Here is a 57671-nt window from a genome sequence, read left to right as displayed (position 1 = left end):
AACGAAACGAGAATCCCAACCAAACACAAATTCATTGGTTAGATCGTACTTGAAGCCAGCCTTGATGTTATGGATACGCGTTTTGTTCATTTGGCTCTTCTTACCATTCTTCAGGTTTGTTTGGTCACCATCAGAGTATGAGTGGTTTGCGTAAAGCGCGAAGTCTTCAATGCTGTAAGTAAACACGGTCTCTACACCCCAAACTTCAACATCGTGTTGGTTTGCCAAGGTTGTGTTGTTCTTGGTTGGGTGCATTTGGTTGTCTAGGTCATACTGGTAAGCAGTGAAGCCAAGAATCGCATCATCCGCCATCAGCAAACCAGACATATCGTAGTCAAAGCCTGCTTCGTAGTTGTTACCCGTCATCGCTTTGGTATCAGACTGTTTAACATCGCTCGCCGCTTTCATGGTTAGCGTTTCTGGCAGTGAAGCGCCTTTGAATAGACGACCGTAACCAATACGCAGTCTTAGATTCTCAGTTGTTTGGTATTCACCTTGGAATTTAGGCGATAGTTGATCGTATTTACCCGTAAACACACCGCCTAACTTATGCACATCGTAGCGAAGACCAGTGACAAAACGGAAGTCATTAATCTCGAACGCGTCTTGAGCGTAAACACCGTAAGCCGTTACAGTGCCGCCATCCATATCGTAGTTCTTCGTTTGACCTTGCTTTGAACCTGAGGTGTAGTGACCTAAACCAGAATCAATCCACTGCTCTGCTTTGTAGCCCTCGAAACCGTAAGTCAGCTCGTGATCACCAACCCAAGAGATGTTGCGGATGTCACCACCGATGGTCGTCACATTGTACTCGCGATCAGGAATAGATAGGTCGCCATCTTTGGTGAATTCCCAAGCGCCGTTCACTTTATTCCATTCACCGTACTCTTCAGTTAATGCGTCACGCTCCATGTATTGACGGTTGTAGTACAGGTTGGTTTTTAGGTTCACTAAGTCGCTACCGTTATCGAAACGGTGTACAAACGTCACGGTATCACGGTTGAGTGAGTTATAGTTGTGTTCATCATCTGCGTAAAGCGCACCTGCTTTTTCACCCGATAGCTGACGTTTTCCGCCATCTTGGTAAGTGTCGAAAGTCAGTTTGAACTCGTTAGCATCGTTTGGAACGAAGACGAGCTTCACTAAACCAGATTTCAGTTCACCCTGCTTTGAAGTCACGTCATCTTTACCAGGAACGTAAAGGTCGCCGTCTTCTGAGTAGTTAAGAATACCCATCAACTGAAGTTCATCATTCAGCTTCGCGTAAACCGCAACGTTCGTCGTGAAGCGTTCATAAGCCGTTTGATACCCAGCTTTAACACGAGCACCGATGCTTTCGTCTTCCGCGAGAAGGTCGCTGGGATCTTTTGTTTCGTAGCTGAATGAACCGTTAATCGCACCAGCACCAGACAATACAGAGTTACCGCCTAGCGTGATTTCAGCTGACTTAAGCATCGCCGGATCGAACGTTTGGTCTCCCGAGTGGTGGAATAACTGCCCTTCTTGGCGCGCACCATCAATGGTCACGACAGAGTATTTATCTTCCATACCACGAATGTAAACTTTACGAGAGTAACGTGCGTTACCGTCAACCGTAACACTCGGCATGGTATTCAATACGTCTTTAATATCCGACGCTTGTTTGAGCTCTAACGTTTCAGCGTTAATCTCAGTTTGAACAAGTTGATCAAGGGCAGAACCGACAACAACGATATTTTCATCGGAAGCGTGAGCAGCAAAAGAGGCAATGGCAACGGTGATGGCTGCTGATAGTGACTTCAGTTTCATAATACTACTTATATTTTATAAACAACAACGTGGTGCGAAGCATAATACACAACATTAATGATAATTAATCTCATTTACATTCTTTACGTTAATGAGTGATTTATTTTTATTCAGGATGAGCAATGTATCGCCTTAAAATGGGGCAACAGAAAAGAGCAAGGAAGTGCGAAGTTATCAGGTAAGCATCAAAATCTGAGACCTCTTGTTTGTATAAAGCCCTACCGAAAAAGTGTGATTTCACCAAGCAAAGATATGAAAGTGATCGTGTATTCGATATCCAACTCGATTAGCATGGATTTTTTAACATCCTGTCACATTTATAGAACCTATGTTTGGATTAAAACGAATCAAATCAGAAAATGAGGCGCTAAAGCAAGAGTTAGCAGATCTCAAACAGAAGTACCAAACTGACGTTGCCGCTCTGGAAAATCAGCTCCAAGAGGCTCAGCAGCTTGTTCGTTCCTCTCAACAGGAACACCACAATAGTGATGAGTTGATGTCGAGCAGTTTGAAAGGTGGAGATATGCTCCAAACCATTCGAACAGAAATGGTGGAGAGTGCGCAATCTATGGCGCATGAAAACCAAGAGCTGCAGCAACTGGATGAGATGTTTAAGCAAACCCATCAAGCACTTGCTCGCCTTGATAACCGAGCAGTGAAGATCAGCACGCAAGCCTCTCAAAGTATTGAATCTGTACAAATATTAGATAATACCGCCACTTCTATCTCCCACCTTGTATCTACTATTCAAGAGATTTCTGACCAAACCAACTTGCTTGCTCTAAATGCCGCTATTGAAGCCGCACGAGCTGGTGAAGCTGGACGTGGATTTGCTGTGGTCGCCGACGAGGTCAGAGGCCTTGCCGGTAAAGCCAGCGAAGCTAGTGAACAGATTGATTCTTTGGTGAATCAAGTACTCACCCAAGTAAACGCAATTAAAGCCTCTATTGATGAGAACCAAGCTTGTGCCGAGGAAGTGTCTGCTTCTTCTGCGCAGATTGGCTCTATTGTCAACGAAGTGGTCGTGAAATCGGAACACATGAAGCAAGTGATCCATATTGCTTCCACACGCGCTTTCTTGGATACGGTCAAACTCGACCACGCAATTTGGAAGAACAATATCTATCGTCTCCTACAAAAAGGCGCGTTTGGTGAAACCGTTAATAGCCACTCTGAGTGTCGCTTGGGTCAATGGTACTACCGTGGTGATGGAAAGGCCTACAGCCACTTAAGAAGCTATGCATTGCTTGAAGAACCACACAAAGGCGTGCATGACGGTGGACGTGAAGCGATGAGCCAAGCCAAATCTGGCAACATGGCCGGCATGGTGACCGCAATTAACGCCATGGAAGATGCCAGCGAACAAGTAGTCGTTCAGATAGACCGCTTGATGGAAGAGATTATCGCGAGTTAGTTTCAAGACTTATTCTTCCTCCCTTCTCATCGAATGAATGAAGGGAGGAAGTTGGCCTTACCTTCCCTATCATCCCTTATCTATTCTTTGGTAATTGCGTCTCAAGCCATTCAATAAATGCCGCATTCTTTGGTCTGTTTTGTTGCCCATTTAGACAGATCAAATCGTAGCCTCGCTCTGCACTTACGCGCTCAAAAGGTGCCACTAGTTCACCGTTTTCTAAGCTGCTTTTCACTAAAGATTCACGAGCGATCCCCAACCCCATTCCGTTCTTAGCCGCTGTCATTGCCATATCGGCGTGATTAAACAAGTACGTTCTGTCCATCACGTTAAGTGTGTTGAGTAGCGTGTTAGATTGTTTATCCAGCCACATCGCCCATTCTTGATTGGGTTCACTCGCCTCTAATGATTCAGAGCAATGAATAAAAGTCACACTGGCCAATTGCTCAAGCAATGGTGCTGGCCCAGTGAAATGGTCGTTAAAGTATTTGGGGCTACAAACCGGCAACAGCACTTCATCAAATAAACGCTGATGGTAAAAACCCGGATGTTCGCTATCGCTGTAGTAAATCGCGATATCGACGGGCTCATGCTGAAAGTCCAAACGGCTCGCTTTCACCCTCAGTTTGATATTGAGATGCGGATACAAACGTTGGAAATCCGGCAACCTTGGCAAAAGCCAACTCTGGGCGAACGTCGGCGCTGCTCCAATATATAACTCACCGCGCAGTTCATTGAACTTGATGTCTTCGAGCTCAGAGAAAATAACTTCGAACGATTGGTTTAATGCATGCAGTAATCGCTCACCCTCTTTGGTCAGTTCTAGCCGTCTCGTCATGCGCACAAACAAACTGAAGCCCAGTTGCTCTTCTAACGATTTGATTCGCTGACTCACCGCCCCTTGGGTAATAAAGAGTTCTTCCGCTGCTTTGGTAAAGCTAAGGAACTTACCTGCAATCGCAAAAGTGTACATATTGGAGAGCATCTGCTGTTTTCTGTCCATCACTCGACCTTTCATAAATTAGCTGTACTAATCCATAGCAAGATTTTTTTGGTTTGTATAGCCAACTTGGATGATTTTAAATCACATTGTCTTATCCATAACGAGTGACATCACCATGAAAAAGAATCTAAAAATTACCATCATTGGCGCAGGCTCTAGCTACACACCTGAGCTGATCGAAGGTCTGATCAATCGAAATCATGAACTGCCAATCGGCGAACTTTGGTTAGTTGATATTGAGGATGGTGCAGAGAAAGTCAGCATTATCGGAGACCTAACTCGCCGCATGCTGGCAAAAAATAATATGTCTCACATTGATGTGCACGTAACGCTTGATCGCACACCAGCTCTGAAAGACGCAGACTTTGTATGTTCTCAGTTTCGTGCAGGTTGCTTAGAAGGTCGAATCCGTGATGAGCGCATCTCGCTAAAGTACGGCATGATCGGTCAAGAAACCAACGGATTAGGTGGTTTTGCCAACGCCTGCCGCACCATTCCTATCGCACTAGAAATCTGTAAAGAAATGGAAGAATTGTGTCCAGACGCTTGGTTGCTGAACTTTACCAACCCTTCAGGCATGGTGACAGAAGCGATTCTCAAACACACCAAAGTAAAAGCGGTCGGGTTATGTAATGTACCAGTGATCATGCAAAAAGGCATCGCACAAATGCTAGGTGCCAATGAGCAAGAGTTTGTGCTGCAAGTCGCGGGCTTAAATCACTTTATCTGGGCGCGTCAGATCCTGCATGACGGTCGCGATAAATTGCAAGAAGTGGTGGAAGAGATCCTATCTGGCAACGATCCTTTGGTACCTCAAAACATTCCTCCATTCGATTGGCCACAAGAGCTACTACGTAATATGGGCATGATCCCGTGTGCTTACCTACGCTATTACTACACCAGCGAAGATATCATGAGCCAAGAGATTGAAGAAGCAAATGGCGAAGGTACACGCGGTGAAGTAGTCAAAGCCATGGAGAAGCGTCTCTTCGATATCTACCGTAATCCAGAGCTCAACGAGAAGCCAAAAGAACTCGAGAAGCGTGGCGGTCAATACTACTCAGAAGCCGCCTGTGAGCTGATGAGCTCTATCTACAACGATAAGCGCACAATCATGCACGTGAACACTCGCAACAACGGTGCCATTGCTGGCTTACCAGACGATTGCGCAGTGGAAGTCAGCTGCATGATTACCAAAGCGGGACCGGTGGCTCTAAACGTCGCACCATTCCCAAGCGATACGCTGCGTCTAATCCAATTAATGAAAGATTTTGAATCGTTAACAGTAGAAGCGGCAGTCACAGGCGACCGCAATGCTGCGCACCGAGCTTTGATTCTAAACCCGTTAGTGACCACTGGCACAATTCTAGAGAAAGCACTAGAAGAGACGATTGAAGCAAACCTCGATTACATGCCGCAGTTTCGTTAATTCTTACTAAAACGCAAGAGGGATGGTTAATGCCATCCCTCTCTGCATGCCTAATTAATCGGTAGATACACTTCCGTCAATAAATCACACTCATCCACCTCGTGAACAAAGTTTAAGTACTTGAAGAAGCATGGGTATTCTCGCAGCGTTTCACCGCTTTCCGGTAACCATGTTTGGTAAAGGTAACGAATAGAATCCCCTATCGAGTGATGGCTGCCTTTATGTATCACGACAGCACAACGCCCACTTTGAATTGTTCCTGATTGCACACCATAGACGTTTTCTGGCACCACACCATGATGCGAGCCAGCAATATCAAATCGAAACTCCTCTTCCGGCGTGTCGCTCGGATCAGAATAAGGAATACCAAATGTCTCACTCGATTTAATTGGCGAGAGTCCGCTGCTTTTTCTCCAAGCAATAAACTTGGCTGAGCTTTCGTAAACTAGTTCAGGGCTACCTTTATGTGTGATAAAAGCGATGTCTCTCTTCGCAAAGTCAATGATTCTTACGTTCATAGGATGTTCTCCAATCGTTGGCGACTTAAATTCAAATTGTTTGTGCCAAACCTTCCATTCTGGCTGCTTTCTAAACTGAGTTGGTGTCTGCTTAAACAACCGAGAAAACGCTCTAGAAAAAGCTTCGAGACTTTCGAAACTTGCCTCAAAAGCAATATTGGTAACACTCACTTGAGGCTCAAATGCCAAACGAAACGAAGCTCGTTTCATACGCGATAGCAGCACATATTGCATAACGCTAATACCTGTGAAGGATTTGAAGATACGGTGAAAGTGATACTTGGAACATACCGCGACCTCGCTCAACGATTCTAGCGTTAAAGTTTCATCTAAATGTTCATCGATGAAATCACAAACGGCTTTAATCCGTTTTTGTTGAAGAGTTGCGGCTGTCATTTTTCTTGGTTTCTCAGTTAGGAAGTGGGAAGAATCATACCGAGCATCAAATCACTCCGCCTGATTGAAATTGCGCAGTTACGAGATGACTAAACCAATCATAGTGAGTCTTCCCATCACGCCACAAGAAGCATTGCCCTAAACTGGCTGACTCAACATAAACACCACCACTAACGCTAGGCTGCTGCCCATGCATCGGTTTACCCACACCACCTTTTGTGGTGACTGAATAAAGCGGTTCAATACGGTGCCAAAGTACGCCCACGCAAACATACCCAGCACACCAGTTCCCACCATTACGCTGATAATGATCACCACCTGAGTCAGGTAATCATTGTTTGGCGAGATAAATTGAGAGAACACCGTCAGTGACGCAACCCAACTTTTTGGATTAAGGATTTGCACCCAAACGCCAGATAAAAAGCCGGACTTTTTTGCATTCGAATCATTATCGAGTTCCATTGTGGCAATCGACCATGCGAGATACAGCAGGTACGCCGCACCAATCCACTTTAATGCCGTGTACAAATCTGGGTAAAGGGTAAACAAACTGACAAGCCCCACACTTGCCCCAACCAACATGATGATCACCCCGACTGCATTGCCCAATACAAATGGCACGGTCGCAGAAAAACCATATCGGCTAGAAATACCTAACAGCGCGACGTTGCCTGCTCCCGGCGTTAAAGAAATAGAAACGGCAAACAACAAAAATGCCGCCAACAATTGAGCACTCATGCACTCTCTCCCAAAAAGTAATCAACAAAGATGGGAACAGTCTAACGATTTGGGTAGAAAGAAAATTGCTATCTGCGCTACGATAAAGACCAACTTGAGCAGACTATTTCCATAATAACCATGAAAAAGAAAGAATCCACCAACTTTGAATTGGATAGTACCGATTTCGCCATTCTTGACCATATTCAGAAAGATGGTCGCATGAGTAACTCTAAGCTTGCCGAGACCGTTAACCTGAGTGAAACGCCCTGCTGGCGACGCTGGAAAAAGATGGAAGAGGAAGGCTACATTGAGGGTTATGCAGCAAAGCTGAACCGCAAAAAGCTCGGTTTCCAAGTCTCTGGTTTTACGCTGGTGACACTAGGCAGCCATGAAGTAGAAAACACCACGCCTTTTGAAGACTTTGTCGCTGAAACCAACTGGATCTTAATGTGTCACTGCATTGCTGGCAGCGCAGATTATATGGTGCAAGTGGTGGCTCGAGACTTAGACGAATACTTTGACCGCATCAGTGCGATTCGCCGCGTGAAAGGCATCAGCGCCATTCAATCCAACGTATCCGTAAAGGAAATTAAGAGTACTTTCCAGTTGCCGCTAGAGTAATCATGATTCCAGACAAAGGGTGAACAACTCACCCTTTGTCCTCATCACTGGTCAGAATAGATGCCGAGGCAAGAGAAATTCTGATAGGCAGTGTGGTTTATTATTTAAAACGGTAGTAGAAGCCTAAAATCACATCATAGCTCGCTTCATTTTCCATATCTTTAAGCATCAGATACGGCTCTAGGCCAGATTCTCCCATGTAACCTACATAGAATTCGTGGCTGACAAGATAGTTGTCTGACACTAGGTGGCCTGCTTTCACCACATCTCTAGTAATATCGTTTTGAGCGTAGTTTAAGCCGGTGCGGTACACCAAATTGAGGTTTTTAATAGGTTGGTAGACAAACTTCGCTCTCGCACGGTACATACCGATGATGGTCTCGTTAACCACATCTTGCGTTGCCATTAAATCAAAGGTGGTCATAAAGTTTGGTAGAACAAGATAGTTAAGAGTTGCACCACCCCAAATTGCGCCTGCCTCGGTCTTAAAATCATCAGAAATGCCCAACTGCTTCGCAATAACCGCGTAGTTGTCACCCATAGATTCGTACGCTAAACCGAAGTCAAACTCTGCACTCATTTTCTCAGACAAAGGCATACGATACTTACCGTAAGCCGTTGCGAGGTTGTACTCTAACCCTGCTGTCTCTTTATTGCCTTCAACACTAAAGATACCGGCGATAGAGTCCGTCATTTTCACTTCGGTCTCTAACTTGTAAATATCTCGGTTAACACCACTTTCAAGTCGAATGTAATCCGCCGCTGCAGCTTGGAAAGAGAGCCCCAGTGCTGCACACATCATCGTTTTTGTTAGTTTCATCTGCTTTATTCTTAATATTTGAATGTAGTTATGGGCATGACCGCTGCCACCAACGGTCATGGAAGTAAAATGGGTTGTAAGTTCTGTTATTTCTTGGCGCTGTAACCTTTAAAGTCAGCCCCAGTTGGAATGTTTGGATACTGATGCATTGAACGAGCAGTCTCAGCGATGATCTTGCCAATCGGCTGCACTAACCATGAGTGCTGGTAACCTTCATTGGCCCAGATTTCGTATTGTTCACCCGGATCACGCTCAAGATCGTAAATCAAAGGAAAGGTAAGCGTTTCAAATCGGCCATGGGTCTCATAGGCGACTTTGAAGTGCATCTTGTAGTTATTCCATTTCACCGCAAACAGTTCGCCATTTACGTATGTCAGTACATAGTTGCGGTTGGATTTATCGCTATTACCTAAAATGAAGTCACTTTGGTCGATCGAGTCGATAGGACGATCGGTTGGGATTTTGTCTCCGTTACCTGTCAAATGCGCCAAGGTGCTGAACCAGTCCAGATCAGAAATAATCTCATCGGTTACCTGTCCTGCCTCTACTTTGTTGCCGTAACGCACCACGGCCGGAGTACGCATCCCACCTTCAAAAGCGGTGCTTAAACCACCTCGCCATGGGCCATTACTACCTAAGGGCTCTTCACCTGATTTTAAGATATTGCCTTCAACAATATTGCCTGAGCCGTTGTCGCCAGCAATGATGACGATGGTGTTATCCAGCTGACCACTTTGCTTTAAAGCCGTCATCAAACGACCGATATTATGATCGAGTTCGAGTTGTGTATCGGCGTAGGTACCTTTCTTCGACTTACCTTTAAACTCATCCGACACTGTGTATGGCGAATGGAAAGTAGTGAAGCCAACATAGGTATAGAAAGGTTTGTCTTGGCTGATGCTTTGGTTGATGAACTCAATGGTTTTATCCACCAGCTCTGCGTCCATTCCCTTTTTGGTGTCGAGATTAAACTCTTTCACTTTTTCAGGTTTGCCACCTTTGGTGCCTTGCCAAATGTAAGGAACCTCAGCAACACTTGGGTCGAAGTCTTTACTGCTGGTGTAACCTGCCTCATCCGATCCACCACGGTAGCCGTACCAATCGTCATAACCTTGATCGATTGGTAAGCGACCATCGACAGAGCCGATGTGCCACTTGCCATACAAAGCCGTTTTGTAACCATCGTCACTGAGCATTTCTGCAATGGTGTATTCCCAAGGCGCTAGACCATCAGCCGCACCTTTTAGAATTGGCACCTTGTAAGTACCTGAACGAATTGGAAGACGCCCCGTGTGCATTGCAGCTCGGCTTGGCGTGCATTGGTTTTGAACGTTGTAGTTGAGGAAGCGGATTCCCTCTTCTGCCACTTTATCAATCTCTGGGGTTGGGATTTGACCGCCTTGGCTAGAGATATCACCCCAGCCCCAGTTATCTACCATTAAGAACAGTACGTTTGGCTTCTCAGCAGCTTGGGCGGAATGAGCAACACCAAGCGCACTGGCGACAGAGAGCGCGACAATCTTTTTACGCATAGAGTTCTACCTTTCTAATTTAAGATTTGTTTGTTTTGAAATGACCGTGTTTCACTGGAAGCGAGTTAATTCGGAGGAGGTGGGCAAGTTTTTCATCTATATGACGGAAAAAGTCGTACCACCCTTCACACAAATAGTTGTGGCCGCGCTCGCCTGTTGAAGACGAAATAATGCGATTTTTAGGACACTCTCCGTAACAAGCGAACAGATAAGGGCATGAGCAACATTGAGTCGTTAACGACTTGCTTTTGGCATAACCAAACGCCTGCTGATCGGCACTAAACGCCATCTCATCGAGTGATGATTGATGGATGTTTCCTGCCAAGTAATCTGGATAAACAAAGTGATCACAGCGATAAACATCACCGTTTGGCTCAATGGCTAAACCTTTTCCGCACAACTCGCCTAAGGTGCAGAGTGGATTTTGCTCTCCCATCCAAGTGGCAAACAGCGCCTCAAAATATTGCACATGGACACGGCCAACATCGTGGCGATACCACTCATCAAATACCGTTTTTAAGAACACTCCCCAATCTTTGGCTTCAACAGACCAATGCTCGACAATTGAGTCTGGGTGAGATGGCGATAAGCGAGGGTCGCCTTGCATACATTGGCTTGCTTGTGGTGATTGGGTACGAAACGTTTTTGGTTCGACAATCGGGATAAACTGAATTAGTGGCGATTGCACCACATCACGCAGAAAGCGGTACACTTCTAACGGTGATTGACTCGTCAGGCGATTCACGCAAGTTAAGGTGCAAAATGGAACTTGATGTTTTTTAAGTAGATCAATGGCCACCATGACTTGCTGCCAAGTGCCTCGGCCAGCACGGTTGGTGCGGTAGGTATTGTGGAGCATCTCGTCACCATCAATGCTGATACCAACAAGAAACTGATGCTTTGCTAAGAATCGACACCACTCATCGGTAAGTAATGTGCCATTGGTTTGCAGGTCGTTCAGAACCTCTACACCTTCAGGGCAATACTTTTTCTGCAATCGGACGATAGTGCGAAAGTAATCTAACCCCAGCATGGTTGGCTCTCCGCCCTGCCAAGAGAAGTTCACTTGCGGAGCGTTATGAGCGGCAAAATATTGTTTGATGTACGCTTCTAGGCTCGCCTCATCCATTTGTTCGCATGCACCAGAGCGCTCCGCCAGCAATTCTTCTTTGCTGAGGTAATAGCAATATTGGCAATCAAGGTTGCACTTTGATCCAATAGGCTTCGCCATGACGTGTATGGTCTTTTTTACTTTGTGATTAAAGCACTGAGAAGTTAATAACATATTTTCGCCTTAACGATATTTTCGCCCTAGCAATAATTTAAAAAGCCAAAAAAATTTATCAGCCCAAGGGTATTGAATGGATATATCTTGACGAAAATGCTGGGTATATATAAGGAAAAACTGATTTTCCTCACAGGCAAATTAACTCTGATAATATTTTTGACAATTGAATTGGAGTGTATTTATGAACAAGACTCTCTTAATAGCAGGCTTAGTCGTTGCCTATGTAGGGTTGGGGATGCTCGTCTTCCCGTTTGAGTTTTTTGAATTCAACTCTGTTGTAACTTTCACATACTCAGCCGACAAGGCCAGCGAGTTTAGGGGAGTGGGCGCATTCATCTTACTTTGTGGCCTATTTATCACTTCTTGTTCACTACTCAACAAATGGTTGAACCATGCATATTTATTGTCACTGGCCATTTACTCCAGTTTTTCGGTGGGTCGAATTACCAGTTCCTTGATTTATGGCATTCCAAATAAAACTATTTCTCTCATATTAGGCGTTGAATTAATCATATTAATTTCCTGCCTAATTAGCTTTTCTAAATATAGAAAAAACAAAACTATTTAATTTTTTCAATTAAATAAGACAACCTTAATTATCTCTATAGGTATTGAAGATGGACTATATCGATCTGGTCGATAATGCTCGTTTAGAGTTTGCATTTAGTATGACGTCTCACCATGTGTGGGTACCCATTTATCTAGGTGCCGCTTTAGTCGCAGCAATCCTCGAAACTCTTTATGTAACAACGGGTCGTATCGACTACAAAACATCCGCAATGTATATCAGCAAAATGCTGCTACCTACTTTTATTGTGATTATCTTTCTCGGCATTGCGACTCCCCCATTCTCTGATGATTGGACGGTTTGGTGGAGTTACGTCAAAGTGCTCGACCCAGAGGATCTCACGGGCCGCATTCCGTCGACCTTAATCGTGGTGACTCTGATTGCGTTTATCACCAGCCAAGCCGGATGGAAGCGACTTCCACCAAAGATTCATGTGGTTGCCACTTGGGTTTTACCGCTAATGCCAGCGATCGCTGAATCTTCTGCTATTGCAGTAAACGGATGGATGCAAGCTCCTCACACTACATCATCATTCGATTTAGACACTATGATGTATGTTCGTGACAGCTTCTCCGCTTACTTCTTCCAGCCAATGACAGCACTACGTTTTGCCCATAACTTTGCGGCCACCTACATTGTCGGTATTGCTGCTGTGTTGAGCATGAGCTGCTACTTTTTACTTCGTAACAAACATGCTTTCTTCGTGCAAAAGACCGTACTTATTGCTTCAATCAGTGGTTTGATTTTTTCACTCTTCTTAGCAGTTGCAGGTGATGAACAAGGCAGAGCGGTGGCAGAAACTCAGCCGATGAAACTGGCTCAGCTTGAAGCCCTGTGGGAAACAGATGCAGACCCACATCTGGTGCTGTTTGCGATTCCTGATATGGAAGAGATGACCAACAAGTATGAGATTTCAGTCCCTTACATTCTTGGCTTTCTATTAGGTAGCGATGAAGAGAACCCAATCAAAGGCATTAAACAACTACTCGACGAGAACGAACAACGAGTACGCAGTGGTATGATCGCCTACCAAGCCATGCAGGAATTCCAGCAAGACCGCAGCAACCAAGAGGCCGAGCAACGTCTGCTTGCACACCATAAAGATCTTGGTTTTGCTTACCTGCTAGGTAAATACACCGACGACATTTTGTCAGCAACCGATGCTGATATAAAAAATGCCGCCAAAGATACCATGACAAACGTTAGCTTATTGTTCTTTAGCTTCCGCATTATGGTTGGCCTAGGGATTTTGCTGACGGGCGTATTTGCTTACTGGTCAGTGAAAAGTTACAAAAACTCACTTGATACCGCTTCACCTTGGATGATTAAGTTCTCGATGCTTGCACTCCCAATGGCGTTGGTGGCTTATTTAGTCGGTTGGGCGCTTTCTGAAGTTGGACGCCAACCTTGGATCATTTACGAAGTTCTCCCGACCTTTACCGGTGGTGGTAACTACCAAAACGGCCAGTCGGCTGGCTTCCCTATCGGCACACTCGTTACGATCACAACGGTGCTGTTCTCAAGCCTTAGTCTCTATATTGCTTGGCTGATTCGCCGTGGCCCGCAACTCACTGACAAGTAAGGATTCATTATGATTTGGTACATTGCGTTTTATACCACACTGATTGTCTCGGTCGTGCTGATCGCCAAAATTGATAAGCGCCACAACGGGCAAGATTGATAACAAAAAGGCCAAGCGTTCCCCCTGTCGCTTGGCCTTCTTCGATCAATACTGCCTATAATTGATGTACGATAATCTCTGGTATTTTGGATGGCTGTAAAATACCAACCATCAGTTTTACTTGTTGAGCTATCATGCTGAGTACCAACTTTGATCTAAACCTCATTCGAGTCTTTCTTACCATCGCAGAAACTCAAAACATCACGACAGCAGCAAAACGACTGGGGAAAACCCCTAGCGCCCTATCCAAAAGTTTGCAAAAGCTACGTGATGAAACGGGTGATCAATTGTTTGTCCGCAAATCTTCAGGCCTCTCACCAACGCCATACGCGGTTATGCTGGAACGAAAACTCAAAACGGTACAAAGCGATCTTCAAATGGCCTTTGCCAATGAAAAGTTTGATCCTAAAGAGTTTCAGGGTGAAATCGTGATTGCAGTTAATGCCGCTCTGCAGGATATTTTGCAACCAAATTTAATGCTAATGCTGGCAACTCATGCACCTAAAGCAACCTTTAGCTTCATCAATCGCCAAGCTTCTACTTACCAAGATTTGCTGTCAGAAAAAGTACAAGTTGCAATTGGGTTTTGGAACGACATCTGCTCGAAAGAGATCAAACAAAAGGTGATTGGTGAAAATACATTCTCTTTGTATGCAAGAAACTCTCATCCAGCGACCAACCTTAAAGAAGCACTACAATCACCGTTAGCAATACTGCGGGTGAATGGTTGGAACTCAGAATACACGAACTTCTCTCAGCACCTAACGCGTCAAGGTATCGCACATCGTATCCAGTACACATTTGAAGATCTGAACGCTTTCCTCAGCTGTATAGAGAATACTGATTGCATCACCCCTCTTCCTTATTTTCCGAAGTTAAGAGGATTTAAGCACTTCGCACTCGATGAGTTCGAGTGCAACATAAAAATTGTTGCTTGCTATCCATCTAGCCACCGTGACGCAATGCTCTATCAATGGCTAGTGCCCATCATTGAGCAAGCCTACCAACAAAGTCACGCTCTTGATGCTAGCTAATTTTTCTATCGAAACGCGCCATCTCACCTCCCTCGTCGACCATTAACGCGAAACTGCTGTGGGGTGACATCAAAATACGCTTTAAACGCTTTGATGTATGACGAGTCGTTTTGATACCCCACGTGATCGGCAATGCTTTGGATCGAGAGCTCTTCATCTAACAAAGAGAGCGAATAGATCAGCCGAATTTGCTGCCGCCAAAGTTGAAACGAGGTGTTGAACTCTTTGGAGAACAGGCGCGACAAAGTTCGTTCGGATGCACCGACCCTCTCTCCCCACTGTTTGAGTGACCAATCCAATGCTGGCGTGTCGGTCAGCGCTTCAAATATCAGCTTTAATCGCCTGTCTTCTGGCAGCAGTAACTGAAAGGTCTGCACGTTGTCTCTCATGATTTGATCGTGGAGTACGCCAAGCAAGCGCGATACTTCCTCATCACTCACGACCCCTTTACATTGGCGGCGTATTTCCTGTAACAGCTCGTTTAAGAACGGCGTGAGTGTGATGGTTCTAACTTGATGCTCATACTCAGTACCGAACTTAGGGTTCAGATAGATACCTACAAATGTCGTATGGCTTAGCGCGATGGATTCATGTTGAATACCCGCAGGCACAAACAGCGCAGAAGTATGGGGCACAAGGTGCTGGTAATGATCGGTTTTGGTTTGCAATAGCCCTTTGAGCGGGAAGATGACTTGATGCCACGTGTGTTGGTGCATCGCGTCAATGTAACCTTTGGGCATGTCGATGGTCTTAACCAGTGCTGGTGAGTGAGGATTGGCAGCCATCATCTCATTGGAGGTCATAACACCGGAGTGGGAATCGATTTGGCGGGTTGGCATCATTAACTGTCCTTACATCCCTACTCTGACACAAGTTCACTAGGCTATCATGCTCGGCAAAGTGAATGAAGCAGTGAGGTGCGACGTATGCGATATCAAGTTGAAATATCCAAAGAAAACCAACTCTTATTCAAAGTCGATATTGATAACATCAACCAAGACAAGTGCGAAGCATCGCTCGAAACCGTGTTGACCAAGTTCCCTAAAACGGAAGGTTATCAACGCCATGTGTTGGTCTCAGATAGCGAAACACGCTACTTAAAAAGCACAGAAAAGCGCATTGAACTACTGGCAGCGATCCCGGTATTCAAATCATTGGGTGAACGATAACGTAGTTTTGTCTCATGCAGTTTGGCAAAAGATAAGGAAAGAACATGAAGAAGTTAGGCGTAGTTAACAGCGTATTAGCAGGTAAAACGGTTGTCTTTGCACACGGTGCGAAAAGTGCGATTAACAAACAGGTTCTGCCGCAGCGTCAGCATGCAACAGAACTGGGTTTTACCAATGATGAACAAGGCGATCCACGCTTTCATGGTGGGATTCAAAAAGCCCTTCATATTTACCCAAGCGAGCACTATCCGGTTTGGCAACAAGAGTTGGGCGACAATGCGATTTTCCAATCAGCTGGCGCGTTTGGTGAGAACTTAAGCTCAAGCGGCGTAACAGAAGCGTCCATTTGCTTGAAAGATAAAATTCGTATCGGCTCAACCTTATTGGAAGTGTCACAAGGGCGCATGCCTTGCTGGAAACTCAACGTCCGCTTCGAGCAAAACGACATGGCGAGAAGACTGCAAGACACGCTTCGAACAGGCTGGTACTTCCGAGTGTTACAAGAAGGCGATATCGGTGCAGGTGACGAGATTATTCTGTGCGAAAGACCTTACCCAGACTGGTCATTGGCTCGCATCATGGGCGCAGTATTTACTGGTTGCCTAGATAAAACAGAGCTAAGCCAACTAGCGGAACTTCCATTAGTTGAATCTTGGGGCAAACTGATCGAACGCCGCTTAGAAACAGGCGAAGTAGAAGATTGGGAAATGCGTTTGGTTGGTCCAACGACTAAGTAGTTTTAAGCACTCCCCTAAAGTCATCAACAAGAGAATAATTAACCATTCATCATCCTATACGTTCACTTATAACGCTATTAGGCGTTTTATCTCAAAGCCAAAACCGTCATCACTTTGCTCTGTATCGTGTATTGAAACAAAGCAAAGGAGAAAGGCAATGAGCGGACAGTTAGTAAGATTGGCTTTAAGATGGATGCATATATTGTGTGCGCTGTTGGTGGGTGCAGCGCTGTATTCACCGCTGAAGGCAAATGAAATGTTCATGACTTTAACGTTATTTGTACTTGTTCCCGTTGTTGCCATCACAGGCGTTATGATGTGGAAGCAAGGGAAAGTCATGAAGTACCTTCACTGCAACCCAGTTAAACCATCTCAAAGGCGATAGAGATCATCTATACCAACGTCTCAACCATGCCTTCATAGCGGGCATGGTTCTACTTCTTAGCATTTTTTAGGTGAAACCATACATTTCTTAAAGTCATCATTACACTTCCATACGCTCTACTGATAGAGGGTTACAAATTTATTTTGTACAGTGTTCAAAACCAAACAAATGGGGCAGAACAATGAACAAAACAATTATTGCATTATTAACGTTGACGGCTGCAGGCACGGCAACAGCGGGTGATACTTACATTCGTAACGGTAACATCTACAACAACGAAGGTGGCTGGATGGTCGAAGCTGGCGTGGTACAAGCGAGCGATCTTTTCAAAGACCAAAAGCACAACACAGCGCCACTGTTCAACGGTGGCTACCATGGTGAAGACTTCAACGCAGATTTAGGCGGTATCAACTACCGTTTCCTTGGTGACAACGATGAACTACTGAACATGAGTGCTTACGTGGTAGGTAGCGGTGTACCTCGTGATAGCGATGTAGCGAAGAGCCTAAAAGGTACTAAACGACGTGATATCGCGATCGATCTAGGTTTGAACGCAGATTTCAGACTTGATCCAAACAACGTGATTTCAACTTATCTACAACATGATGTATCAGGCGCTTACAAAGGCTTCCAAGGTGGGGCAACTTACTTCCATATCATGAATATCGGTAATGTTGATTTCGTACCATTTGCGAGTGTGTCCTACCAAAGCAAAGATTACGTTGATTACTACTTCGGCGTAACAGACAAAGAAGCACGTGCAAACCGCAAAGCATACAAAGGCGACGCAACCGTAAACTACGGTTTAGGTTACAAACTGGTAGTGCCAATCACTGAGCACTGGCAAATCAGCCAAGTATCACAATACACGCGCCTAGGTAGTGGCATCAGCGATTCTTCTATCGTAGACAGTGCAAACCAATGGGCAGTAGGTGCGACAGTTTCTTACAACTTCTAAGCACTACACCCTATTTAGACACACACTCCATTTAATTAAAAAGCCATCATTACGATGGCTTTTGTTTATTTGGCTGTGTTTATTTAGCTTTAGGCGCTTGGCGTTTCGGCTTACCTTGGAACTGTTTGATGCTCTTTTTGGCATTGGTTCGACGATTGGCTTTTTTATCGCGTGGGGCGCGTTTGCTTTCGCCTGTTGATGGCTTATCCGTTACTGGGAAACCTTCCAGATCTTGCGTTGGCAATTCACGTTGAGTCAGGTTACGGATCGCGGTAAGCGCTTCGGTTTCGCCATGGCAAACCAGCGACATTGCAACACCTTGCTCGCCTGCGCGGGCTGTACGTCCAACTCGGTGAACATAAGTCTCTGCGTGCATTGGCAACTCAAAGTTAATCACTACTGGTAGTTGCTCGATGTGAATACCGCGCGCCAATAGATCGGTAGCGATCAACACCTGTGTTTGTCCTGACTTAAACTGCGCCAGCGCTTCTTCTCGCTCTGCTTGGCTCTTATTGCCGTGCAGCGTATTGGTTGTGATTCCAGCTTTGTTTAATTTCTTCGCCAAACCATCAGCGTTCTCTTTCGCGCCAATAAATACCAGTACCTGTGTCCACGTACTTTGCTTGATCAGTTCAATCAACGCTTTGGTTTTGCTGCCTTTGTTGACGAGATACAGCGTTTCGGCAATATCTTGATTGGTGCTGTTTTCTTGATGCGCTGCTACCTGCTTTGGTGCGTGCATGAGCTGCTTGGCTTTGCCTTTTAACTCATCTGAAAACGTTGCTGAGAACATCGCGGTTTGACACTGGTTTGAAATCTGCCCTGCAATATTTTGCACTTCAGACCAAAAACCCATATCCAGCAAGCGATCCGCTTCATCCAACACTAGATAATGGATATTACTCAGGTCCAAACCGTTGTTCGCCAGATCAACTAAACGACCTGTTGTCGCCACAAGAATGTGAGGATTTGATGCAAGTGCTTGTAGTTGCTGCTCTTTATCAGCGCCACCACACAAACACACAGCGTTGAGACCAATAGATTGACCAACTTGGTTGATCGCCTCGCTCACTTGTGTCGCCAACTCACGTGTTGGTACTAGAATCAGCGCTTTTTGCTCTGGATTTACACTTAGCTTTTCCAACAAAGGCAAACCATACGCAAGGGTTTTTCCGCTGCCCGTGTTTGCTAATGCCAATACGTCTTTACCACTGAGTAATTCAGGAATTGCCAAAGCCTGAATATCGGTTGGCTTCTTGAAGTCTTTTGGCAGTGCGTGAATCAGCTCAGAACTCAAAGAGAGAGTAGAAAATGGCATTAGCTTAACCTTGTGCTTTTAATTGAAGAGGCAGTAAAACAATATAGATGCAGTAAATCACAGGCGCGGACTTTACCACAATCTTTTCGATGAACCACCCTCTTTGCATCTTAGTATCATTCGCCCAGAAGGTGGATGAAACACCGTTTGTTTATCAAAAAAACTCAGCTCGTTGGTTTTCCCGATAGGAGGAAGCTAACTAAGAATTGATCCCTTTCATGCCTTCTTCTGTATATCTCGCTCCCGCGGGACGAAAGCTCTCTAGAGCCAACTCTATTTGAAGCAAATCTTCTCGGGTAAGCGAGACATTGGACGCACCCAAGTTATCGACGATGTGGGCCATTTTTTTCGTTCCTGGAATAGGCACAATATCCTTACCTTGAGCCAATAGCCACGCCAGAGCAATTTGGGCCGGAGAACACGACTTATTTTGCGCTATTTGAGCCACGATATTGGATAGCGGGCGGTTCGCCTTTAAATTACCTTCTGTGAATCTTGGTAATGTACTTCGCGCATCCCCTTCAGAAAAGTCACGATCAGAGTGAAAACGCCCCGTTAAAAAACCGCGCCCCAGCGGAGAGTAAGGGACAAAACCAACGCCTAATTCTCGACATGTGGGCAAGATTTCACGTTCCACATCCCGCGTCCACAACGAGTACTCGGTTTGTAAAGCAGTCACAGGGTGGACTGCATGTGCTTTTCTGAGCGTCGTCGCGTTGACTTCAGAGAGACCAATGTGGGCAATTTTTCCTTCAGTAACTAATTCTGCGAGCGTTTGCATGACCACTTCAATTGGTGTAGTCGAATCTAAACGATGGATATAGTACAGATCGATGCATTCAACACCTAAGTGACGAAGAGAATTTTCGCATGCTCTTCGGATATAAGCTGGACTATTGTCGATACGTCGTTCGTACTCTCCTGGTCGACGAACAATGCCACATTTTGTTGCTACCTTTACATCCGAACGATGATGTTTAAGAAAACGGCCAATCAGCTCTTCATTGTGAGAATTACCGTAAGTATCCGCCGTATCGAAAAAGTTGCATCCTAAATCCACGGCTTTATGAAGTACTTTTAATGATTCTTCATCGTCTGTTGGTCCGTAGAATTCACTCATGCCCATGCAGCCTAAACCAATTTCTGAAACTTCCAAGCCATTACCTAATATGCGCTTATCCATTTTTTTTCCTCTAGCTTTGTTATTCGCATATCAGTATATTTTCCAAAAGTGGAGTGATACATGGCCAATAATTGCAATCAGATTTCCGATATCGGAAACAAAGAGAAATCGAATCATTTAAATTGGGATGATGCCAAGATATTTTTAGGCATCGCAAGAGAGGGAACGCTGAGCGGCGCATCGAAATCGCTAAGGCTCGGAATCGCAACAGTATCACGACGATTAGAGCGATTAGAAAGCGCGATAGGCCTAAAATTATTTACCAGGGACCAACTTGGTTATAAGTTGACCGACGAAGGAATGGCGCTCATCGCTCAAGCCGAAGCTCTAGAACAGGCTGGTTATGCCTTCAGTGCGGCTGCTCAAGTTAATGACCAAGATGTTAGAGGCCACGTTCGTCTCGCCACTGCTCAAGGACTTGCCGATCATTTTATTATTCCTGCACTACCCCAGTTTCTGGCAAACCACCCAAACCTAACGATAGAAGTAGTAACCAGTGTATCTACCGTTAACTTACACAGGCACGATGCAGACATAGCATTGAGAATGGTTCGTCCAGAACGAGGGAACGTCAGTATCCAAAAATTAGGTGAGCTCGGCTTTGGCGTTTATGCATCACAGAGTTATCTAAAAAATAGGAAGAAGAATCAGCAAAGCGGCTCATTTGAGAACGATGATTTTATTGGTTGGTCAGAGACACTACAGCACCTGCCAGCGGCACAATGGCTAGAAAGGACGATGCGAGGAAAGCCTTGTAGGCTTATTACGAGCAACCTATCTGCACAATTCAGCGCGGTAGAGGCTGGGCTCGGTATGGCAGTACTTCCTCATTTTATCGCTCAACCTAAAGAATTAACATGTGTAGAAAGGGATATTGGCTGTGATCAATCCATTTGGTTGGCAATTCACTCCGACCTTTCCCACTCAAGAAGGGTGAGAACCGTAGCGGACTTTCTACACAAGCTTGTTAAAGAAAACAAAGACTTTCTTGAAAGTGGTAACGTTGAAATCAGAACATAATGCTCTTTGTTGATAGCTTGGGGTTGACTACTTTTAGTCATGACGAGACAACAAAAAAGCGCAGAGCCAAAACTGTGCGCTTTTACATTGTAAATCGAACGGATATTTTGGCTTTATGCCACTTCAGCACTGTACATTTGAGCCATGTGAAGACACTGCGGTTCTGGTGAGAAATCAACGATACCTCCTCGACCTGCTTCAACATTGCAGTACTCAACTAACAAGGCTTTGAGCTTAACTCGACCGCGCTGAATTCGGCTTTTCGTCGCAGAAAGCGAAAGTCCCAACTGATCTGCAACCGTTTGTTGAGGCAAACCGTCGAGTTCAGACAGAATCATGGCTTGGCGATATTTCTCTGGTAGACACTCAAACATTGTGCGCAAACAATGACCCATGGTTTGGAGATTCTCCAGCTCTATCGGCATTTCCTCTTCAACCTGATTGTCTATCAGCTCTTCGTAACTTTGCTGCGTACGATAGTGATCCATGATCGCGTTGTGCGTGATGCGATATAACCAACTTTTGATTTTGCTTCGCGCTTCTAACTGATCGATCTTTTGACTCGCCTTGATGTACACCTCTTGCAAAATGTCATCGGCTAAATCTGGATCACTGGTCTGTTTGACAATGTAGTTTTTGAGCTGCTCTTTGTGTGCCAGCCACTCTGCTAACATGCGACGGTCTCTATACATAAAACAATAATTCGATATTAATCGAAATATAAGCCGTATGGCAAGTATGACCTATACATTATGACTCAGACTCAACCGTGCCATCTGCTTTCACCCATTCAGCAAAACCACCAGCAAGGTTGAGCACAGGTCCAAGCCCCATGTCAGCGGCTTGTTTTGCCGCATAGAGGGAACGAAGTCCATGCGCGCAGTAAAAGACGTACGTTTTATCTTGAACAAAGACTGGATTGTGCACTGGGCATTGTGGATCAATCAGAAACTCCAACATGCCTCTTGGACAGGTAAATGCCCCCGGAATCACGCCAAGTTTGCGTCTTTCATCGGCTTCTCGTACATCCACGAATACGTAACCTTCGCCTGCAAACAGCGCTTTGGCATCCTCAATAGAGAGATCTGCGACACTCAAGCGCGCTTCTTCCGCTAGGGCTTTGATGCCTTTAGTGATGGTTTGTGTCATCGCTTTATTCTCCTACCACTTCACTTATTTGCGTTTATCGACAGCGGCTTTAAGCAGCTCAAACGAGGTTTGAATTTGCTCTAAAGAACAAGCGAAGTTCATGCGGTAGTAGTTTTCATTGGGTTCACCAAACCAAGTACCTGGCGTCAGCGCCATTTTGGCTTCTTCTGTAAGCAAGCTTTTTAACTGATAAGATTCCAATTCTAAACCAGAAAAATCCAACCAAATTTGATTGGTTCCTTGTGGCAGGAACGCTTTCACCTGCGGCAAGCTGTGCTCAATAAACTCAATAATCCAGTTACGATTGTTTTGCGTGTAGGCATGAAAGCCTTCAAACCACTCTTTACCCTGTTGGTAAGCAGCAATCGTCGCGTAAGTGGTAAACGCATTGCCATGATCGATAGACAGTGAAGCCGACGTCGCTTTGATTTTCTCGAAAAGTGCTTGGTTATCGCTGTAAATGTAGCCGTTAGAGATGCTGTTCAAACCAAAGTTTTTCGCCGGAGAGCCAATGATCGTCAGGCTGTTTTCATAACCTAATGAAGCCATACTGGTAAAGGTGGAACCTTCAAACACAATGTCGGCATGCACTTCATCACTGATGATCATCACCTTGTATTTCTCAGCTAACGCCACCATGTGCTCTAGTTCTGCTTTGGTCCAAACACGCCCCACTGGGTTATGAGGGTTACAGAGCAAAATCATTTGCACTTCACCACTTTTCAGCTGTTTTTCAAGCAGCTCAAAGTCCATCACGTAGTGGTCGTTTTCAATCTTCATTGTGTTGCCCACAACGGTTCGGCCCGCAGATTCAATCAAACGTCGGAACTGATGATAAACCGGAGTTTGAATCAATACGCCCTCACCTTCATTGGTGAACTCGCGGATCAGCAACGCAATCGCACTCAGTACGCCCGGCACTTGAACAAAGTTATCAGTGCTAAGCTCAAGACCATGCAAATCCTTATTCCAATCAGCAATGGACTGAAAAACCGTCTTGCTATCAAACTCATATGAGAAGGTTTCACGGCTGACAAGTTGCTGCATCGCTTGTGAAACAGGCGATGCAATAGGAAAGTCCATGTCTGCAATCCAATACGGTACAACTTGATCAGTTCCGTACACTTGGTTGAGCATTTGGCTATCGTGTTTGATGAATTTGTCTTTAATATCTGAGCGCGTTGTTTGCGGCTTGAACATGGCATTCTCCGGTCGAAATGTTTTGGTACTGATAAGACGATATGAACGAAGAAAAGATGCAGATTAATTTCAATTCTTTATTCTAAAAATAACTTATTACCACTTTTAATCTTTAGAATCATGACTTTAAAGAGCAAAAACTCATAAAAAACCGTGGTTACTCAAAATCCCATGAGAGGCCAACACTCACATCACCATCTTCGTTAGACTGCATTCGAGTTTTGATATTGCTGGTTGGAAAATGGGTAACGTAACATTCGACGTTTTTCTTTTTGTTTGCATCAGCAAGCGAAGTAAATTGCTCTTCTGTTCCTCTCGTGCATTTATCACCAGTAAAAGCATCGAGTTTTGTTGCTGTCTCCTTTGCATAAGGTGAACTTTCCCAAGAACTTTCCTCTGCGATACTGTAGTCCTCTGTCAGATCATCCAAGAAGATTCCTTCAGCCAAACCAGGTGCGGACACCACAGCTAATGTCGCCGCTATAAATATCGCTTTCTTCATTACCTTTACCCATTATCTTTATAAATCAATACTGAGACATTAAGTAGTTACATTAATAAAAGCAACGAAAACTTATCGTAAAACGATAATTTTTTATTGCGATATAATTTTCAACAGATTAGGATGAGCGAAAATTATATCTGATATGAGGTTTGTCATGTCTCAATATTCCATAAGCAAATTTAGTCGTAAGCTACTTATCCTATTTTGGTTTTCTATGATCTTCACAGTTGTGCTCAATACCGCCTTCTGGTTTGGGGCAACTCTGTTTGACGCGGAGTGGTTTCACGCCACCTTTCCCGTTGAAGTGGCGCTCCCTCTTTCCATTACGCGTTCTATAATTGGCTACTTCCCAAGCATGATCTCAACACTACTGACGGTTGCGTTACTGTGGCAGCTCATCATCCTTTTCCGTTTGTATGAGAAAGGGCAGATTTTTGAACGTCAAAATACGGAGTGTTTTAAGAAACTCAGCTACTTACTGATCGCAACCCCGTTTATAGAAGTCACGATGGACGTGCTTCTGAGCTTGGCTTTGTCGTACAATGACGGGAATTGGAATGTGTCGGCAGAAGTAGACGACAGCAACATTACTATGATGGTCATCGGTTTTATTGTCCGAGTCATCGCTGTAGTGATGGATAGAGCAGTCGAGCTACAAGAAGAAAGTGAGCTGACAATTTAAGTGAATGGTATATGGCGATTGTAATCAACTTGGACGTAATGCTGGCAAAACGGAAGATGCGCTCTAATGAGCTAGCAAAACTCATTGGTATTACTGAACAAAACTTATCGGTACTAAAAAATGGTCGAGCTAAGGCGGTTAAGTTAGCCACTTTGGAAGCCATATGTATGCATTTGAATTGCCAACCGGGTGATATTTTAGAGTTTGTGCCGGATAACGACGACGATTAACCGCCATCGTTACTAATAACCTTAAATAAAAACCGAAGCATTGCGCTTCGGTTTTTTTCTTTCATTGATGTAGAACGATGCCGCCTACTTAGTATAGAAAGCGCGTTTTAGTGCCATCTCTAGACCACGCACTTCAGCAAGACCTTTCAAGCGACCAATGGCTGAATAGCCTGGGTTGGTCTTCTTCTTCAAATCATCCAGCATTTGGTGACCATGGTCAGGACGCATTGGGATCAAACGGTGATCGCCTACTTCTGCGCGGCGTTGTTCTTCATCCAGAATTGCCATCACTACGTTGTACATATCCACATCACCATCTAGGTGGGCTGCTTCGTGGAACGTCATCGGGTTGCTTTCTTCACGCTTGGTTGAACGCAAATGAGTGAAGTAAACGCGGTCACCGTGCTTTTTGATCATCTTCACTAGGTCGTTGTCACCACGCACACCGTAAGAGCCCGTACACATGGTTAAACCGTTCATTTTGCTTGGCACTTTTTCGGTTAACCAGTCGATGTCTTCGATAGTTGAAACGATGCGCGGCAAACCAAGAATTGGACGCGGTGGATCGTCTGGGTGCACTGCTAGCTTCAAACCATGCGCTTCACACACTGGCATTAACTCCGCTAAGAAGTACGCCATGTGCTCACGCAGTTTGTCTTTGCTGGTACCAGCGTAGCGGTCCAATTGTGCTTGGAACTCTTCTAACGTGTAACCTTCTTCAGCACCCGGCAAACCAGCAATGATGTTGCTTGTCAGTTGTTGGATTTGCTCCGCCGTCATGTTGTTGAAGTACTCAAGCGCTTGCGCTTGTTCAGATTCGGTGTAATCCGCTTCTGCGCCCGGGCGTTTAAGAATGTGCAGCTCAAATGCCGCAAAAGCGATTTGGTCAAAACGTAGCGCTTTAGAGCCATCCGGCATTTCAAATTCGAGGTCTGTACGTGTCCAGTCGAGTACTGGCATAAAGTTGTAGCAGACCGTATCTACGCCGCACTCAGCAAGATTACGCAGCGTTTGTTTATAGTTGTCGATCCATTGTTGGAAGTTGCCCGTCTGAGTTTTGATTTCTTCGTGAACAGGAACACTTTCAACCACCGACCACGTTAAGCCTTTCTCTTCGATGATGGCTTTACGTTTTAAAATCTCTTCTTTAGACCACACTTCACCATTTGGAATGTGATGCAAGGCATTCACAATGCCTGTTGCGCCTGCTTGACGAATATCGTCTAGCGACACTGGGTCATTCGGACCGTACCAACGCCAAGTTTGTTCCATGACACTCACCTTTTTTAAGACGCACTCAGCCCGCTCGAATTATTCAAGCTAAGTGCACAACGACTTCTTAATATGCAGCCACGATAATGCAGCTGCGCTGACTAGAGCCGACCGAAGCCGGCAATGTGGTTAACTGTTTTCAGCACCCTGCAGAACAACAGGGTTAGAACTGAATAAGTAACCATCAAAATCTGGGTCATCGATGTCAGACAGCTCCAACAGGCGCTGTTTAACATTTTCAAGGTGTTGCCACATGGCATTTTTCGCAGCGATAGGATCTTTACGCTGCAATGCGGCGAGGATTTTGGCGTGATCGTCTAACCACTCTTCACGGTAGTCTTGACCAGCAATGCGGGAATGGAGCTTATTCCACATTGGGCTGCTCTCGCGTCGCTCCCAAGATTGCTTCAGCATGTCCACCAGCACAGAGTTTTGGGTTGCCTCTGCAATGCACATGTGAAACTTCTCATCACCGTTACAATCTGCGGTGCCACTGGCGAGTTCTTCTCGTTCTAACTCAAGGGCTGCGCGCATTTTCACGATATCGCCTGGCGTTACTTGCATCGCTGCAAATTCAGCAATATTACTTTCAAGTAACTGACGAGCTTGGAGCATTTCAAACGGACCAGCATCATCGCTGATCACGTTCTCACGGGAGTTCGGTTGAGATGGAATATTGATGACATACACCCCAGAACCTTTTTTCACTTCGACAAGGTTTTCCAGCTCAAGCATGATGATCGCTTCACGCACAACTGTGCGGCTAACGTCGAGACGTTCTGCGATATCGCGCTCAGGCGGCAACCTATCACCAACCTTGTACAGGCCGTTGATTAACTCTTGTCTTAGGACTAGACCGGTTTCTTGATACGGTCTTTTCGGTTCAAAAGGCATCATGATGATATTATCACTATATTCCATTTAACTTCTCACGCCATCATAACGACCAATAAAAATTGGTCAACCTCTATGTACCAGAATGTGGTAACACCTTGTTTTCGATTGTTTATTACTAATTAATTTGTGAATTACTTAACCGCTTTGATCTTCTCAACCAGTTCATTTAATTCAGGATTTGTCTTTTCTAAGTCCGCATACATTGGTTGAACCGCTTCAGCAAATGCCGCTTTGTTTGGCTCAACAAAAGTCACGCCCATCTTCTCTGCTTTCTTGCGCTCTTTTGCTTCCGACTCTGCCCATAGCTTCTTCATGTATTCTGAAGACTCTGCCGCTGCTTTCATCAGTGCTTGTTGCTGCTCCGGCGTTAGCTTGTCATACGTCTTAGTAGAGATAACCAAGATGTCTGGCACCATGGTGTGCTCATCCAAACTGAAGTATTTCGATACTTCGCTGTGACGGCTCAAGCTAAACGATGGGATGTTGTTTTCCGCAGCATCCACAACACCTTGTTGCAATGCCGTGTATAACTCACCATATGCCAGTGGCGTTGGGTTACCGCCAAGCGCTTTCACCATCGCAATCGCTGATGGACTCGGCTGTACGCGCACTTTCAGACCTTTTAGATCTTCTGGTGTGTTGATTGGTTTGTTGGTGTAGAAGCTACGCGCACCCGCGTCGTAGTAAGTCACACCAATAAAACCGCTGTCTGCCGAAGAATTCAGGATTTCACGACCTACTTCACCGTCTGTCACTTTGTAGTAGTGGTCTTTATCGCGGAACAAGTAAGGCATGTTAAATGCTGCGTAAGCTGGGGAGAAAGCTTCCAATTCTGCCGCGTTACTCTTCACCATATCCAGAGCGCCGTTTTGCATTAGCTCCATCGATTCACGCTGTGTACCTAGTTGTGCATCAGGGTAAATACGAATACGAACTTCACCGTCTGTCATTTCACGCACTTCTTTTGCCATAAAGTCCATTGCTTTATGTACCGCATGGTCACGTGGGTGGTTGTGACTCAGTTTCAAAGTGGTCGCAGCATAAGCAGAAGCAGTGGCGCCGAAGGTCATTGCAGCACCTACTACAGCGCATAGAAGAGTCTTACGCGTCATCATTGTTCTATTCTCCTTGGATTGGTTGTCCAATATGTAGGGTAGTTTTAATTTTTTAACGGTATTTCTTGTTTCGAGGCCATTATTGGCGATCAAAAAAGCCATCGTCAAAACAAAAATGCAAATTGATTGACCAAAATCACAATAGTAACCGTTAAATTGGTCAACCAATCCATTTGTGAACCCGCTCACGTGACAACCAAATCGGCTAACTTATAATCCAGCCAGAAAGATCAGCGTATGTTACTGCCCTACACAGAAACAATTCCTTACATTGGTAAACCAATTGTTATGAGATGCGCATATTTACTGAAAGGAAATGAAAATGAATAAATTGGTCACATATATAAACAGGGGGCTGGCTGCCTTTACGGTCTCTCTCTCGACCTTCCTCGTCATTTGCGTAGTCTGGCAAGTGTTATCACGCTATGTCATTGGCAGACCAAGCACCGTTACCGACGAGCTCGCCCGTTATCTCTTTATGTGGGTAGCCCTTATTGGTGCTGCTTACACCACAGGCCTTAAACGTCACCTTGCTATCGACTTATTGACGATGAAACTGCAAGGCAAACGCAAACTCATCAATGAAATCGTCATCCAAATCGCCATTGCACTGTTCTCTTACGTGGTGTTGGTTCACGGCGGTACGCAACTGGCACTTAAAACTTTGGCAACTGGTCAGCTAACGCCAGCACTGGGCTTGGAAATGGGCTACATCTACTTCTGCCTTCCAATCAGCGGTGCACTGATGATTTTCTACTCAGCGGTATTTGCTTTCGACCGCATCAAACAATTGACGTCTGGTGAAGCCCTACTCACCGACACCCAGCTTGATCAATAGAGGGTTCCACAATGGAATGGCAATTAATTCTCACCCTGTTCGGTAGCTTTGCAGTCTTATTGACTATTGGCGTACCGGTTTCTTTCGCTATCGGCTTGTCATCGCTAGCCACTATTTTAATGAGCTTACCGTTAGAACCAGCTATCGCCGTTGTCGCGCAGCGTATGGCGGCAGGCCTTGATAACTTTGCTCTACTGGCAATCCCGTTCTTTATCTTGGCGGGTAACATCATGAACCAAGGCGGTATCGCACTACGTCTTATCAACTTTGCTAAAGTGTTAGGTGGTCGTCTTCCTGGTTCTCTGGCGCATGTAAACGTGATGGCGAACATGATGTTTGGCTCTATTTCTGGCTCAGCGGTTGCGTCTGCAGCAGCGGTTGGCGGTACTATGTCTCCTCTGCAAAAGAAAGACGGCTACGATGAGAACTTCTCTGCGGCAGTGAACATCACTTCTTGCCCATCTGGTTTGCTGATTCCACCAAGTAACACTTTGATCGTGTTCTCGTTGGTGTCTGGCGGTACGTCTATCGCGGCATTGTTCCTAGCGGGTTACATTCCTGGCATCTTGATGGGTCTAAGCATCATGGTGGTGGCGGGCATCATTGCAAAACGCCGTGGCTACCCAGTGGCTGCGCGTCCTTCTCTGGCAATGGTTTGGAATACCTTCTTAAAAGCGGCCCCTTCTCTAGCACTGATTGTGATTATCATGGGTGGCATCATTGGCGGTATCTTTACAGCAACAGAAGCATCAGCTATCGCCGTGGTTTATACCTTTGTGCTTGCGGTGCTGATTTACCGCGAAGTGAAATGGCGTGACATTCCAAAGATCATCCTAGAGTCTGCGGTCACCACTTCTATCGTATTGCTACTGGTTGGCGCATCAATGGGCATGTCTTGGGCGATGGCGAACGCCGACATCCCTTACATGATTGCAGATGCCCTACTTGCTATCTCTGACAACCCAATGATGATTCTCTTGATCATCAACGTCATTCTGTTGATTGTCGGTATCTTCATGGATATGACACCAGCGGTACTTATCTTTACGCCTATCTTCCTGCCAATCGCACTAGATATGGGTATCGACCCTGTACACTTCGGCATCATGATGACCTTCAACTTGGCTATCGGTATCTGTACCCCACCAGTAGGTAGCGCGTTGTTCATCGGTTGTTCTGTGGCAAACGTTGCCATCGATAAAGTAATTAAGCCTCTACTTCCATTCTACGTAGCACTGGTTGCAGCTCTGATGGCCGTAACCTTTATTCCTGACTTGAGCCTATTCCTACCTAGGCTTGTTCTTGGTTACTAAATAGGTGCTTATATACTAAATAAGCTCTTAGCTACTCATTATTAAGATAAACCATCCCGCAGGACCGCCTGCGGGAAAAGGGATACAACAATGAAGACTATTTCTAATTCCACTCTGAATCATAACGTTCTGCTTCCGGACTACGACCGCTCAATACTTACAAGCCGTATTGTTCACCTCGGTTTCGGTGCTTTCCACCGTGCGCACCAAGCCTTATTCACCAATGAGATGCTGAGCAAAACGGGTTCTGATTGGGGCATTTGCGAAATCAACCTATTTGGTGGTGAAGATTTAATTCAATCGCTGCGCGCTCAAGACCACCTATACACAGTGGCAGAAAAAGGTGCAGAATCGACTGAGGTAAAAGTGATTGGTTCAGTCACCGAGTCACTGCACCCAAGCCTCGACAGCATTCAAGCTGTGTTAGAAAAAATGGCAGAGCCACAAGTGGCGATCGTTTCAATGACGATTACCGAGAAAGGTTACTGCGCTGACCCTGCAACGGGCACGCTCGATAAAAACAACCCACTTGTGATTGCTGATCTTGCTAACCCAACTGAGCCAAAATCGGCACTGGGTTACATTGTGCAAGCGCTTAAGATGCGTCGTGAACGCGGTCTGACACCATTTACCGTGATGTCTTGTGATAACGTGCAAGAAAACGGTCACGTAGCAAAAGCAGCCGTACTTGAGTTCGCTCAACTGCTCGACCCTGAATTACGTGACTGGATTGAAACCAACGTTACCTTCCCTTGCACTATGGTTGACCGCATTGTGCCAGCAGCCACAGAAGAGACACTGACCGAAATCGCAGATCTTCTTGGCTGTGAAGATCCATGTGGCATCGCTTGTGAACCATTCCGCCAATGGGTTATCGAGGACAACTTCGTGGCTGGTCGTCCAGATTGGAACGTGGCTGGCGCAGAATTTGTTGCCGACGTTGTGCCTTACGAAGAAATGAAGCTGCGCATGCTAAATGGTAGCCACTCGTTCCTAGCCTACCTAGGCTACCTTGGTGGTTACGCGCATATCTCTGACACCATGACAGACGAAGGCTACCGCAAAGCGGCATTTGACCTGATGATGCAAGCACAAGCCCCTTCGCTGACCATGCCAGAGGGCACCGATTTAGAAAGCTACGCTAAACTGCTTATCGAGCGCTTCACCAACCCAAGTTTGAAACACAAAACATGGCAAATCGCGATGGATGGCAGCCAGAAGATCCCACAACGCATGGGTGGCAGCTTACGATTCCACCTTGCTCAAGGCTCTAACTTCTCATGGTTGGCAACAGCGATTGCAGGTTGGATGCGCTACGTATCCGGCGTGGATGAGCAAGGCGACGATATTGATGTTCGCGATCCAATGGCAGAGACACTACGTCAGATCTGCGACCAACACGGCTTGAACGTTTCTGTTGTGCCTGCGTTGCTCGCGGTTGAAGCCATCTTCCCTGCAGAGCTTGGTCAAAACCCACAAGTGATTGATGCGGTGAGCAGTGCTTACCAATCGCTAATCGATAACGGTGCTCGTGCCACTGTCGCTGCGCTGTAATAGGAGTTAACGATGAAGAATTTCTTGTGTGAAGACTTTTTACTCTCAAACGAAACAGCACGTCGCTTGTACCATGAGCATGCGTTCCACCAGCCAATTTACGATTACCACTGCCACTTAAACCCAGCAGAAGTAGCGCAAAATCGTCAGTTCGATAACTTGGGTCAAATCTGGCTTGAAGGTGACCACTACAAATGGCGTGGTATGCGCTCGGCAGGCATTGCAGAGCGTTTGATTACCGGTGATGCGAGCGATTACGACAAATACATGGCGTGGGCGAAGACGGTTCCTCAAACCTTGGGCAACCCGCTTTACCACTGGACACACCTAGAACTGCGTCGCCCATTCGGCATTACCAAAACACTGTTTAGTCCAGATACTGCTGACCAAATTTGGCATCAATGTAATGAGCTACTGGCGACACCTGAATTTACAGCTCGCGGCATCATGCAGCAAATGAACGTTGTAATGGCGGGGACGACCGATGATCCTATTGATTCACTAGAACACCACAAAGCGATCGCAGAAGACGATACCTTTAACGTCAAAGTGCTGCCAAGCTGGCGTCCGGATAAAGCGTTCAAGATTGAATTGGACATGTTTGCGGATTACATGCACAAACTGGGCGAAGTAGCAGACATGGAGATCCGCCGCTTTGATGATTTATTGAGTGCACTCGATAAACGTTTGGCTCACTTCGATGCACATGGTTGTCGTGCGGCAGACCACGGTATTGAGATCGTCCGTTATGCGCCAATTCCAAGCGAGGCTGATTTAGATACGTTGCTGACTCGTCGTTTAAATGGCGAAGTGTTGTCTGAGCTTGAATGTGCGCAGTTCTCTACCGCGGTTCAAGTTTGGCTCGGTAAACGCTACGCGCAATTGGGTTGGGTAATGCAGCTACATATTGGCGCACAGCGCAACAACAGTACACGCATGTTCCAACTACTAGGTGCTGATGCTGGCTTTGACTCGATTGGCGATCGCCCATTTGCTTTTGAACTAGCACATCTACTGGATGAAATGGACCAAACCAACGAGCTGCCTCGCACCATTCTTTACTGTTTGAACCCTCGTGATAATGAAATGATGGCGACCATGATTGGTAACTTCCAAGGTGGCGGCATCGCGGGCAAAGTGCAGTTTGGCTCAGGTTGGTGGTTCAACGATCAGAAAGACGGCATGCAACGCCAAATGGAACAGCTTTCTCAACTTGGTTTGCTCAGCCAATTCGTCGGCATGTTAACGGACTCGCGCAGCTTCTTGTCTTACACCCGCCACGAATACTTCCGCCGCATCCTGTGTGACATGGTCGGTCGTTGGGCAGAGAACGGCGAAGTTCCAAATGACCTATCGTTGCTTGGTCCTATGGTCGAAGACATCTGTTTTGGTAACGCAAAACGCTACTTTGAAGAGAGGGCGTAACCAATGAAGCACATCGCCATTATTGGTGAATGCATGATTGAGCTGAATGGCAAACCATTCGGCTCAATGCATCAAACATTTGGTGGGGATACGCTCAACGCTGCGGTTTATTTGAGCCGCGGCTGCGAAGCCAATAGCAAACCCGATGAAGTTAAAGTTTCTTATGTTACCGCTCTTGGCAATGACCCGATCAGTACGGGCATGCTGACTCGCTGGGAAGAAGAAGGCATTTCGACAGACTTAGTGCTGTGCGATGAGACTCGCACACCGGGTTTGTATTTGATTCAACTTGATGACCAAGGTGAGCGTACATTCCTATATTGGCGCAACCAATCGGCAGCACGTTACCTACTTCAACATCCAAATTTCGGAATGGTTAAGCAAGCATTAACTCAGGTTGATGCGGTATTTCTCAGCGGTATTTCTTTAGCTATCTTACCGGAAGAAGACCGAATTTCACTGCTCAACTTATTGGTCGAGCTTAAAGCTCAAGGTGTTGAAATTGCTTTTGATAGCAACTTCCGCCCTGCATTGTGGCCTAACGACGATAATCAAACCGTCAAAAACGTTTACCAAGCTATGTACCAACTGACTGACATTGCATTGGTGACTTTCGATGACGAGCAATTGATCTGGGGTGACGAAACACCAGAGCAAACCATTGAACGCCTTACCTCTCTTGGCGTGGGCAAATGCATCGTCAAGCTCGGCGCGGATGGCTGTTTGGTTCAAGACTCAACAAATCAGGGTTCGAGCGCGGCTCTGGCTCCACAAGCCGTGCCAACCCAACCTGTCGCTCAAGTGGTGGACACCACATCGGCGGGCGACTCATTCAATGGTGGCTTTTTATCGGCATACCTTGCTGGCGCCGATCTCGCGACCTCATGTCAAAGAGGCAACGCTCTGGCAGGTGCTGTGATTCAACATCGCGGTGCCATCATTCCCAAAGCATTCACACAACCGGCGCTTGGCGTCGTTTAAGGAACACTCATGTCTAGCATTAAAGAACAATTGAAAGCTCTGAAAGTCATCCCTGTTATCGCCATTGATAAAGCAGAAGACATTATCCCACTGGGTAAAGTACTGGCAGAAAACGGATTACCTGCTGCTGAAATCACCTTCCGTTCAGCAGCAGCTGCAGAAGCGATTCGCCTACTGCGTGAAACCCAGCCAGACATGCTGATTGGCGCAGGTACGGTACTGAACCGCGAGCAAGCGATCGCAGCAAAAGAAGCGGGCGCAACGTTCATCGTATCGCCTGGCTTCAACCCAAATACCGTTAAAGCGTGCCAAGAAATCGGGATTGATATCGTACCGGGTGTGAACAACCCAAGCACAGTTGAAGCCGCACTGGAAATGGGATTAACCACCTTGAAGTTCTTCCCTGCGGAAGCCTCTGGCGGCATCAACATGGTGAAATCACTGCTTGCGCCATACACCGACATCGAACTAATGCCAACAGGTGGTATTAACCCTGCAAACATCAAAGATTACTTAGCTATCCCGCGCGTATTGGCATGTGGTGGTACATGGATGGTAGACAAGAAACTTATTGAAGAAGGTAACTGGGAAGAGCTTGCACGCCTAACTCGCGAAGCAGTAGCGCTTGTGAATGAGTAATGATTGGTAAGTAGCCTCAAGGCTCTTGGGTAACCCCTTAGCGATTGAGATAAAGTGCCCAGCCCTCCCCTTGTGGAGGGCTGATTCGTTCAAAGCATAGCTCAATTGATTGGGTTATCGCGGTAAGTAGATTCCTGATCTCGCCTAGGCTCGTCGAATGACGATATGACAAATATCCTCCTATTCGTCATCCTGAAAAGCGATGCACGAGCGTGATTCAGGATCTACTCACAGAGTGAATCGAACTCTAAAAGAGCGGCAACTTTGCAGGATGCTCATTTGCCTACTCACTTAACGAGATGAATCAAAGTCCAACACTCTAGGAAAATAAATGGAAAACTGGTTAGCACAAGCCGTTGGTGGCATTGCGTTTATGGTTGGCGTGATGGCATTCTGGCAGAAAGACGACATGCGCTTTCGCTATCAGATGATGGCGTTTTGTTTCATCATGGGTATTCATTTTACCCTGATGGGCGCAACCGTCGCCGCCATTGGCGTGATCATTAATGGCATTCGCAGTTTCGCCTCAATCAAAACTCAATCGCGCAAAGTGATGTGGTTCTTCATTGCACTGATGTGGCTAATGACCCTTCCAAACATCACTCACTTTTTTGAGCTACTCACGGTAATCGGATCGTCGGTCGCCACTTGGGCGCTCTTTTCCAAACAAGGCATCACCCTACGCAGCTTAATTTTGTTTAATTCCTTCTGCTGGGTCAGCCACAATATTTGGCTTGGCTCTATCGGCGGTTCATTGGTCGAAAGTACATTTATCATCACCAACTTACTGACTATATATCGCTTGTATCAATCAAATAAAATTAATAATCAGATGAAAACTGTGAATGATAACTGATGTATTTGTCCCTTTTTATAATCAAGTAATCGTTCCGAAGTAAATAATAGCAGACATGATATTACATAGAATTTGGAAGCAACCTAACACTTACGTAACTACATGATTTAAATAAAATTAATCAAAAGAATCTCAATTCAAAATCACGATAACATTTAATGTGGTCAACCTATTTTTAATAATAGATTGAGTTAAATCACCTAAATAAAAAATATGGTGATCCAAATCTGTAGTTTAATTAAATTTGGTTAACCAAAATGCGGGTAATTATTAATATTGGTCTAGAACAAACAACTATACCAACATTAGGACAGCGACATGAAACGTCTTACCCAACTCACTCCTATCGCAGTGGCGCTTGTTCTCGCAGGGTGTAACTCATCCGACGATGACAACAGCTATGTTCAACCAGAAGTCTTCTCTCGAGTACATGACGTACTGAGTGTTGATGGTTATCAATTCAGAGACTCCAATGGCAACGGAACGTTAGAACCATTCGAAGATTGGCGCCTAACACCAGAAGAGCGTGCCGCCGATCTTGTTAGCCGAATGACGCTGGAAGAAAAAGCCGGCATGATGCTGATTGACACTCTCAATTCTGGTGAAGGTGGTGTCGTGACAAGCAAAGGTCAAGACATGATCGCCGACGCTCAGATGACCCGCTTTATTTTCCGTAATAGTGTGGTTGAAACGCCGGAAAACGCCCCGAACTGCGACAGCGGACGCTCTGGTTGCCAAATCTCGCCGAAAGAAGCTGCCACCTTCATGAACAGCGTTCAAGAGTTACGAGAGAAAACCCGCATGGGCATTCCTGCGTTATTCAAATCAAACGCGCGTAACCACATCGATCCATCAGCGAAAGCAGGCATTAACGTCTCTTCCGGTTCATTCTCTGCATGGCCAAAAGAAGCTGGACTTGCCGCCACTCGAGATATGGCACTGATCGAAGAGTTCGCTGGCATTATGAATGAAGAATGGTCATCAATTGGCTTGCGCAGTATGTACGGTTACATGATGGATCTCGCGACAGAGCCTCGCTGGTATCGCGTGCATGAAACCTTTACAGAAGATGCGGATCTTGCAGCAGATATCATGCGTTCTTTGATCAACGGCCTACAAGGTGGTGGCGCAATTGATCAAGATAGTATTGCCCTTACAATCAAACACTTCCCTGGTGGTGGCCCTCAAGAAAATGGTGGTGATCCGCACTACGACTTTGGCCAAAACCAAGTTTATCCAAAAGACAACTTTGACTACCATTTGATTCCTTTTATCGCAGCAATCGATGCTGGGGCTTCTTCCATCATGCCTTACTACGGTATCCCTGTAGATCAGAAGTGGATGCCAAACGATGTGGGCATGTCCTTCTCTAAAGGCATTGTCACCGACCTACTGCGCGGTGAGCTAGGCTACACCGGTAATGTCAACTCCGATACAGGTATCATCGGCGACAGAGCATGGGGTGTAGAAGACAAAACCATTGATGAGCAAGTTGCGATGGTGATTGAGGCTGGTGTTGATGTGTTATCAGGCTTTAATGACAAAGACGTCATCGTGAATTTGGTCAACAAAGGGCTGATTGACGAAGAACGTGTCGACCTCTCAGTAACCCGCCTAGTCAAAGAGCAATTCCAACTTGGCTTGTTTGAAAACACTTACGTGGACGTAAACAATGCACAAGAAATCTTAGGCAATGCCGAACATCAAGAGCGCGCAGATTACGCTCAGAAGAAATCCGTGGTTCTGTTGCAAAATACAGAGAAGACACTGCCGCTTGCTAAACCAAGTACGGACAAAGCAGTTTCGCTCTACGTGATGGGTATGGATGAAACCATCGCAGGTGATGAACGTTATGGCTTTGACGTGACGTCTGGTGATTACGAAGAGGGAGAAGTTCGCCCAACAGTACCTGCAGGAACCGATTACGCCGTTATTCGCGTCCGCGTTTCCAACGCAGGTGCGGATCCTGAGCTTATCTTTGGCGGTGCAAACCCAGATGAACTCGACCTGTTGGCATTCAGCCAAATGGCAACCGCAGCATCTTGGAAAATTGAGCCAAGTCTGACCGATATACAAGCCGTCATGAGTGAAATTGGCGCAGAGAATACCGTGCTTTCAATTAACTTCCGTCAACCGTTTGTACTGGATGATGCAAGTAACATGAAAAAATCGGGCGCAATCTTAGCCACCTTCGGTGTATCAGACCGCAACTTAATGGAAGTCCTTTCAGGTAATTTCGTTCCTCAAGGCAAGCTTCCATTTGCACTGGCAAACAGCGCGCAAGCGATTTTGAACCAGCACTCTGACTACCCGGGTTATGACAAAGCAGATACCTTGTACGAATTCGGTCACGGGCTAAGTTACGAATAACCTTTTACCCACCTAACTAGGCGGTGTCTCGGCGCTGCCTTTGTTGGATCTACTTGAGGAATAAACCATGGAACACATACTGCAGTTAGACTGGGTTGACCAAAGCATTCCCCATAAAGTTTGGGTTGAACAATACTATGACGGCTGCCGCATTTGTTTAAAAGTCGTCAAGGATGTTGAGCCAGAAATGCTCTCACTTATTGTGCCTAACATTGATGTGAAAAACGTTCGTCAGGCATGGCAAGGTAAAGCTATCAACGTTACACCAGCTTATGATGATGGCGTACTTTTCACTCAAACCCGTTCACTGTTCAACCTCCCTCATGGTTGCGTGATTTGGGCAGTTACTCATATCAAGATGCAAAATGGTTTGAAGATGTCCGCAGACAAACTCTGTTTTGTACCTAAACACTCAAAACAAGATTCTCGCTTTCAACAAGAGCATCACGCTGAGGCATGTTAAATAAGGAAGGTCGGCTATTGTGGTTGGCCTTTGTTATCTAAAGTTTATTAATTAGCTTAGTCAGAGATGAGGTCACACGTTAAACATAAGTTGAAAAACTATCTTTGTGATATGACTTCTAAAAGTAACTGCAAAAGTCGTTGATTATACAGCCAGTCATCAAGTAAACACCCTTTCGCAATTTCATAAGTTGACATAAAAATCAACAATTTAATCAAAAATCAGACCATTACCTGCCGCCGGTTTTAACTCAATTACTCACAAAGATGCTTATTCCTCACGCAGCGCACATGAAAAGTTCACATCTTGGTCATGCTCTAAGGTCTAAAATTACTTTTGAATTCGTGTCGAAGGACGATATGAACAATTGCTAATTGTGGGAGGTTACTATGGAAAAGAACTGTCCAATATGCCAAACGGAGCTTATTGGCCGAAGCCAATATTCAGTATGCCCAAGAAACAGTATTGGTGAATGCGCTTATGATGGCTATGAGGATCTGCACGCTCGTTGTTGTCATGAAAAAACAGATAGCACGCGGGAAAGTGAAGCTCCTTCTTTAGACTAGATACGACGAGAATGACACAAAAAAGCACCACATCTTTCAGCATGGTGCTTTTGAAGGAAATTTGCGGGAGTGTTAGAGCACAGCTTTGCGACTTGGTAGGAACACTTCGCCGAGCATGCAACGTACAGAACCACCGCCAATCGATTCGATGGTAGAAACATCGAATGGCAGCAATTTTCCATGTGTCGCTAGTTGATTTCTTTGTGCAGGTGAGAATGCATCATAAGCCGATTGAGACATAGCAATCACCTTATCGCCGCGTACCGTTTCCAATTGAAGGATGTTGCCACAGAACTGGTTCATCTGCTCAAGAGAAATCGAGATCACCTGCTTATCTTTCGCCAATGATTTAAGCACAAAGCGACGCTCAAATTCAGGGATCACTTCATCACATATCACGCAGAACTGCTCACCTACCGCCATCATCACGTTAGTGTGGTAAATCGGCGCGCCAGAAGGCAAACGGGTTTGGAAAGAAATCACGCGATCATAACCAATGCGCTTGGCGTAATCTTCTAACACCAGACGATCACAACGTTGTGAAAGGGCCGCATAAACGGTTTTGTTGAAGTGGTCAAACACCATCACGCCAGTGCTTTCTAGGTAGGCTTCTTCATCAAGGTATTCGGTTAATGAATCTTGTTGATGCACTTCTCGACCCGCTTGCGCTAATGCTGCGACCAGCACATCTGGGCGAACTTCATGCTGACGGTTTTCACACGCCATCGGGAAGGTATACAAAGTGCCTTCTGGAGTGGTGCTAAACCAGTTGTTCGGGAACACCGCATCTGGCGTGGCAATGTCTGATTGAGGGTAATCAAACTCGACGACTTGCACGCCTTCCTTACGCAATGTTTCAACCATCGCGGAAAATTCAGCCATGGTGTTACGTGAGACCTCTTCTTGAGTCAGAGACACTTGGTGTTGAAACTCGTTGTCTTGCGCGGTTTCTTCATTAAAGCGAAACTCTTTCGGCGGAACCATCACAACACAATTAGCGGTATGACGCTGAGCACTTTGCGTACTTTCTTCTGGTTCACGTGCATTCTGAGGCACTGATTCGTGTAATAGCATCCATCTTATCCTTATCACTAGAACGATGAGATTGTAAAATTATTGTTAAGCTCGGTTTTGCTGTTTTTAATAACAATTCCATCAATCAAAAGTAATATTCACTGACAAAATACAAAATTGTCCGACTTTTTATTGTCACTTGGTCGATTTACTGTTTTGTGACGCGTGAATGGTCATCTCAAGAATAATGCACTAGCGAATTCTTTATAACCAACTAGTTACATTTAAAAGGCAATCGGTTAGACTATTTTTTCGCCTCTCACACATACGCAAAAGTGTCTGCTTTTCTGGCTAGCAGACCACAATATGTCTTGTCTCATACTCGGTATTAACTGCTTCGTCCAAAGCAGGAAGAATTGATGGATTCAATTACTGAGATGGCAACTATTAACTTTAGGAAGAGTTATGTTTAAACGATTTGAAGGCTTTACCGAGCCGTTCCCCAAATCAACCCCTGATCAGCCACCTACCGGGATCTTTGCTTTTTTACGCCACTATACTCGTGGATATGAAAAGCCGCTGATCATCATGTCCTTAATGTCGACGATTGTGGCGATCGTCGAAGTGTCTCTGTTTGGTGCCATGGGCCAGTTGGTTGATTGGCTATCCACCAGCAATCCAGAAACCTTCTTGCAAGACAATAAAGCCGACCTTATTTTCTATGGCTCTTTATTGCTGATTGTCATGCCTATTTTGGTCGTAGTTTACTCGCTACTCATTCACCAGACTCTGCTGGGTAACTATCCAATGTCAGTACGCTGGCTTGCACACCGTTACTTGCTCAATCAAAGCTTGAACTTCTATCAAGATGATTTTGCTGGCCGTGTTGCTACTAAGGTAATGCAAACCTCTTTAGCGGTGCGAGAGACCGTCATGAAGACAATGGACGTGTTTGTCTACGTCTCGGTTTACTTCACCAGCATCATCGTCATGTTAGCGGCTGCCGATTGGCGCTTGATGATCCCGATGCTGGTATGGCTAGCCGCTTATATTGCTATTCAGATTTACTTTGTCCCTAAACTAAAAAAGGTAGCAACCGAGCAAGCCGATGCTCGTTCAACCATGACTGGACGTATTGTCGATAGCTACACCAATATTCAAACCGTGAAACTGTTCTCTCATAGCAAACGAGAAACGCAGTATGCCGAAGAAGGTATGAAAGGCTTCCTGAATACCGTTTATCGTCAAATGCGCTTGGTGACAGGCTTTGATGTAGCAGTCGAAATCTCCAACTACCTATTAGTGTTCTCGGTAGCTGCACTGTCGATTTACTTGTGGTTGGACAGTGCCATCAGTGTCGGGGCAATTGCGATTGCCGTCAGCTTAGCACTGCGAATTAACGGTATGTCGATGTGGATCATGTGGGAAGTCGGAGCCCTGTTCGAAAACTTGGGTACTGTTGTCGATGGTATGAAAACATTATCTAAGCCTATTGATATCCAAGACAAACCGGATGCGAAAGCTCTACAAGTGTCTGAAGGTGGTATCCACTTTGACAACGTCAGTTTCCATTACGGTGAGAAAAAAGGCGTGATCAGCAACCTCGACCTTAATATCAAACCCGGTGAAAAAGTGGGTTTAGTTGGCCGCTCTGGAGCAGGTAAATCAACCTTAGTGAACCTATTGCTTCGTTTCCATGATGTTGAAGAAGGCAGTATTAAGATTGATGGCCAAGAAATTTCAAGTGTGACTCAGGACTCACTACGCTCAAAGATTGGTATGGTAACGCAGGATACCTCTCTGCTACACCGCTCTATCCGCGACAATATCTTGTATGGCAATCCTGATGCTACAGAAGAAGAGCTGCTAAAAGCAACCAAGCAGGCGCATGCACATGAGTTTATCGATACCCTAACCGACCCATTCGGCAACGTAGGTTACGACGCACAAGTAGGCGAGCGCGGTGTGAAATTGTCTGGTGGTCAACGTCAACGTATCGCGATTTCTCGCGTATTACTAAAAGATGCACCATTGCTGGTACTTGATGAAGCAACCTCTGCGTTGGATTCAGAAGTTGAAGCCGCTATTCAAGAAAGCTTGAACGAGCTGATGCAAGGAAAAACGGTTATCGCCATTGCACACCGCTTGTCGACTATTGCGCAAATGGACCGTTTGATTGTGCTTGATAAAGGCAACATCGTCGAGCAAGGTTCGCACAAAGAGCTTATCGCTAACAACGGTATTTATGCTCAACTTTGGGCTCACCAAACTGGGGGGGGTTCCTTGGTGAGGAGATAGAAGATAAGCAAGCTTAAGCAATAAATGCCTCAAAACAAAACACCGCCTTTCGGCGGTGTTTTATTATCTGATGTTCAAAGCTATGGCGCTAAGCGATCAATATCCCACTCACCATCATGCTGAGAGAACAAGAAGCGGTCATGCAGACGGTGTTCACCACCTTGCCAAAACTCAATACTCTTAGGCTTAACTCTAAACCCTCCCCAAAAGGTAGGTACAGGGATCTCGCCTTTAGCAAACTTTTGTTTCAGCTCTAGAAATTTTCCTTCTAGCACACCACGAGCAGAGATGCGGCTACTTTGTTTACTCGCAATGGCCGCTAGCTGACTCTCTTTCGGGCGCGAAGTGAAGTACTTCATGTTCTCCATTGGTGACAACTTCTCTGCGACACCAGTAATATGAATTTGTCGCTCAAGCGGGTGCCATGGGAAATGGAGGCTAATATTGCTGTTGTGCTCAAGATGCTGGGCTTTACGGCTGCCTAAGTTGGTATAAAAAACGAAGCCGTCTTTATCGACGTTCTTTAGCAAAACAATACGTTGAAATGGCATACCGTTTTCATCAACCGTTGCAACTGTCATTGCTGTTGGGTCAGTCAAACCAGCTTGGATTGCTTGCTCCAACCATAAGTTAAATTGGTCGATTGGATCCGCTTTTAGGTCTTTACGGCGTAAGCCACCTTTTGTGTATTCACGGCGGATGTCGGAAAGTTCCATCTTCACTCCTTCACTATTTTTTCTCGATTGTGCGCTTGATGGTGGGGAATTACAAGGTCAGCCTTGTTAGCGCAAAGGTAATGGGCCTCACCCTACTCTTTGATACGCCGATATTCCTTGTTCAAACCCACAAAATTCAGATCTAATTCTCGTTGTGGTTGTGGCTCAATGTACCTTTAAATGCCTTTTGCTAACATGGCGTTAAAAACCAGTGAGCTCGCCGTGAACATACTCAACCCTAAAGCCATTCGGCATTTTGTTTTATTGATTAGCGCAGTTGGACTCGTCGGGTTACTGCTTACCCACTACTATGCGACTCAATATCAGCAACGCCAATGGCAATCACTTCTTGCAACATTATCAAATCAAGTGTCACAAAAAATCGACGCTGAACTGGCGAAGTTTGAACAAATCCCCAACGTACTAAGCCATGATCCTCGCCTGTTGTCTGCACTTAAAAACCAAGAACCTTCATCATCGCTTAATCAACTATTATCGGACTGGCTTAAACAAAGCCTTGCCGACACGATCTATGTTCATGACCGAACAGGAACCGTAATCGCATCAAGCAATTTTGAACAAGCAGACAGTTTCGTTGGTGCAGATTTTAGCTTTAGACCCTATTTCCAAAATGCAATGAAAGGGGAGAAAGCTCAATATGTTGCGCTTGGGGCTCGCTCAAATAAAAGAGGGTATTTTTTTGCATCCCCGCTAATCGCCGATGGAAACTTACTTGGTGTTATCACGGTAAAAGTAAACCTCGAACAACTCGAACAAAGCCTTGCTCAAGAATCGACGGATATACTCGTGGTAGATGAACACAATATTGTGTTTATGAGCAATTTGCCCAACTGGCGATACAAAGCGCTGTTCCCCTTAACAGAGTCGCAAACAAGCTACCTCACACGCACACAACAATATGGTGACCAACTCCCTCAATACCGTGGCGATATAACCCAAGAAGGTGACTTTACGGATTTTAAACACTCTTCTTTGCTGCCATCAGAGCATTACCTTGCCTATGCCGAGCCTTTGCATACAAAAGGTTATCGAGTCATTGCTATCGTCACGAAAAATCAAATTCTGATGGCAGCATTACAAGCAGACATCATCTTTCTGATTTTCTACAGCTTAATGAGCTTAATCGCACTGGCTTGGTTTCAGATGATGGTCAACAAAGCTCGTCTCGCTGAAATGAATGTCAGTTTGGAAGAAAAAGTAACACAACGTACCGTAGTACTAAGTCAGGCAAATCAACAGTTACAACAAACAATTAGTCAATATCAGCTGAGCCAAAAAGAGTTGAAACAAACCCAGCAAGAGCTCACGCAAGCCGCAAAGCTCGCTCTTTTAGGAGAGCTTTCAGCCAGCATTAACCATGAAATTAACCAACCTCTAGCCGCACTGAGGACATACACAGAAAACTCTCAGCGTTTGATGGCAATGGAACAATACCCACTGGTCACGGCTAATCTTGCCAAAATGCTGAGCTTGAATGATACAATTTCAGAGGTAATTGCTCGCTTAAAAGTGTTTACTCGTAAATCAGATCAAAACACACATAATGAAATCGCTAATTTGCATGACTCTGTTCACAACGCCACCAGCATACTGAGCAACAAACTGATCAAACAAGGCGTCACGCTGAAAGTCCCAACCATTCACCGCAACATAAGCTTAGCCATTCACAGTGTCGAGCTTGAGCAAGTGTTGATTAATCTTTTTCACAATGCGGCTCAAGCCATGGATGGACAACGTATTGATCCTCAGATATCGCTGGCTGTTCAATGTCACGATAATTTATGTGACATTTTAATCTCTGATAATGGCCCGGGAATGTCAGACTCTTCATTAGAAAAAGTGTTTGATCCATTCTTTACGACCAAACCAGAAGGTTTAGGGCTTGGCCTTACGATTTCTAAAAGGATTCTTGAGAGCTACGGCGGCAGTTTGACTGCATTTAATCACGCCAACAAAAGTACCCATGAGTTAGCTGGCATGACCTTCGTGATTACCGTCCCTCTTGTAACAGAACCTACGGAGCAACCTCATGAATGATCTAATCTACTTTGTCGATGATGAGCCCCACATTCGTGATGCTGTTTCCCAAGCATTAATGATTGAAGGACTAACCGTTACTTGCTTTCCAAATGCCATAGAAGCACTCAGGGAAATTGACGTGCAAACGCCAGCAGTAGTTATCACGGATATTCATATGCCCGTCATGGATGGGCTCGAATTCATGAAAACCCTACTGAGCAAAAATGCACACTTTCAAGTCATTGTCCTCACTGGCCATGGTGACGTTAAAACGGCTGTGGAAGCGATGAAAGCAGGCGCTTATGATTTCTTGGAAAAGCCATTCTCGACTGAGCAACTAATGAAGTCACTGAACAATGCCAAAGACAAACTGCTGCTCCTGCAAGAAAACGTATGGCTTAAAAAAGAACTCGACATGCAAACTCATGTTGGTCCCAAAATGATCGGTCACAGCCAAGCAATGGTAACAGTACGTCGAACTATCATTAGCAGCACACCAAATAAACCAATGATATTCTTAGGCAAAGAAGGAACTGGCCGCCGCTTAGCTGCCCAGTTTGCTCACGATATTCACGCGACGCCAGACAGCGAATTACTTATTGCTTCAGGGTACGATCTATCTGAACTTTCTGATGAAGCATTTACTAAAAGCATTGATTATCTTACGCAAGGCAAATCATCATCCAGTTTATACGTCCACAGTCTCGAATATCTCCCTGCCGATCGTTGGGATAAACTGGTGCAGCACCCTGGGTTGAAACGCGTTTTAGGTGCTGGCATCAGTGCGTGCTTTGATATTCAAAACACCGCTCTCGTTATTCACTTACCGACACTGGACGAACGCAAAGAAGATATCGCTCCATTGTATAAGCACTTTGTCCGCTACTCCGCGAGCCGATATCAGTTGCAGCCGCCACAAATTACATTGGAAGAAATAAACCAAGTAACCCAAATGTCGTGGCCTGAGAACATCAAACAACTACGACAGTTCGCCGAGCTGCGAGCATTAAAACCAGCAGCATTTCCTATGAGTGAATGGAGTAACGAACGCAGCATTGAACTCCAAAGTATGACTCAGCGCACAGAACACTTTGAATACTGTCTGTTATTTGATGCTTTACAACGCCATAAAGGCAGGCTGAAAGAGGTTCAACTAGAATTGAACGTGTCACGCAAGACATTGTATGACAAGCTAAAAAAGCATCAGTTGGACAAAACACAGTTCAAGGCCTAGATAGAATTAATTTATTGATCCTGTCGCTATTACTTAACATGGTCAATAAATGAGAATAAAATCAAAAAGATATTTATTCTTTATAAAACAAGGAATGTAATGAGCCGAGATAACTACAACAAACTCAGCAACGAAGAGTTGGATTTTGTTGACGACAAGACCGCAGCATTGCTTCTCAACACACCAAGTAGTGCCCGTTTAATGCTTTGGGTAATGTTGCTTTTTTTCGCTGCTGCAATTGGCTGGGCATCTTGGGCAGAGATTGACAAAGTCACGGTTGGTCAGGGAAAAGTCATTCCTTCATCGCAAATACAAGTCGTGCAAAACTTAGAAGGTGGCTTAGTTAAAGAGATCCTTGTCAAAGAAGGCCAACAAGTCGAAAAAGGTCAGCAATTGCTTTTGATTGATGACACGCGTTTTCGCTCTGACTTTCGTGAACGAGAACAGCAAGTGGCTAACTTAACCGCGTCAGTTTTGCAGCTCTCCGCCTCTATTAGCAGTGTCGAAGTAAATCGAGAGTTTGATGAAAAGGATTGGGAGAAAAGCGTTCTGCTTGATTACGGAAAACTGACCTTCCCACCGACATTAGAAGAAAACCAGCCAAAACTGACTCAACGCCAAAAAGCGGAGTACCGTGAAGATCTAGACAACCTGCGCAACCAATTATCGGTCATTGATCAACAGGTAAAACAGAAACAGCAAGATCTCGTTGAGATCGAAGCTCGTGTGCGCAACTTGCGTCAGAGTTACTCATTTGCCAAGAAAGAGCTGGATATCACGAAACCTCTTGCTGATGAAGGCGTCGTTCCACGTATTGAGCTATTGAAACTACAGCGTCAAGTCAACGAGTCTCGCCGTGAAATGACATCGAGCGAACTAAAAATGCCGGTGATCAAATCTTCGATCAAAGAGGCAATGTTGAACCGGATAGATGTGGCACTTAAGTTTCGTTCGGAGCAACAAGAGAAACTCAATAAAACTCAAGATCAGTTGTCAGCGTTGGTTGAATCTGCGGTTGGGTTAGAAGACCGTGTTAACCGGACTATCGTCGTATCCCCTGTAACAGGCACGATCAAAACGTTAAACGTCAATACGGTTGGCGGGGTTATTCAACCCGGTATGGACATTGTAGAAATCGTTCCAACCGAAGATACTTTGTTGGTGGAAGCAAAAATCGCCCCTCAAGATATTGCATTCTTACGTCCAGATTTGCACGCCATCGTTAAGTTCACCGCTTATGACTTCACTAAATATGGAGGCTTAGAAGGGGTACTCGAACACATCAGTGCAGACACTACTCAGGACGAAGAAGGGAATAGCTTTTATATCGTCCGCGTACGTACTGATAAAACCAATTTTGGTAAGGGTGCCGATCTGCCAATTATTCCAGGTATGACCGCGTCTGTTGATATCATCACAGGCAAGCGAACAGTATTGGAGTACCTATTGAAGCCAATTTTGAGCGCAAAAAATAACGCATTAAAGGAGTAAGCATCGAAGCAAAGATCCGATCAACGAGCTCAAATTAAGTAAGTTCTCAATGACGAACATTGATCGTGATAACAGTTGTGATGTATATCGATTATGCCACTGAATTTAAAGCGTAAAGTTAGCGTTCTGTTGAGTTTAAGTTTGCTCGCTCTTCCCGGAGGAGCCCAGAGCCCACTTGAGCAGAAATGGATAAACGCGGTCACCAACACCTACGGTGAAAGAGCGGGCTTACGTGTTAAAACATGGCGGGAAAACATTGAGTTATACCAACACCTTACTACTCAAGAAAAACTGACGGGAGTCAATGATTTTTTCAACCAAATGTATTTTGTCGATGATATAAAGCTTTGGGGGAAAAAAGACTACTGGGCAACACCTTTAGAGTTCTTAGGTAGTAGCGCCGGAGATTGTGAAGATTTTACCATCGCCAAGTATTTCTCATTGCTTGAATTGGGTGTTCCTGATTCAAAAATGCGCTTGGTGTACGTTAAAGCCATTGAACTGAATCAGTTCCATATGGTTCTCGCGTATTACCCAACACAAAGCTCAGAGCCTTTGATTTTGGACAATATAAATCCAGAAGTAGTCAAAGCCTCCAAACGTAGCGACTTGCTACCGATTTACAGTTTTAACGGTTCAAACCTTTGGTTGATGAAATCTGCAGGCAGTAACGGTGAACTCGCCGGGAAATCATCACGTTTGAGCCTTTGGAATGACTTACGTTCGCGCGAGCGTAAGTTGCACTTAAACAAACCTATTATTAACTATGACGAGTAAGAAACATGACCCTTTATAAGAAACTTGTAGTGGGAATGGTTACGGTCTTTATACTCTTGATGACATCAGTATTCGTAATCGAATTCAACACTACTCGTAACAGCTTAGAGCAACAGCAACGTTCAGAGGTCAACAATACCATTAATACGGTAGGTCTCGCTCTTGCACCTTATCTACAGAACAAGGATAAGGTTGCCGTAGAGTCAGTAATCAACGCTTTGTTCGACGGCAGTACCTATTCGGTAGTGCGTTTAACAGCGCTAGATTCAGACTATCAAATCGTACGCTCGTACCCAGTAAAACCAACCTCAGTACCACAATGGTTTATCGATCTAAACCTCTTTAAAGCTATCCATGATAAGCGTGTGGTAACCAGTGGCTGGATGCAGTTAGCCGAAGTTGAAATCATCAGCCACCCAGGTGCGGCTTACGAGCAGCTGTGGCAAGGGTTTATTCGTCTACTAAGCGCCTTTGGTTTAATTTTCCTAGCGGGTCTAATCTCTATCTCTTACATCTTACGCCGCTCATTAAAGCCGCTCGATGCAATTGTGAAGAAGATGCATGAGATCGCTAACAATCAGTTTGGTGACCCGCTAAAACGTCCTAAGACAAAAGATCTGATTGCCGTTGTTGATGGTATTAATACCATGTCTGCGCAAATTGAGCTTTCTTTTAAAGAGCAAGCCAAAGAAGCCCAACGTCTGCGTGCTCAAGCCTACCTAGATCCAATTTCAAAACTGGGTAACCGTTCGTTCTACATTAACCAAGTAGACCAATGGCTCGCAGAACAAACTCAAGGTGGTATCGCCTTGCTACATGCAGAGTACATTGGTGATATCTACGAAACGAAGGACTACCAACGTGCAGATGCGCATGTAAAAGAACTTTCTCAGCGTTTGAAGAACACTATTGATGTCCCAGGAGCGACAATCGCACGTTTATCTAGTGATGAGTTTGGTTTGCTATTCCCACACATGGATGAAAGCGAACTACGTCTAATGGCTGATAGCATCATGAACTGTGTGAATGGCCTAAATACTGACCCTACAGGCATGGCTAAGCCGAAAGCCTCTCTGGGTGTAGCACACAGTAAAGAAGAGAAAACCAGAACAGAAGTTATGTCTATGGTGGACAATGCGCTGTCAAAAGCGAAGTCAGAACCAGACAAAGCTTACGGCTTCATCGCTAGTGATAGCGCATCAAGCTTGATGGGTAAACAGCAATGGAAAGCTCTGGTAGAAGAAGCGATTCATAGCGGTTGGATCAAATTCCGTTTTCAAGAAGCGAAGAACTCTTGGGGTAAAGTCTTCCATAAAGAGGTGTTCTCTAGCATTGAAAAAGATGGTGAGACTTACCGTGCGAACCAATATCTGTTTGCATTAGAGCAGCTTGAAGCAACTAATATCTTCGACCAATACGTCATCGAATCCATGATTTCGATGCTAGAAAGCGGAGAACTCACGGATCCTGTTGCCATCAACATTGCACAAAGCAGCTTGGCTCAACCGTCCTTTATTCGTTGGACAACCAGTATTCTGGAGAAGCATACCAAAGCAGCGTCAATGCTACACTTTGAGATACCTGAAGACTGTTTTGTTGAACACCCACACCACACTGCGCTGCTATGTAATGCCATTCGCCAAGCGGGCGCCGAGTTTGGTGTTGATAACTATGGACGTAACTTCCAATCACTGGATTACATTCAAGAGTTCCGCCCTGGGTATGTGAAGCTAGATTACTTATTCACTCATAACTTACATGATGAGAAACAGAAATTCACTTTGACTTCAATTTCTCGCACCGCACATAACTTGGGCATCACAACGATTGCATCACGTGTGGAAACACAAATTCAGCTAGATTTCCTAACTGAACATTTTGTTGAAGTATTCCAAGGCTTCATCGTTGATAAAGATTAAAAAGGTTAAGGATGAAAGACCCTTTATTAAACTCGCTCATCTACGTTAGCCGATACTATGGGTTAGCAAACTCGCCAGAGGCCTTGATCAACGGCTTACCGTTATCCGATGGCAAGCTAACCCCATTTTTGCTTCCTAGAGCGGCTGAAAGGGCTGGCCTTGTCGCAAAAGAGAACCGTGCAGGGCTGGAGAATATCTCCAGCCTTATCTTACCGGCCATCTTACTTTTAAAAGGCGGCGATTCCTGCGTCTTAAACAGTATTAACTTAGAAAAAAAAGAAGCCGAAGTCACAACATTAGAAAGTGGCTTGGTGCCTATCGCAATCCCACTAGAAGAGCTATTAGAACAGTACACTGGTCGTTACTTTCTGGTAAAAAAGCAGTTTCGGTATGACGAACGCTCTCCAGAGGTACTAAAAACCAAAGAAGGTCACTGGTTTTGGTCGACACTGTGGCAATCTAAACGCATCTATCGCGATGTTCTCATCGCTTCTTTGCTCATCAATATCTTTGCTATTGCGGCCCCAATGTTTACCCGTTTGGTATATGACAAAGTGGTCCCTAACCTTGCATTTGAAACCCTATGGGTTCTTGCTAGTGGTATTTTTGTTGTCTTCCTGTTCGACTTCCTCTTAAAAACGCTTCGAAACTACTTTATCGATGTAGCAGGTAAAAAGTCCGATATCCTTATCTCCTCTAAGCTGTTTAGCAAAGTCATGGGAATCCGAATGGAATCGCGTCCTCCGTCTGTGGGTGCCTTTGCTCGTCACTTACAAGAGTTCGAATCTATTCGAGAGTTTTTTACCTCTGCAACAGTAAGCGCGTTGATTGACCTACCATTCGCGATTCTATTCTTGGTAATAATTTGGCTTATGGCTGGTGATTTGGTCTACGTACCAATTGTCGGTGTCGTGATTCTCATCATCCACTCTCTATTGATTCAAGGCCCTTTACGTCGCTCAATAGAAGAAGGCTCTCGTCTTGCTTCACAAAAATATGCCAACTTGATTGAAAGCCTATCTGGGTTAGAAACCGTTAAATTGCTAAGCGCCCAAGGTCAGTTTCAATACCGCTGGGAAGAAGCGGTCGCGCACATGGCAAACTGGAATATCAAGAGTCGCCGCATCACAGACAGCATCCAAAATGCGGCTGGTTTTGTGCAGCAAAGTAGTAACGTGGGGATGATCATCTTAGGCGTATATCTTATCGCCAATGGAGATTTGACGATGGGCGGTCTGATTGCTGCAACCATGTTAAGTAGCCGAGCGATTGGCCCACTAGTGCAACTTTCATTACTCTCGACTCGTTACAACCAAGCAAAATCTTCGATGACCATCATCAATCAAGTGATGGAAATGCCCGATGAACAAGAAGAAGGTAAACGTTATATTCACCGACCAATTATTCAAGGTAAGGTAGAACTCGATCGTGTCACTTTCCATTACCCGGATGCGCCTGTCGCTTCAATCCGTGATCTTAGCTTGACGATCAATCCAGGTGAAAAGGTGGCAATCATAGGCCGTATTGGTTCAGGTAAAACGACTCTCGAACGCTTGATCATGGGGCTTTATAAGCCAACTGAAGGGCATGTTCGTATTGATGATACGGACATGGAGCAACTCCACCACGTCGATGTACGTCGCAACATAGGTTGTGTTCCACAAGACAGCAATCTGTTCTATGGCTCAATTCGTGACAACATTACACTGGGGCGCCCGCTAGCAGATGACCGAGATGTTATGGATGCGGCTAACCGTGCAGGAGTGACCGTATTTACTCAAGCCGATCCAGCGGGTCTTGAACGCCAAGTTGGCGAAGGTGGGGCGATGCTATCTGGTGGTCAGCGTCAAGCAGTCACTATTGCACGAGCATTTCTGGGTCGCCCACCAGTGCTACTTATGGATGAGCCAACGAGTGCTATGGATAACCGCTCCGAAATGCAAATCAAACACCAATTGGCGCAATTAAAACCTGCAGAAACCTTAATCCTGATAACTCACAAAACTTCGATGCTCGATGTGGTTGATCGAATTATCGTGATGGAGAAAGGCAGCATTATTGCTGACGGTCCAAAAGCACAAGTACTGAATGACTTAAAACAAGGCAAAGTAAAAGCCGTTAGTTAACAGGACAGGCTTTTTATGCAAGCCCCGTTTGATACCCATCAGACGGGGCTTATTTATTTGCCATAGTTAAACCAAAATAAGCGAACTCTTCTAAAAACACCCACAAGAGAACAAAACCAACAATGGCGACTAATCCCATGATTGCCCTTTCGTCTTCTTCCATCGCATCCCTTCCACTTTACACCACACACGTGAGCTACATAGTTAGCTTAGCAGCAGCCAGCAGTACGATGATCAGGCTTAATTCCATCGACGTTTGGAACTGAGATGCAGGTCAAAATTTGTCCAACACAATTATCTCCCAGCTTTCAAAATAGTTAATTACTTGCGAGCGAAAATCGGCTATAACACGCGCCTTCTTAATATTCTCGAGTTGAAGAAATGAATCATTGGATGCACTTGGAGCAAATTGGCCAGTATTTCACTGCCGGCTCTATCGGTTATAAAGTGTTGATGGGCGTCATCATTCTGATCGCTTATCGCTTGCTAAAGAAAATTGCCAACCGCGCGATTCTGAATTTGGCAGAAGCCAAAGGCGTAAACAAAGCACGCTTGAGCTTTATTCAACGCTGTTTCAACGTCGCATTTTTATTTCTGTTTGCCTCACTCTTCGCTATCGTAACCGGAATTGGGTATGGCGATGTCTCTCTATTCCTATCATCGATCTTTGCGGTCTTAGGTGTTGCCTTTATCGCACAGTGGTCGATTCTCAGTAACATCACAGCAAGTTTTCTGATTTTCTTTGTCTTCCCATACCGCGTTGGTGATCGCATCAAAGTCGTAGACAAAGATGAAGACATCAGCGGTGAGATTCAAGAGATCCGCATGTTCCATGTATTGATCAAGCACGACAACGGTAACCTGATCACTTACCCAAACAACCTAATGCTACAAAAAGCGGTGTTAAAGCTGGCAAAAGAAAAAGCTAAACCTGAAGAGCCAAAACCTACTGCTCGTATTTATACCCGTAGACAGAAATAACCTTTACCAAAGCCGGTGTGATACATCGGCTTTTTGTTTCCTCGCATTTTTTAAAGCCCCTCTTGACCTCAATCTAGCTTGAGGTTTTATCATCCTTTTCAAGCAACACACTCGGGTCTTGCCCCTAACGACAAAACATGAGAAGGATTGTATGCCAAAAGTCGCAATTGTTTACTTCACCAATACCAATATTACTGGCCAACTTGCACAAGCAGTCGCTGCCGGTGTCGAGTCACAAGGTATAAACGTCGTTTCCTACCGTATCTTGGGAACCGACATCATTACAGGTCGATACCAAAGCTCTGATCTTTTTCAGTCTATTGCACAATGTGATGCCATTATATTCGGTTCACCAACCTACATGGGCAGCGTAGCTGCGCAGTTTAAAGCATTTGCTGATGCTAGCAGTGAATACTGGGGTGAGCAGGGATGGTCGGGCAAAGTAGCCGCAGGGTTCACGTCTGGAGGAGCATTGAATGGCGACCAATCAACGACATTGCAGTATCTTCTTACATTGGCAAGCCAACATGGCATGATTTGGGTAGGATTAGACTCAGCTCATGGTTTTGCTGACAAAGGAATTAATCGCCTCGGAACACAGCTTGGTGTGGTATCTAAGGCAGAAGATGGGCAACTTCATGAAGTAGATGCTGCAACCGCGCGCTATCTAGGACACCGCGTGGCTCACCTGGTTAAACGACTAGCTCATCCAGAATAGCGAGTCTAGAACAGCGTTTGCCGATCCAGTATCGCTACAGGTTCGGCAAAAAAACCATGACTCATGTAATTAAATATTTGGTAATAGCGGCCTGAACCTCTGCGACTTGTCGCTCGAACAGTTCGAGACATTGTTCGTTGTGGCACTTAGCAACTGGCACCCAGTGCAAACCAGTACCATCATTTAGAGCAAACTCAATCCTGAGCTCGTACTTAGCACCGAAGTAAACTCCGAAACCAATACCCATTAACACTGATGCTAGCGCTATCCAATAATACCAATTGGGATAGTTCGTATCCCACGCTAACCAAAGTAATGAGGAAGCGATAGACATCCAACACAATGTCTTAAAAAGCTTTTCTCTTATGCTCAGACATTTAATTTCAATATCGTGGACTCGTGATAGAGGATAGACGTCATTCTTCACATAAAACTGATCCCGCTCTATACGAAAGTCATCCACTTTGTACATGCTCGCCAACCTCTCATAAATCACGCAAATTGATTCGGTCTTATGACGATACTAAAGCGCAAATAGCTGCGCACCTCCAATTCTATGTTTTATAAGAGAAATGAGAGCCTGATTTAATATTCATGGTAGAAAAAATCTACTGAACAACTGATTTTTAACACTTTTCTAATGGTCTTAGTTTGGTTTCATTACTTTAAAAAACAGTTCAATAAGCGTTGGTAAGTATCTAACACCAATACGGCTGCCTTTAGAGAGCATCAAACAAGCGATGAAAATTATGCGCGGCACCAACCAGACCTTTAATTCCCATTAAGAAGTCGGTTTGCTGTTGCATGCGAATAACAGAAAAGTCACAGGGGACACAAAATTCATGTCCCCAATAAGAATTAGAACTTGTAGCCAACTAGAAGATTAGAAGTTGTTGCATCGATACCTGCAAAATCTACAACTGAAATTTGAGCATCCAACGTAATTCCATTTTGGAACACGTAACCACCTTGCACAGCGAAACCAGTCGAAGAATCTGAGTCACTGACTGATGTGTATGCGTTGTACACGGTCGCTTCCGTATCAGTAGCAGCTAAACCACCCAAAATTCGCCAACCGCTCATGCTCTCATAGCCAACCATAAGGTTTGCTTGCGAAGCCTCTACATGCTTGCCTAGATAGCCGATTAATGCACTGTCTTCAACGTAGTTGGAACATAAGAACCAGCGTTCACAAGGCCATTGTTACCACAATAGGTTGTTATTGAATAAAAACTACCAAATCATCTGTTGTTTTTTAAAAACTCAATAAATGCTCGTGTCCGTTTCGGTAGATGTTCACGTTTAGGGTATAGCAGATAGAGCGGAAGTATCGCGTTTGTGTGCCAATCGGGGAGTAAATTGACAAGTTGCGCTCGCTCTTGGGGACTCAGTTTTTCCAGTGCAAACTCATCCAGCATCGCGACACCGCAACCAGCTACTGTCGCATCAAGCATCGATTGGACAAGATTAAAGCACAGCACGCTGGATAACGTGACCTTGATGTTTTGTTGATTTTGCTGGTGATGAAAGTGCCATGTATCCAAATTCAATTCAGCATTGCGATAGGTAATGTGTTCTAAAAGATGCAAATCTTCTGGCGTGCTTGGTGATGGTTTTGTAGCTAGATACGCTTTGCTCGCGAATGGTTTACAGTGTAAAGAGCGCAGATGATGTCCGACATACCCTTCAGGGGGAGAGTCGGTAAAAAAGAACGCAAGATCAAATCCAGACTCAATCAAATCGAGCGGTGTTTCAGTGAAAATCACCTCAAACGTTACGTCGGGGAATCGCTGACGAAATGCGATTAATGAAGGGTTGAGTAACTCGGCACCAAATGAGGCAGAAGCAGCAATACGTAAATGCCCAGCAACCTTATCGCTTTCCTTCACTTGTTCATTAATCTGTTCCACGTTTTCCATTAAGCCTTTCACTTGGTGATAGAAACGCTGCCCATCGGAAGTAAGGTTAAATTGTCGCGTGGTTCGTTGGATAAGCTGAACAGAGAGTATTGCCTCCAACTGTCTGAGCTGACGACTAACATGTGCATTGGAACAGCGCAGCTTCTTAGCAGCACCAGCAATACTTTTCTCTTCACACAATGCAATGTAAATCGGTACGTAACTGAGCCAGTTTATTTCCATATGGTAATTATGAATCTCTAAAATCAATCTACTTGAAATAATAGAAAGGCTCTACACTTCGCACAACTTAAATTTTTGCATGGAGAATACAGATGAACGCTTTTGAAACTTGGTTGACTGGCCAAGTCATAAAAGATCACGTAACTAATCCAAATATCGAAGTTGGGGATTACAGCTACTATTCGGGGTTTTATCACGGGAAAACCTTCGAAGATCAGGCTGTTCGTTATTTGATGGGCGACAGCGTGACGCAACAAGAGTGGCAAAACGGCGCATATGGAGAAGTCGATAAACTGATCATTGGCAAATTTTGTTCAATTGCCTCTGGCGCGACTTTTATGATGGCGGGTAATCAGGGGCATCGTATTGATTGGATTTCCACGTTTCCCTTTTCCCCAGAAGAGTTTGGCGATGGGGCACAAAGCGGCTTTGAGCGTGCCGGCGATACCGTTATTGGCAACGATGTCTGGATTGGCACGGAGGCAATGATAATGCCAGGAGTAACTGTCGGTGATGGTGCGGTCATTGGTGCACGAGCTGTCATCACAAAAGATGTGGCACCTTATTCGATTGTGGTTG

General features: G+C 45.2%; 53 protein-coding genes and 1 pseudogene (2 of these 54 running past the window's edge). 32 read left to right on the top strand and 22 right to left on the bottom strand.

Features of this window, described 5'->3' with window-relative positions; genetic code table 11:
• Positions 1–1788, bottom strand: partial view of a TonB-dependent receptor plug domain-containing protein gene (locus tag B853_RS17980; RefSeq protein WP_038886551.1) — the 5' portion only. 246 nt of this gene lie to the left of the window's left edge; the window shows 1788 of its 2034 coding nt (coding positions 1–1788); it begins with the start codon at positions 1786–1788; its stop codon lies beyond the left edge, outside the window.
• 328 nt (positions 1789–2116) lie between these two features.
• On the opposite strand from B853_RS17980, the gene B853_RS17975 reads away from it, so the two are divergent.
• On the top strand, positions 2117–3202 hold the full coding sequence (locus B853_RS17975; RefSeq protein WP_038886549.1) for a methyl-accepting chemotaxis protein: 1086 nt from the start codon (positions 2117–2119) through the stop codon (positions 3200–3202).
• A gap of 76 nt (positions 3203–3278) precedes the next feature.
• On the opposite strand, the gene B853_RS17970 is transcribed toward B853_RS17975, so the two are convergent.
• A complete protein-coding gene (locus B853_RS17970) occupies positions 3279–4205 on the bottom strand; it encodes a LysR substrate-binding domain-containing protein (protein WP_038886564.1) in 927 nt (308 codons plus the stop codon).
• Positions 4206–4320: 115 nt separating this feature from the next.
• Here B853_RS17970 and B853_RS17965 point away from each other — a divergent pair, with 115 nt between their 5' ends.
• On the top strand, positions 4321–5634 hold the full coding sequence (locus B853_RS17965) for a 6-phospho-beta-glucosidase (RefSeq protein WP_038886547.1): 1314 nt from the start codon (positions 4321–4323) through the stop codon (positions 5632–5634).
• 50 nt (positions 5635–5684) lie between these two features.
• Here B853_RS17965 and B853_RS17960 read toward each other — a convergent pair whose 3' ends face one another.
• The gene (locus tag B853_RS17960; RefSeq protein WP_038886545.1) at positions 5685–6548 is read right to left on the bottom strand and encodes an AraC family transcriptional regulator; all 864 of its coding nucleotides are present in this window, start codon (positions 6546–6548) and stop codon (positions 5685–5687) included.
• 138 nt (positions 6549–6686) lie between these two features.
• Entirely contained in the window at positions 6687–7286 is a 600-nt protein-coding gene (locus B853_RS17955; RefSeq protein WP_005429054.1) for a LysE family translocator, read from the bottom strand.
• A gap of 120 nt (positions 7287–7406) precedes the next feature.
• Here B853_RS17955 and B853_RS17950 point away from each other — a divergent pair, with 120 nt between their 5' ends.
• Positions 7407–7889, top strand: a complete 483-nt coding sequence (locus B853_RS17950; protein ID WP_038886543.1) for an Lrp/AsnC family transcriptional regulator — start codon at positions 7407–7409, stop codon at positions 7887–7889.
• A 100-nt stretch (positions 7890–7989) separates the two neighbouring features.
• On the opposite strand, the gene B853_RS17945 is transcribed toward B853_RS17950, so the two are convergent.
• The 3 genes from B853_RS17945 to B853_RS17935 all read right to left on the bottom strand — a co-directional run bounded on the left by B853_RS17945 (position 7990) and on the right by B853_RS17935 (position 11526).
• Positions 7990–8709 (bottom strand): hypothetical protein, encoded by a 720-nt coding sequence (locus B853_RS17945; protein ID WP_010453781.1) that lies wholly within the window; start codon positions 8707–8709, stop codon positions 7990–7992.
• 86 nt (positions 8710–8795) lie between these two features.
• Positions 8796–10241 (bottom strand): arylsulfatase, encoded by a 1446-nt coding sequence (locus tag B853_RS17940; RefSeq protein ID WP_050568994.1) that lies wholly within the window; start codon positions 10239–10241, stop codon positions 8796–8798.
• 19 nt (positions 10242–10260) lie between these two features.
• Positions 10261–11526, bottom strand: coding sequence for an anaerobic sulfatase maturase (locus B853_RS17935; RefSeq protein ID WP_038886542.1), 1266 nt, complete (start codon positions 11524–11526; stop codon positions 10261–10263).
• Between the two features lie 184 nt (positions 11527–11710).
• Here B853_RS17935 and B853_RS17930 point away from each other — a divergent pair, with 184 nt between their 5' ends.
• From B853_RS17930 to B853_RS17920, 3 genes are all read left to right on the top strand, one after another.
• The gene (locus tag B853_RS17930; protein ID WP_038886540.1) at positions 11711–12097 is read left to right on the top strand and encodes a DUF4345 family protein; all 387 of its coding nucleotides are present in this window, start codon (positions 11711–11713) and stop codon (positions 12095–12097) included.
• Positions 12098–12146: 49 nt separating this feature from the next.
• The gene (locus B853_RS17925) at positions 12147–13679 is read left to right on the top strand and encodes a cytochrome ubiquinol oxidase subunit I (protein ID WP_050568984.1); all 1533 of its coding nucleotides are present in this window, start codon (positions 12147–12149) and stop codon (positions 13677–13679) included.
• Between the two features lie 233 nt (positions 13680–13912).
• Positions 13913–14812 (top strand): LysR family transcriptional regulator, encoded by a 900-nt coding sequence (locus tag B853_RS17920; RefSeq protein ID WP_050568985.1) that lies wholly within the window; start codon positions 13913–13915, stop codon positions 14810–14812.
• Positions 14813–14835: 23 nt separating this feature from the next.
• On the opposite strand, the gene B853_RS17915 is transcribed toward B853_RS17920, so the two are convergent.
• On the bottom strand, positions 14836–15654 hold the full coding sequence (locus B853_RS17915; RefSeq protein ID WP_038885889.1) for an AraC family transcriptional regulator: 819 nt from the start codon (positions 15652–15654) through the stop codon (positions 14836–14838).
• Positions 15655–15738: 84 nt separating this feature from the next.
• Here B853_RS17915 and B853_RS17910 point away from each other — a divergent pair, with 84 nt between their 5' ends.
• From B853_RS17910 to ompV, 4 genes are all read left to right on the top strand, one after another.
• Positions 15739–15981 (top strand): hypothetical protein, encoded by a 243-nt coding sequence (locus B853_RS17910; protein ID WP_038885890.1) that lies wholly within the window; start codon positions 15739–15741, stop codon positions 15979–15981.
• 44 nt (positions 15982–16025) lie between these two features.
• Positions 16026–16718: an MOSC domain-containing protein gene (locus B853_RS17905; RefSeq protein WP_038885891.1), complete on the top strand. Its 693-nt coding sequence runs from the start codon at positions 16026–16028 to the stop codon at positions 16716–16718.
• 157 nt (positions 16719–16875) lie between these two features.
• Positions 16876–17103, top strand: a complete 228-nt coding sequence (locus tag B853_RS17900) for a hypothetical protein (RefSeq protein WP_038885892.1) — start codon at positions 16876–16878, stop codon at positions 17101–17103.
• Positions 17104–17284: 181 nt separating this feature from the next.
• Positions 17285–18061 carry an outer membrane protein OmpV gene (gene ompV / locus B853_RS17895; protein ID WP_038885894.1) on the top strand — a complete coding sequence of 259 codons (777 nt, stop codon included), beginning with the start codon at positions 17285–17287 and terminating at the stop codon, positions 18059–18061.
• Between the two features lie 79 nt (positions 18062–18140).
• Here ompV and B853_RS17890 read toward each other — a convergent pair whose 3' ends face one another.
• Entirely contained in the window at positions 18141–19379 is a 1239-nt protein-coding gene (locus B853_RS17890) for a DEAD/DEAH box helicase (RefSeq protein ID WP_038885895.1), read from the bottom strand.
• Positions 19380–19578: 199 nt separating this feature from the next.
• A complete protein-coding gene (locus B853_RS17885) occupies positions 19579–20562 on the bottom strand; it encodes an aldo/keto reductase (protein ID WP_038885897.1) in 984 nt (327 codons plus the stop codon).
• Positions 20563–20622: 60 nt separating this feature from the next.
• Here B853_RS17885 and B853_RS17880 point away from each other — a divergent pair, with 60 nt between their 5' ends.
• Positions 20623–21582, top strand: a complete 960-nt coding sequence (locus tag B853_RS17880) for a LysR family transcriptional regulator (RefSeq protein WP_050568986.1) — start codon at positions 20623–20625, stop codon at positions 21580–21582.
• 113 nt (positions 21583–21695) lie between these two features.
• Here B853_RS17880 and sigZ read toward each other — a convergent pair whose 3' ends face one another.
• From sigZ to B853_RS17860, 4 genes are all read right to left on the bottom strand, one after another.
• Positions 21696–22256, bottom strand: coding sequence for an RNA polymerase sigma factor SigZ (sigZ, locus tag B853_RS17875; protein ID WP_038885898.1), 561 nt, complete (start codon positions 22254–22256; stop codon positions 21696–21698).
• Between the two features lie 76 nt (positions 22257–22332).
• Positions 22333–22731: a rhodanese-like domain-containing protein gene (locus tag B853_RS17870; protein ID WP_038885899.1), complete on the bottom strand. Its 399-nt coding sequence runs from the start codon at positions 22729–22731 to the stop codon at positions 22333–22335.
• A 24-nt stretch (positions 22732–22755) separates the two neighbouring features.
• Entirely contained in the window at positions 22756–23931 is a 1176-nt protein-coding gene (locus tag B853_RS17865) for a MalY/PatB family protein (RefSeq protein ID WP_038885901.1), read from the bottom strand.
• Positions 23932–24088: 157 nt separating this feature from the next.
• Entirely contained in the window at positions 24089–24433 is a 345-nt protein-coding gene (locus tag B853_RS17860; protein ID WP_038885902.1) for a hypothetical protein, read from the bottom strand.
• Positions 24434–24590: 157 nt separating this feature from the next.
• Here B853_RS17860 and B853_RS17855 point away from each other — a divergent pair, with 157 nt between their 5' ends.
• Complete coding sequence (locus B853_RS17855; protein ID WP_010453763.1) at positions 24591–25118, top strand: DUF2975 domain-containing protein; 528 nt, start codon at positions 24591–24593, stop codon at positions 25116–25118.
• Positions 25119–25129: 11 nt separating this feature from the next.
• Positions 25130–25348, top strand: coding sequence for a helix-turn-helix domain-containing protein (locus B853_RS17850; RefSeq protein ID WP_038885903.1), 219 nt, complete (start codon positions 25130–25132; stop codon positions 25346–25348).
• An 84-nt stretch (positions 25349–25432) separates the two neighbouring features.
• Here B853_RS17850 and uxuA read toward each other — a convergent pair whose 3' ends face one another.
• The 3 genes from uxuA to B853_RS17835 all read right to left on the bottom strand — a co-directional run bounded on the left by uxuA (position 25433) and on the right by B853_RS17835 (position 28632).
• Positions 25433–26620, bottom strand: coding sequence for a mannonate dehydratase (uxuA, locus tag B853_RS17845; RefSeq protein WP_038885905.1), 1188 nt, complete (start codon positions 26618–26620; stop codon positions 25433–25435).
• A 129-nt stretch (positions 26621–26749) separates the two neighbouring features.
• Positions 26750–27541, bottom strand: a complete 792-nt coding sequence (locus B853_RS17840; RefSeq protein ID WP_038885906.1) for an FCD domain-containing protein — start codon at positions 27539–27541, stop codon at positions 26750–26752.
• 107 nt (positions 27542–27648) lie between these two features.
• Positions 27649–28632 carry a TRAP transporter substrate-binding protein gene (locus B853_RS17835; protein ID WP_038885907.1) on the bottom strand — a complete coding sequence of 328 codons (984 nt, stop codon included), beginning with the start codon at positions 28630–28632 and terminating at the stop codon, positions 27649–27651.
• A gap of 322 nt (positions 28633–28954) precedes the next feature.
• Here B853_RS17835 and B853_RS17830 point away from each other — a divergent pair, with 322 nt between their 5' ends.
• The 9 genes from B853_RS17830 to B853_RS17790 all read left to right on the top strand — a co-directional run bounded on the left by B853_RS17830 (position 28955) and on the right by B853_RS17790 (position 39071).
• Entirely contained in the window at positions 28955–29470 is a 516-nt protein-coding gene (locus B853_RS17830; RefSeq protein WP_173399869.1) for a TRAP transporter small permease, read from the top strand.
• Positions 29471–29481: 11 nt separating this feature from the next.
• Positions 29482–30783 (top strand): TRAP transporter large permease, encoded by a 1302-nt coding sequence (locus B853_RS17825; protein WP_038871505.1) that lies wholly within the window; start codon positions 29482–29484, stop codon positions 30781–30783.
• Between the two features lie 90 nt (positions 30784–30873).
• On the top strand, positions 30874–32337 hold the full coding sequence (locus B853_RS17820) for a mannitol dehydrogenase family protein (RefSeq protein ID WP_038885910.1): 1464 nt from the start codon (positions 30874–30876) through the stop codon (positions 32335–32337).
• 12 nt (positions 32338–32349) lie between these two features.
• A complete protein-coding gene (uxaC, locus tag B853_RS17815; protein ID WP_038885911.1) occupies positions 32350–33762 on the top strand; it encodes a glucuronate isomerase in 1413 nt (470 codons plus the stop codon).
• Positions 33763–33765: 3 nt separating this feature from the next.
• On the top strand, positions 33766–34743 hold the full coding sequence (locus B853_RS17810) for a sugar kinase (RefSeq protein ID WP_038885913.1): 978 nt from the start codon (positions 33766–33768) through the stop codon (positions 34741–34743).
• Between the two features lie 9 nt (positions 34744–34752).
• Positions 34753–35382 (top strand): bifunctional 4-hydroxy-2-oxoglutarate aldolase/2-dehydro-3-deoxy-phosphogluconate aldolase, encoded by a 630-nt coding sequence (locus B853_RS17805; RefSeq protein WP_005477517.1) that lies wholly within the window; start codon positions 34753–34755, stop codon positions 35380–35382.
• 331 nt (positions 35383–35713) lie between these two features.
• A complete protein-coding gene (locus tag B853_RS17800) occupies positions 35714–36238 on the top strand; it encodes a YgjV family protein (RefSeq protein WP_038885915.1) in 525 nt (174 codons plus the stop codon).
• A 318-nt stretch (positions 36239–36556) separates the two neighbouring features.
• Complete coding sequence (locus B853_RS17795; protein ID WP_038885860.1) at positions 36557–38608, top strand: glycoside hydrolase family 3 protein; 2052 nt, start codon at positions 36557–36559, stop codon at positions 38606–38608.
• Between the two features lie 67 nt (positions 38609–38675).
• Positions 38676–39071, top strand: a complete 396-nt coding sequence (locus B853_RS17790; protein ID WP_038871521.1) for a hypothetical protein — start codon at positions 38676–38678, stop codon at positions 39069–39071.
• Between the two features lie 638 nt (positions 39072–39709).
• On the opposite strand, the gene B853_RS17785 is transcribed toward B853_RS17790, so the two are convergent.
• The gene (locus B853_RS17785; RefSeq protein ID WP_038885863.1) at positions 39710–40711 is read right to left on the bottom strand and encodes an arginine deiminase-related protein; all 1002 of its coding nucleotides are present in this window, start codon (positions 40709–40711) and stop codon (positions 39710–39712) included.
• Positions 40712–41116: 405 nt separating this feature from the next.
• Between B853_RS17785 and B853_RS17780 the strand changes: the two are divergent.
• Positions 41117–42966, top strand: a pseudogene (locus tag B853_RS17780) (ABC transporter ATP-binding protein).
• A 63-nt stretch (positions 42967–43029) separates the two neighbouring features.
• Here B853_RS17780 and pdxH read toward each other — a convergent pair.
• Positions 43030–43665 (bottom strand): pyridoxamine 5'-phosphate oxidase, encoded by a 636-nt coding sequence (pdxH, locus tag B853_RS17775; protein WP_010453734.1) that lies wholly within the window; start codon positions 43663–43665, stop codon positions 43030–43032.
• A 180-nt stretch (positions 43666–43845) separates the two neighbouring features.
• Between pdxH and B853_RS17770 the strand changes: the two genes are divergently transcribed.
• From B853_RS17770 to B853_RS17735, 8 genes are all read left to right on the top strand, one after another.
• The gene (locus tag B853_RS17770; RefSeq protein WP_038885870.1) at positions 43846–45723 is read left to right on the top strand and encodes a sensor histidine kinase; all 1878 of its coding nucleotides are present in this window, start codon (positions 43846–43848) and stop codon (positions 45721–45723) included.
• Positions 45716–46939, top strand: coding sequence for a sigma-54-dependent transcriptional regulator (locus B853_RS17765; protein ID WP_038885871.1), 1224 nt, complete (start codon positions 45716–45718; stop codon positions 46937–46939). The genes B853_RS17770 and B853_RS17765 overlap by 8 nt, the downstream gene beginning before the upstream one ends.
• Positions 46940–47038: 99 nt before the next feature.
• The gene (locus B853_RS17760; protein ID WP_038885872.1) at positions 47039–48430 is read left to right on the top strand and encodes an HlyD family type I secretion periplasmic adaptor subunit; all 1392 of its coding nucleotides are present in this window, start codon (positions 47039–47041) and stop codon (positions 48428–48430) included.
• Positions 48431–48523: 93 nt separating this feature from the next.
• Positions 48524–49207: a transglutaminase-like cysteine peptidase gene (locus B853_RS17755; RefSeq protein WP_010453726.1), complete on the top strand. Its 684-nt coding sequence runs from the start codon at positions 48524–48526 to the stop codon at positions 49205–49207.
• A gap of 5 nt (positions 49208–49212) precedes the next feature.
• Positions 49213–51126 (top strand): bifunctional diguanylate cyclase/phosphodiesterase, encoded by a 1914-nt coding sequence (locus tag B853_RS17750; RefSeq protein ID WP_038885874.1) that lies wholly within the window; start codon positions 49213–49215, stop codon positions 51124–51126.
• Positions 51127–51137: 11 nt separating this feature from the next.
• The gene (locus B853_RS17745; RefSeq protein WP_010453721.1) at positions 51138–53252 is read left to right on the top strand and encodes a type I secretion system permease/ATPase; all 2115 of its coding nucleotides are present in this window, start codon (positions 51138–51140) and stop codon (positions 53250–53252) included.
• 393 nt (positions 53253–53645) lie between these two features.
• Entirely contained in the window at positions 53646–54233 is a 588-nt protein-coding gene (locus B853_RS17740; RefSeq protein ID WP_038885876.1) for a mechanosensitive ion channel family protein, read from the top strand.
• A 151-nt stretch (positions 54234–54384) separates the two neighbouring features.
• The gene (locus B853_RS17735; RefSeq protein WP_038885878.1) at positions 54385–54951 is read left to right on the top strand and encodes a flavodoxin family protein; all 567 of its coding nucleotides are present in this window, start codon (positions 54385–54387) and stop codon (positions 54949–54951) included.
• A gap of 61 nt (positions 54952–55012) precedes the next feature.
• Here B853_RS17735 and B853_RS17730 read toward each other — a convergent pair whose 3' ends face one another.
• The 3 genes from B853_RS17730 to B853_RS17720 form a co-directional block, all read right to left on the bottom strand.
• Complete coding sequence (locus B853_RS17730) at positions 55013–55423, bottom strand: hypothetical protein (protein ID WP_038885880.1); 411 nt, start codon at positions 55421–55423, stop codon at positions 55013–55015.
• A gap of 386 nt (positions 55424–55809) precedes the next feature.
• A complete protein-coding gene (locus B853_RS17725) occupies positions 55810–56052 on the bottom strand; it encodes an outer membrane beta-barrel protein (RefSeq protein ID WP_249027426.1) in 243 nt (80 codons plus the stop codon).
• A gap of 140 nt (positions 56053–56192) precedes the next feature.
• Positions 56193–57092, bottom strand: a complete 900-nt coding sequence (locus B853_RS17720) for a LysR family transcriptional regulator (protein WP_038885882.1) — start codon at positions 57090–57092, stop codon at positions 56193–56195.
• 92 nt (positions 57093–57184) lie between these two features.
• Between B853_RS17720 and B853_RS17715 the strand changes: the two genes are divergently transcribed.
• A protein-coding gene (locus tag B853_RS17715) for a CatB-related O-acetyltransferase (RefSeq protein WP_038885884.1) crosses the window boundary here: on the top strand, positions 57185–57671 show its 5' portion. 173 nt of this gene lie beyond the right edge of the window; only the first 487 of its 660 coding nucleotides appear in the window; the start codon lies at positions 57185–57187; its stop codon lies beyond the right edge, outside the window.

This window comes from Vibrio rotiferianus CAIM 577 = LMG 21460, assembly GCF_002741985.1.
Taxonomy (GTDB): Bacteria; Pseudomonadota; Gammaproteobacteria; order Enterobacterales; family Vibrionaceae; genus Vibrio; species Vibrio rotiferianus.
This window is presented reverse-complemented; position numbering and strand designations above follow the sequence as displayed.

Excerpts from the sequence above, each read along its gene's own strand:
- B853_RS17975 (WP_038886549.1), top strand. The coding sequence starts at position 2,117 with ATGTTTGGATTAAAACGAATCAAATCAGAAAATGAGGCGCTAAAGCAA.
- B853_RS17970 (WP_038886564.1), bottom strand. The coding sequence starts at position 4,205 with ATGGACAGAAAACAGCAGATGCTCTCCAATATGTACACTTTTGCGATT.
- B853_RS17965 (WP_038886547.1), top strand. The coding sequence starts at position 4,321 with ATGAAAAAGAATCTAAAAATTACCATCATTGGCGCAGGCTCTAGCTAC.
- B853_RS17960 (WP_038886545.1), bottom strand. The coding sequence starts at position 6,548 with ATGACAGCCGCAACTCTTCAACAAAAACGGATTAAAGCCGTTTGTGAT.
- B853_RS17955 (WP_005429054.1), bottom strand. The coding sequence starts at position 7,286 with ATGAGTGCTCAATTGTTGGCGGCATTTTTGTTGTTTGCCGTTTCTATT.
- B853_RS17950 (WP_038886543.1), top strand. The coding sequence starts at position 7,407 with ATGAAAAAGAAAGAATCCACCAACTTTGAATTGGATAGTACCGATTTC.
- B853_RS17945 (WP_010453781.1), bottom strand. The coding sequence starts at position 8,709 with ATGAAACTAACAAAAACGATGATGTGTGCAGCACTGGGGCTCTCTTTC.
- B853_RS17940 (WP_050568994.1), bottom strand. The coding sequence starts at position 10,241 with ATGCGTAAAAAGATTGTCGCGCTCTCTGTCGCCAGTGCGCTTGGTGTT.
- B853_RS17935 (WP_038886542.1), bottom strand. The coding sequence starts at position 11,526 with ATGTTATTAACTTCTCAGTGCTTTAATCACAAAGTAAAAAAGACCATA.
- B853_RS17930 (WP_038886540.1), top strand. The coding sequence starts at position 11,711 with ATGAACAAGACTCTCTTAATAGCAGGCTTAGTCGTTGCCTATGTAGGG.
- B853_RS17925 (WP_050568984.1), top strand. The coding sequence starts at position 12,147 with ATGGACTATATCGATCTGGTCGATAATGCTCGTTTAGAGTTTGCATTT.
- B853_RS17920 (WP_050568985.1), top strand. The coding sequence starts at position 13,913 with ATGCTGAGTACCAACTTTGATCTAAACCTCATTCGAGTCTTTCTTACC.
- B853_RS17915 (WP_038885889.1), bottom strand. The coding sequence starts at position 15,654 with ATGATGCCAACCCGCCAAATCGATTCCCACTCCGGTGTTATGACCTCC.
- B853_RS17910 (WP_038885890.1), top strand. The coding sequence starts at position 15,739 with ATGCGATATCAAGTTGAAATATCCAAAGAAAACCAACTCTTATTCAAA.
- B853_RS17905 (WP_038885891.1), top strand. The coding sequence starts at position 16,026 with ATGAAGAAGTTAGGCGTAGTTAACAGCGTATTAGCAGGTAAAACGGTT.
- B853_RS17900 (WP_038885892.1), top strand. The coding sequence starts at position 16,876 with ATGAGCGGACAGTTAGTAAGATTGGCTTTAAGATGGATGCATATATTG.
- ompV (WP_038885894.1), top strand. The coding sequence starts at position 17,285 with ATGAACAAAACAATTATTGCATTATTAACGTTGACGGCTGCAGGCACG.
- B853_RS17890 (WP_038885895.1), bottom strand. The coding sequence starts at position 19,379 with ATGCCATTTTCTACTCTCTCTTTGAGTTCTGAGCTGATTCACGCACTG.
- B853_RS17885 (WP_038885897.1), bottom strand. The coding sequence starts at position 20,562 with ATGGATAAGCGCATATTAGGTAATGGCTTGGAAGTTTCAGAAATTGGT.
- B853_RS17880 (WP_050568986.1), top strand. The coding sequence starts at position 20,623 with ATGGCCAATAATTGCAATCAGATTTCCGATATCGGAAACAAAGAGAAA.
- sigZ (WP_038885898.1), bottom strand. The coding sequence starts at position 22,256 with ATGTTAGCAGAGTGGCTGGCACACAAAGAGCAGCTCAAAAACTACATT.
- B853_RS17870 (WP_038885899.1), bottom strand. The coding sequence starts at position 22,731 with ATGACACAAACCATCACTAAAGGCATCAAAGCCCTAGCGGAAGAAGCG.
- B853_RS17865 (WP_038885901.1), bottom strand. The coding sequence starts at position 23,931 with ATGTTCAAGCCGCAAACAACGCGCTCAGATATTAAAGACAAATTCATC.
- B853_RS17860 (WP_038885902.1), bottom strand. The coding sequence starts at position 24,433 with ATGAAGAAAGCGATATTTATAGCGGCGACATTAGCTGTGGTGTCCGCA.
- B853_RS17855 (WP_010453763.1), top strand. The coding sequence starts at position 24,591 with ATGTCTCAATATTCCATAAGCAAATTTAGTCGTAAGCTACTTATCCTA.
- B853_RS17850 (WP_038885903.1), top strand. The coding sequence starts at position 25,130 with ATGGCGATTGTAATCAACTTGGACGTAATGCTGGCAAAACGGAAGATG.
- uxuA (WP_038885905.1), bottom strand. The coding sequence starts at position 26,620 with ATGGAACAAACTTGGCGTTGGTACGGTCCGAATGACCCAGTGTCGCTA.
- B853_RS17840 (WP_038885906.1), bottom strand. The coding sequence starts at position 27,541 with ATGGAATATAGTGATAATATCATCATGATGCCTTTTGAACCGAAAAGA.
- B853_RS17835 (WP_038885907.1), bottom strand. The coding sequence starts at position 28,632 with ATGATGACGCGTAAGACTCTTCTATGCGCTGTAGTAGGTGCTGCAATG.
- B853_RS17830 (WP_173399869.1), top strand. The coding sequence starts at position 28,955 with ATGAATAAATTGGTCACATATATAAACAGGGGGCTGGCTGCCTTTACG.
- B853_RS17825 (WP_038871505.1), top strand. The coding sequence starts at position 29,482 with ATGGAATGGCAATTAATTCTCACCCTGTTCGGTAGCTTTGCAGTCTTA.
- B853_RS17820 (WP_038885910.1), top strand. The coding sequence starts at position 30,874 with ATGAAGACTATTTCTAATTCCACTCTGAATCATAACGTTCTGCTTCCG.
- uxaC (WP_038885911.1), top strand. The coding sequence starts at position 32,350 with ATGAAGAATTTCTTGTGTGAAGACTTTTTACTCTCAAACGAAACAGCA.
- B853_RS17810 (WP_038885913.1), top strand. The coding sequence starts at position 33,766 with ATGAAGCACATCGCCATTATTGGTGAATGCATGATTGAGCTGAATGGC.
- B853_RS17805 (WP_005477517.1), top strand. The coding sequence starts at position 34,753 with ATGTCTAGCATTAAAGAACAATTGAAAGCTCTGAAAGTCATCCCTGTT.
- B853_RS17800 (WP_038885915.1), top strand. The coding sequence starts at position 35,714 with ATGGAAAACTGGTTAGCACAAGCCGTTGGTGGCATTGCGTTTATGGTT.
- B853_RS17795 (WP_038885860.1), top strand. The coding sequence starts at position 36,557 with ATGAAACGTCTTACCCAACTCACTCCTATCGCAGTGGCGCTTGTTCTC.
- B853_RS17790 (WP_038871521.1), top strand. The coding sequence starts at position 38,676 with ATGGAACACATACTGCAGTTAGACTGGGTTGACCAAAGCATTCCCCAT.
- B853_RS17785 (WP_038885863.1), bottom strand. The coding sequence starts at position 40,711 with ATGCTATTACACGAATCAGTGCCTCAGAATGCACGTGAACCAGAAGAA.
- pdxH (WP_010453734.1), bottom strand. The coding sequence starts at position 43,665 with ATGGAACTTTCCGACATCCGCCGTGAATACACAAAAGGTGGCTTACGC.
- B853_RS17770 (WP_038885870.1), top strand. The coding sequence starts at position 43,846 with ATGCCTTTTGCTAACATGGCGTTAAAAACCAGTGAGCTCGCCGTGAAC.
- B853_RS17765 (WP_038885871.1), top strand. The coding sequence starts at position 45,716 with ATGAATGATCTAATCTACTTTGTCGATGATGAGCCCCACATTCGTGAT.
- B853_RS17760 (WP_038885872.1), top strand. The coding sequence starts at position 47,039 with ATGAGCCGAGATAACTACAACAAACTCAGCAACGAAGAGTTGGATTTT.
- B853_RS17755 (WP_010453726.1), top strand. The coding sequence starts at position 48,524 with ATGCCACTGAATTTAAAGCGTAAAGTTAGCGTTCTGTTGAGTTTAAGT.
- B853_RS17750 (WP_038885874.1), top strand. The coding sequence starts at position 49,213 with ATGACCCTTTATAAGAAACTTGTAGTGGGAATGGTTACGGTCTTTATA.
- B853_RS17745 (WP_010453721.1), top strand. The coding sequence starts at position 51,138 with ATGAAAGACCCTTTATTAAACTCGCTCATCTACGTTAGCCGATACTAT.
- B853_RS17740 (WP_038885876.1), top strand. The coding sequence starts at position 53,646 with ATGCACTTGGAGCAAATTGGCCAGTATTTCACTGCCGGCTCTATCGGT.
- B853_RS17735 (WP_038885878.1), top strand. The coding sequence starts at position 54,385 with ATGCCAAAAGTCGCAATTGTTTACTTCACCAATACCAATATTACTGGC.
- B853_RS17730 (WP_038885880.1), bottom strand. The coding sequence starts at position 55,423 with ATGTACAAAGTGGATGACTTTCGTATAGAGCGGGATCAGTTTTATGTG.
- B853_RS17725 (WP_249027426.1), bottom strand. The coding sequence starts at position 56,052 with ATGGTTGGCTATGAGAGCATGAGCGGTTGGCGAATTTTGGGTGGTTTA.
- B853_RS17720 (WP_038885882.1), bottom strand. The coding sequence starts at position 57,092 with ATGGAAATAAACTGGCTCAGTTACGTACCGATTTACATTGCATTGTGT.